Origin of the sequence: Pedobacter frigiditerrae (assembly GCF_004331645.1) — a bacterium.
GTDB classification, from domain to species: Bacteria; Bacteroidota; Bacteroidia; order Sphingobacteriales; family Sphingobacteriaceae; genus Pedobacter; species Pedobacter frigiditerrae.
The window spans coordinates 1,095,761-1,153,431 of sequence record NZ_SJSK01000001.1 but is presented as its reverse complement, the minus strand read 5'-3'; the positions used below and the strand labels follow the sequence as shown (position 1 = coordinate 1,153,431).

58 protein-coding genes (2 of these 58 running past the window's edge) are annotated in these 57,671 nt (G+C 34.8%); 24 read left to right on the top strand and 34 right to left on the bottom strand.

Going from position 1 to position 57,671, the window contains the following annotated elements:
* From EZ428_RS04960 to EZ428_RS04930, 7 genes are all read right to left on the bottom strand, one after another.
* Positions 1 to 2,261, bottom strand: partial view of a YfhO family protein gene (locus EZ428_RS04960; RefSeq protein ID WP_131551994.1) — the 5' portion only. 241 nt of this gene lie to the left of the window's left edge; the window shows 2,261 of its 2,502 coding nt (coding positions 1–2,261); its start codon is at positions 2,259 to 2,261; the stop codon falls past the left edge of the window.
* A 231-nt stretch (positions 2,262 to 2,492) separates the two neighbouring features.
* Complete coding sequence (locus EZ428_RS04955; protein WP_131551993.1) at positions 2,493 to 2,750, bottom strand: DUF4834 family protein; 258 nt, start codon at positions 2,748 to 2,750, stop codon at positions 2,493 to 2,495.
* An 88-nt stretch (positions 2,751 to 2,838) separates the two neighbouring features.
* Positions 2,839 to 3,357: a hypothetical protein gene (locus EZ428_RS04950; protein WP_131551992.1), complete on the bottom strand. Its 519-nt coding sequence runs from the start codon at positions 3,355 to 3,357 to the stop codon at positions 2,839 to 2,841.
* Between the two features lie 98 nt (positions 3,358 to 3,455).
* Positions 3,456 to 3,653, bottom strand: coding sequence for a YwbE family protein (locus EZ428_RS04945; protein ID WP_131551991.1), 198 nt, complete (start codon positions 3,651 to 3,653; stop codon positions 3,456 to 3,458).
* A gap of 90 nt (positions 3,654 to 3,743) precedes the next feature.
* Positions 3,744 to 5,780, bottom strand: a complete 2,037-nt coding sequence (uvrB, locus tag EZ428_RS04940) for an excinuclease ABC subunit UvrB (protein WP_131551990.1) — start codon at positions 5,778 to 5,780, stop codon at positions 3,744 to 3,746.
* Between the two features lie 215 nt (positions 5,781 to 5,995).
* Complete coding sequence (locus EZ428_RS04935; RefSeq protein WP_131551989.1) at positions 5,996 to 8,404, bottom strand: M1 family metallopeptidase; 2,409 nt, start codon at positions 8,402 to 8,404, stop codon at positions 5,996 to 5,998.
* A 10-nt stretch (positions 8,405 to 8,414) separates the two neighbouring features.
* A complete protein-coding gene (locus EZ428_RS04930; protein ID WP_131551988.1) occupies positions 8,415 to 8,999 on the bottom strand; it encodes a HupE/UreJ family protein in 585 nt (194 codons plus the stop codon).
* 88 nt (positions 9,000 to 9,087) lie between these two features.
* Between EZ428_RS04930 and EZ428_RS04925 the strand changes: the two genes are divergently transcribed.
* The 11 genes from EZ428_RS04925 to EZ428_RS04875 all read left to right on the top strand — a co-directional run bounded on the left by EZ428_RS04925 (position 9,088) and on the right by EZ428_RS04875 (position 17,440).
* Positions 9,088 to 9,597 carry a DUF6702 family protein gene (locus tag EZ428_RS04925; RefSeq protein WP_131551987.1) on the top strand — a complete coding sequence of 170 codons (510 nt, stop codon included), beginning with the start codon at positions 9,088 to 9,090 and terminating at the stop codon, positions 9,595 to 9,597.
* Between the two features lie 79 nt (positions 9,598 to 9,676).
* Entirely contained in the window at positions 9,677 to 10,984 is a 1,308-nt protein-coding gene (locus EZ428_RS04920; RefSeq protein WP_131551986.1) for a polysaccharide deacetylase family protein, read from the top strand.
* A gap of 198 nt (positions 10,985 to 11,182) precedes the next feature.
* Positions 11,183 to 11,827 carry a uracil phosphoribosyltransferase gene (gene upp, locus EZ428_RS04915; protein WP_131551985.1) on the top strand — a complete coding sequence of 215 codons (645 nt, stop codon included), beginning with the start codon at positions 11,183 to 11,185 and terminating at the stop codon, positions 11,825 to 11,827.
* Positions 11,828 to 11,840: 13 nt separating this feature from the next.
* A complete protein-coding gene (locus EZ428_RS04910) occupies positions 11,841 to 12,260 on the top strand; it encodes a hypothetical protein (RefSeq protein WP_131551984.1) in 420 nt (139 codons plus the stop codon).
* Positions 12,257 to 12,574, top strand: a complete 318-nt coding sequence (locus tag EZ428_RS04905; protein WP_131551983.1) for a low molecular weight protein tyrosine phosphatase family protein — start codon at positions 12,257 to 12,259, stop codon at positions 12,572 to 12,574. The genes EZ428_RS04910 and EZ428_RS04905 overlap by 4 nt, the downstream gene beginning before the upstream one ends.
* A 119-nt stretch (positions 12,575 to 12,693) precedes the next feature.
* On the top strand, positions 12,694 to 13,380 hold the full coding sequence (locus EZ428_RS04900) for a YjjG family noncanonical pyrimidine nucleotidase (protein WP_131551982.1): 687 nt from the start codon (positions 12,694 to 12,696) through the stop codon (positions 13,378 to 13,380).
* A 26-nt stretch (positions 13,381 to 13,406) separates the two neighbouring features.
* The gene (locus tag EZ428_RS04895; RefSeq protein ID WP_131551981.1) at positions 13,407 to 13,931 is read left to right on the top strand and encodes a DinB family protein; all 525 of its coding nucleotides are present in this window, start codon (positions 13,407 to 13,409) and stop codon (positions 13,929 to 13,931) included.
* Between the two features lie 4 nt (positions 13,932 to 13,935).
* The gene (locus EZ428_RS04890; protein WP_131551980.1) at positions 13,936 to 14,532 is read left to right on the top strand and encodes a hypothetical protein; all 597 of its coding nucleotides are present in this window, start codon (positions 13,936 to 13,938) and stop codon (positions 14,530 to 14,532) included.
* A 30-nt stretch (positions 14,533 to 14,562) separates the two neighbouring features.
* Positions 14,563 to 15,882 carry a flippase gene (locus tag EZ428_RS04885; RefSeq protein ID WP_131551979.1) on the top strand — a complete coding sequence of 440 codons (1,320 nt, stop codon included), beginning with the start codon at positions 14,563 to 14,565 and terminating at the stop codon, positions 15,880 to 15,882.
* Positions 15,879 to 16,526 carry a class I SAM-dependent methyltransferase gene (locus EZ428_RS04880; RefSeq protein ID WP_131551978.1) on the top strand — a complete coding sequence of 216 codons (648 nt, stop codon included), beginning with the start codon at positions 15,879 to 15,881 and terminating at the stop codon, positions 16,524 to 16,526. The genes EZ428_RS04885 and EZ428_RS04880 overlap by 4 nt, the downstream gene beginning before the upstream one ends.
* A gap of 14 nt (positions 16,527 to 16,540) precedes the next feature.
* Entirely contained in the window at positions 16,541 to 17,440 is a 900-nt protein-coding gene (locus tag EZ428_RS04875; protein WP_131551977.1) for a glycosyltransferase family protein, read from the top strand.
* Here EZ428_RS04875 and EZ428_RS04870 read toward each other — a convergent pair.
* The 3 genes from EZ428_RS04870 to EZ428_RS04860 all read right to left on the bottom strand — a co-directional run bounded on the left by EZ428_RS04870 (position 17,437) and on the right by EZ428_RS04860 (position 23,014).
* Entirely contained in the window at positions 17,437 to 18,960 is a 1,524-nt protein-coding gene (locus tag EZ428_RS04870) for a rhomboid family intramembrane serine protease (RefSeq protein ID WP_131551976.1), read from the bottom strand. The two genes, EZ428_RS04875 and EZ428_RS04870, sit on opposite strands and share 4 nt — an antisense overlap.
* Positions 18,961 to 18,962: 2 nt before the next feature.
* Complete coding sequence (locus EZ428_RS04865) at positions 18,963 to 19,712, bottom strand: class I SAM-dependent methyltransferase (protein ID WP_131551975.1); 750 nt, start codon at positions 19,710 to 19,712, stop codon at positions 18,963 to 18,965.
* Between the two features lie 110 nt (positions 19,713 to 19,822).
* The gene (locus EZ428_RS04860) at positions 19,823 to 23,014 is read right to left on the bottom strand and encodes a S41 family peptidase (protein WP_131551974.1); all 3,192 of its coding nucleotides are present in this window, start codon (positions 23,012 to 23,014) and stop codon (positions 19,823 to 19,825) included.
* A gap of 72 nt (positions 23,015 to 23,086) precedes the next feature.
* On the opposite strand from EZ428_RS04860, the gene EZ428_RS04855 reads away from it, so the two are divergent.
* Genes EZ428_RS04855 through EZ428_RS04845 form a run of 3 tightly spaced genes read left to right on the top strand, consistent with a single transcriptional unit; the run spans position 23,087 to position 25,835 of the window.
* Positions 23,087 to 24,367 (top strand): glycosyltransferase, encoded by a 1,281-nt coding sequence (locus EZ428_RS04855; protein ID WP_225870995.1) that lies wholly within the window; start codon positions 23,087 to 23,089, stop codon positions 24,365 to 24,367.
* A complete protein-coding gene (locus EZ428_RS04850) occupies positions 24,364 to 25,119 on the top strand; it encodes a glycosyltransferase family 2 protein (protein ID WP_131551973.1) in 756 nt (251 codons plus the stop codon). Before EZ428_RS04855 ends, EZ428_RS04850 begins: the two co-directional genes overlap by 4 nt.
* A 5-nt stretch (positions 25,120 to 25,124) precedes the next feature.
* Positions 25,125 to 25,835 carry a hypothetical protein gene (locus tag EZ428_RS04845; RefSeq protein ID WP_131551972.1) on the top strand — a complete coding sequence of 237 codons (711 nt, stop codon included), beginning with the start codon at positions 25,125 to 25,127 and terminating at the stop codon, positions 25,833 to 25,835.
* Between the two features lie 73 nt (positions 25,836 to 25,908).
* On the opposite strand, the gene EZ428_RS04840 is transcribed toward EZ428_RS04845, so the two are convergent.
* From EZ428_RS04840 to EZ428_RS04800, 9 genes are all read right to left on the bottom strand, one after another.
* A complete protein-coding gene (locus EZ428_RS04840) occupies positions 25,909 to 26,475 on the bottom strand; it encodes a thioredoxin family protein (RefSeq protein ID WP_131551971.1) in 567 nt (188 codons plus the stop codon).
* 27 nt (positions 26,476 to 26,502) lie between these two features.
* On the bottom strand, positions 26,503 to 27,219 hold the full coding sequence (locus tag EZ428_RS04835; RefSeq protein ID WP_131551970.1) for a 3-ketoacyl-ACP reductase: 717 nt from the start codon (positions 27,217 to 27,219) through the stop codon (positions 26,503 to 26,505).
* 166 nt (positions 27,220 to 27,385) lie between these two features.
* Complete coding sequence (locus EZ428_RS04830) at positions 27,386 to 28,312, bottom strand: lysophospholipid acyltransferase family protein (protein ID WP_131551969.1); 927 nt, start codon at positions 28,310 to 28,312, stop codon at positions 27,386 to 27,388.
* A 372-nt stretch (positions 28,313 to 28,684) separates the two neighbouring features.
* A complete protein-coding gene (typA, locus tag EZ428_RS04825; protein ID WP_131551968.1) occupies positions 28,685 to 30,487 on the bottom strand; it encodes a translational GTPase TypA in 1,803 nt (600 codons plus the stop codon).
* Positions 30,488 to 30,827: 340 nt separating this feature from the next.
* Positions 30,828 to 31,607 (bottom strand): alpha/beta hydrolase, encoded by a 780-nt coding sequence (locus tag EZ428_RS04820; protein WP_131551967.1) that lies wholly within the window; start codon positions 31,605 to 31,607, stop codon positions 30,828 to 30,830.
* A 75-nt stretch (positions 31,608 to 31,682) separates the two neighbouring features.
* The gene (locus EZ428_RS04815) at positions 31,683 to 32,270 is read right to left on the bottom strand and encodes a Crp/Fnr family transcriptional regulator (protein ID WP_131551966.1); all 588 of its coding nucleotides are present in this window, start codon (positions 32,268 to 32,270) and stop codon (positions 31,683 to 31,685) included.
* On the bottom strand, positions 32,271 to 32,726 hold the full coding sequence (locus EZ428_RS04810) for a VOC family protein (protein ID WP_131551965.1): 456 nt from the start codon (positions 32,724 to 32,726) through the stop codon (positions 32,271 to 32,273).
* 255 nt (positions 32,727 to 32,981) lie between these two features.
* A complete protein-coding gene (locus EZ428_RS04805; RefSeq protein ID WP_131551964.1) occupies positions 32,982 to 33,761 on the bottom strand; it encodes an ion transporter in 780 nt (259 codons plus the stop codon).
* Positions 33,762 to 33,845: 84 nt separating this feature from the next.
* The gene (locus EZ428_RS04800; protein ID WP_131551963.1) at positions 33,846 to 34,664 is read right to left on the bottom strand and encodes an alpha/beta hydrolase; all 819 of its coding nucleotides are present in this window, start codon (positions 34,662 to 34,664) and stop codon (positions 33,846 to 33,848) included.
* Between the two features lie 159 nt (positions 34,665 to 34,823).
* Here EZ428_RS04800 and EZ428_RS04795 point away from each other — a divergent pair, with 159 nt between their 5' ends.
* From EZ428_RS04795 to EZ428_RS04755, 9 genes are all read left to right on the top strand, one after another.
* Entirely contained in the window at positions 34,824 to 35,528 is a 705-nt protein-coding gene (locus EZ428_RS04795; protein ID WP_165501704.1) for an esterase family protein, read from the top strand.
* 99 nt (positions 35,529 to 35,627) lie between these two features.
* A complete protein-coding gene (locus tag EZ428_RS04790) occupies positions 35,628 to 36,704 on the top strand; it encodes an ATP-grasp domain-containing protein (RefSeq protein ID WP_131551962.1) in 1,077 nt (358 codons plus the stop codon).
* Between the two features lie 25 nt (positions 36,705 to 36,729).
* Complete coding sequence (locus EZ428_RS04785; RefSeq protein ID WP_131551961.1) at positions 36,730 to 37,833, top strand: carboxylate-amine ligase; 1,104 nt, start codon at positions 36,730 to 36,732, stop codon at positions 37,831 to 37,833.
* The gene (locus EZ428_RS04780; RefSeq protein ID WP_131551960.1) at positions 37,834 to 38,661 is read left to right on the top strand and encodes a type 1 glutamine amidotransferase; all 828 of its coding nucleotides are present in this window, start codon (positions 37,834 to 37,836) and stop codon (positions 38,659 to 38,661) included.
* 96 nt (positions 38,662 to 38,757) lie between these two features.
* Entirely contained in the window at positions 38,758 to 39,945 is a 1,188-nt protein-coding gene (locus EZ428_RS04775; protein ID WP_131551959.1) for a hypothetical protein, read from the top strand.
* A 52-nt stretch (positions 39,946 to 39,997) separates the two neighbouring features.
* Positions 39,998 to 40,159 (top strand): FeoB-associated Cys-rich membrane protein, encoded by a 162-nt coding sequence (locus tag EZ428_RS04770; RefSeq protein WP_131551958.1) that lies wholly within the window; start codon positions 39,998 to 40,000, stop codon positions 40,157 to 40,159.
* Positions 40,160 to 40,165: 6 nt separating this feature from the next.
* Positions 40,166 to 40,753 carry a Crp/Fnr family transcriptional regulator gene (locus tag EZ428_RS04765; RefSeq protein ID WP_131551957.1) on the top strand — a complete coding sequence of 196 codons (588 nt, stop codon included), beginning with the start codon at positions 40,166 to 40,168 and terminating at the stop codon, positions 40,751 to 40,753.
* Between the two features lie 114 nt (positions 40,754 to 40,867).
* Positions 40,868 to 41,398, top strand: a complete 531-nt coding sequence (locus tag EZ428_RS04760; RefSeq protein ID WP_131551956.1) for a YceI family protein — start codon at positions 40,868 to 40,870, stop codon at positions 41,396 to 41,398.
* Between the two features lie 65 nt (positions 41,399 to 41,463).
* Positions 41,464 to 42,333, top strand: coding sequence for a pirin family protein (locus EZ428_RS04755; RefSeq protein ID WP_131551955.1), 870 nt, complete (start codon positions 41,464 to 41,466; stop codon positions 42,331 to 42,333).
* Positions 42,334 to 42,404: 71 nt separating this feature from the next.
* On the opposite strand, the gene ispF is transcribed toward EZ428_RS04755, so the two are convergent.
* Positions 42,405 to 42,884 carry a 2-C-methyl-D-erythritol 2,4-cyclodiphosphate synthase gene (ispF, locus tag EZ428_RS04750; protein WP_131551954.1) on the bottom strand — a complete coding sequence of 160 codons (480 nt, stop codon included), beginning with the start codon at positions 42,882 to 42,884 and terminating at the stop codon, positions 42,405 to 42,407.
* Positions 42,884 to 44,065: a type IX secretion system outer membrane channel protein PorV gene (gene porV / locus EZ428_RS04745; protein WP_131551953.1), complete on the bottom strand. Its 1,182-nt coding sequence runs from the start codon at positions 44,063 to 44,065 to the stop codon at positions 42,884 to 42,886. Before porV ends, ispF begins: the two co-directional genes overlap by 1 nt.
* Before the next feature lie 299 nt (positions 44,066 to 44,364).
* Here porV and EZ428_RS04740 point away from each other — a divergent pair, with 299 nt between their 5' ends.
* On the top strand, positions 44,365 to 45,948 hold the full coding sequence (locus EZ428_RS04740; protein ID WP_131551952.1) for an SUMF1/EgtB/PvdO family nonheme iron enzyme: 1,584 nt from the start codon (positions 44,365 to 44,367) through the stop codon (positions 45,946 to 45,948).
* Positions 45,949 to 45,999: 51 nt separating this feature from the next.
* On the opposite strand, the gene EZ428_RS04735 is transcribed toward EZ428_RS04740, so the two are convergent.
* The 13 genes from EZ428_RS04735 to nuoH all read right to left on the bottom strand — a co-directional run.
* The gene (locus EZ428_RS04735; protein WP_131551951.1) at positions 46,000 to 46,500 is read right to left on the bottom strand and encodes a biotin/lipoyl-containing protein; all 501 of its coding nucleotides are present in this window, start codon (positions 46,498 to 46,500) and stop codon (positions 46,000 to 46,002) included.
* A 2-nt stretch (positions 46,501 to 46,502) separates the two neighbouring features.
* The gene (locus EZ428_RS04730; protein ID WP_225870994.1) at positions 46,503 to 47,087 is read right to left on the bottom strand and encodes a DUF4159 domain-containing protein; all 585 of its coding nucleotides are present in this window, start codon (positions 47,085 to 47,087) and stop codon (positions 46,503 to 46,505) included.
* A gap of 119 nt (positions 47,088 to 47,206) precedes the next feature.
* Positions 47,207 to 47,908 (bottom strand): 16S rRNA (uracil(1498)-N(3))-methyltransferase, encoded by a 702-nt coding sequence (locus EZ428_RS04725; RefSeq protein ID WP_131551949.1) that lies wholly within the window; start codon positions 47,906 to 47,908, stop codon positions 47,207 to 47,209.
* A gap of 11 nt (positions 47,909 to 47,919) precedes the next feature.
* Positions 47,920 to 49,323, bottom strand: coding sequence for a hemolysin family protein (locus tag EZ428_RS04720; RefSeq protein ID WP_131551948.1), 1,404 nt, complete (start codon positions 49,321 to 49,323; stop codon positions 47,920 to 47,922).
* 17 nt (positions 49,324 to 49,340) lie between these two features.
* Positions 49,341 to 49,892, bottom strand: coding sequence for an inorganic diphosphatase (locus EZ428_RS04715; protein ID WP_131551947.1), 552 nt, complete (start codon positions 49,890 to 49,892; stop codon positions 49,341 to 49,343).
* Positions 49,885 to 50,559, bottom strand: a complete 675-nt coding sequence (locus EZ428_RS04710; RefSeq protein ID WP_131551946.1) for a DedA family protein — start codon at positions 50,557 to 50,559, stop codon at positions 49,885 to 49,887. Before EZ428_RS04710 ends, EZ428_RS04715 begins: the two co-directional genes overlap by 8 nt.
* 45 nt (positions 50,560 to 50,604) lie before the next feature.
* Positions 50,605 to 51,978 carry an NADH-quinone oxidoreductase subunit N gene (locus tag EZ428_RS04705; protein ID WP_131551945.1) on the bottom strand — a complete coding sequence of 458 codons (1,374 nt, stop codon included), beginning with the start codon at positions 51,976 to 51,978 and terminating at the stop codon, positions 50,605 to 50,607.
* Between the two features lie 4 nt (positions 51,979 to 51,982).
* On the bottom strand, positions 51,983 to 53,434 hold the full coding sequence (locus EZ428_RS04700) for a complex I subunit 4 family protein (RefSeq protein WP_131551944.1): 1,452 nt from the start codon (positions 53,432 to 53,434) through the stop codon (positions 51,983 to 51,985).
* Positions 53,435 to 53,453: 19 nt separating this feature from the next.
* Positions 53,454 to 55,355, bottom strand: a complete 1,902-nt coding sequence (nuoL, locus tag EZ428_RS04695) for an NADH-quinone oxidoreductase subunit L (protein WP_131551943.1) — start codon at positions 55,353 to 55,355, stop codon at positions 53,454 to 53,456.
* A gap of 17 nt (positions 55,356 to 55,372) precedes the next feature.
* A complete protein-coding gene (gene nuoK, locus EZ428_RS04690) occupies positions 55,373 to 55,702 on the bottom strand; it encodes an NADH-quinone oxidoreductase subunit NuoK (protein WP_131551942.1) in 330 nt (109 codons plus the stop codon).
* Positions 55,695 to 56,201 (bottom strand): NADH-quinone oxidoreductase subunit J family protein, encoded by a 507-nt coding sequence (locus EZ428_RS04685; RefSeq protein ID WP_131551941.1) that lies wholly within the window; start codon positions 56,199 to 56,201, stop codon positions 55,695 to 55,697. Before EZ428_RS04685 ends, nuoK begins: the two co-directional genes overlap by 8 nt.
* Positions 56,202 to 56,303: 102 nt before the next feature.
* Complete coding sequence (locus EZ428_RS04680; RefSeq protein WP_131551940.1) at positions 56,304 to 56,804, bottom strand: NuoI/complex I 23 kDa subunit family protein; 501 nt, start codon at positions 56,802 to 56,804, stop codon at positions 56,304 to 56,306.
* A gap of 9 nt (positions 56,805 to 56,813) precedes the next feature.
* Positions 56,814 to 57,671 carry the 3' portion of an NADH-quinone oxidoreductase subunit NuoH gene (gene nuoH, locus EZ428_RS04675; RefSeq protein ID WP_131551939.1) on the bottom strand. Its footprint extends 180 nt past the window's final position, so 858 of the gene's 1,038 nt are visible here — the last part of the coding sequence; its start codon lies off the right edge, out of view; the stop codon is at positions 56,814 to 56,816.

The following is a 57,671-nucleotide window of genomic DNA, read 5'->3' as shown; positions in this document are numbered from 1 at the left end:
GAGAATACAGCAATTACATCTCTCGGTGCACTGTAAGAATATTCGATATGATCAGGATGATATTTCTCCATCTTGATAAATGCGGTTGGATCAGCACCCAAACGTGTGGTATCGATTAGTTTTTTGTATTGCTCATCTACAATGGCTTCTTGTTTTGGATCAAAACTGCTAATGGCTTTCATTTCCTCATCAGCATTTTTTACAAACTGAACACCTTGTACTATCCAAGCGTTACCTAAAGCAGTTGGATTTCTAGACATTTTGAAAGAGCCATTTTGAGGGTCTTGAGTAATGAAGTATTTGGTGTTTAACATATCCAAAACATCTTGATTTACACTTTTTGAGAATTGATTTTGAATTAACTCATCAAATCTTTTCAGCTTTGCTGCGTGATAACCACCCACTGTTTTATGGAATCTTGAAGCATTGGCGCTTGTAAAAGTTGGGATAGACTGATCATAAACCCTAAAGTTTGGATCTTTATCTGCTTCAATAAATGTATCTACATCACGAGGTTGTAAATCTGCATTCATGTCAGATTTGCTTTTAAAACTTGTGTTATTTAGATAACGACGATCTACTTGCCACATGTCAATTAACACTGCAAAGGCCAATAAACCAAAAGCCAATTGCATATTCAGTTTTTTAGTAATAAACGCCCAAACAATACCAAAGGCGATGGCAATAAACAAGAATGAACGAATTGCATCTGCCCTAGCAATTGAAATACGATCTTGTATTAATGCATCAGCAACTTTATGCGCCAAGCTCGCATCGTTCTTTAACATCTGAGTTAGATTAGTTAAGATCTCTGCATGGTTATTCGTTTTAAAACTGAAGAATAATGTTGGCGCTAAAGCTACAATTAATGCGAAACCACCAGTAATCCCTGCTGACCAAGTTAATTTTTTAATTAATATTTTTTGGTCGATATTTCCTTCTTGGGCTTCTTTAATTGCTAGGAATGCCAATAGAGGCACCATTAAACCCACAACAGCTAGGATAGATTCTACTGCTCTAAATTTGTTGTAAAGCGGGAAATAATTATAGAATAAATCTGAAACGTATGGGAAGTTTTTTCCGAACGATAAAAGGATGAACAATACCGTGGTAGCTAAAATCCACCATTTTAAACGACTGCGAACTATGAACAACCCGAATACAAATAAGAAACAAATGATTGAACCAAAATAATATCCACCTGATGTGCCAGGTTTCTCGCCCCAGTATTGTTGCATATTGAGTCTTTGATCTTGGCCTAAATATCCAATTGCTTGTATGGTTGCTTGCGGATCGCCTCCAGTCAAGTTTTCTGAAACTGCTTTATATAAATGGCTTTCTGGCTTTACTAATTGGTCGATACTTGTTGCGCCACCATACAAATCTGGTATCAAGAAGGTAAAACTCTCGCCAACTCCTTGGCTCCAACCATAAGCATATTCTTTAGTCATACCAGACTCTTTCTCTGTAGAAGTGCTTGTTAAATTAGATTTACCACGATTAGTTTCCTTTGCATATTCTGAGGTAGTCCATAATAAACTGGCGTTTACCATTACTGCAATGACAACTGCAGCACCTAAAAAACTAATGGCTTTACCTAAAGCAGGAAGTGTTTTGTTTTTATAAGCTTGGTAAATTTCAATCCCCATAAAAATAAGAATAGAAAGTAATAGGTAATACGTCATTTGAACATGGTTGGCCCTTATTTCTAAAGCCAAAAACAATGCTGTTAAACTTGCACCGAGCCAATATTTACCTCGTAAGGTTAAAATCAGCCCTGCTATAATTGGGGCAAAAAATCCAATAGCTAAAGCTTTGTTGCTGTGACCTGTAGCAATTAACACAAAATTATAGGTGGTAAAAGCAAAGGCGATGGCACCTGCCGCTGCAAGCCAAGGATTTATTTTAAGCGTAATAAACAAAAAGTAAGCGCCTACCAACAATAATAACACTGTACCGATAGGTGTTGGAAAAGCTTTTGTAATTAATGCAATGCCGTAAGTGGCACCGTTATATGCGTATTGTACCCAGATTTGATATGCTGGCATACCGCCAAACATCTGGTTTGTCCAAAGTGGTCCTTTACCATCTTTGTCCTTGTACTCCATGATTTCTTTTTGCATGGCCTTCGCCTGTATCACATCGCTTTGCGCTAATACGTGACCATCTAGTAAAGGCTTAAAGAAATAAGCAAAAGAAATAACTACAAATATTGCAATGATGGCTAAGTGGGTGCCATTATTTTTAAACCAATTGTTCATTAAGGCTGTTTTTAATTTAAACTAAGCCTCAAAAATAGAAAATTTTTTGAGTAGTTAGCATTAAGAAAGTAGTTAGTATTTAGTATAAAGTATTTAGAAACTAAATGGCCTAGCAGAACTTTTTTAATACTTTAAGATGCTTTAATAAAAATTAAATTATTGATCTAATCCTAAAAGGAAATAGCAGAGCGCAGAAACTAAGTCTAAATACTAAATTATAACTACTATATACTACTTAACTTCTTCGTAATCTACAAAATCGCCAAGTTTATCTGCGTTGCCCTTTTTTTCTTTTTTAGGCATATAATCTATAGATATAGAACCTTCTGGTTTTGAATTAGAAGTACGTTGTTGTTGGTTTGCATTTGCTTGATTTTGCACATTGCTAAAAGCGTTTCTAAGCACTGCGGGAAAAATCATTCTGATGAGTACCCTGAACACCCAAATGAGAATGATAGAAATAAGTATGAATTTTAAAAAGAATGCCATATATTAAATTATTAACACAAATATAGACGAGCAGTTTTATTTTTTGTTACTTTTTAAAAAGATAATTGCAATGGGATTACAAAAGAAATCATTTACTAGTTTCAGAAATCAATAGGTATTTCCCAACAATAGTAGCATTATCAAGTTTTTCTGAATTATTGTTTTGCAATGTAACCTGAAACTGTTTTAGATTTGAAGCCAATAAAGAATCGGCCTTTAGCACCTTATCTTTATAGTAAATTGGAAGATTTCTATTGGTCGGTTTCACTCTATTTTTAGCAAGGATTGATGTTAGAGAAATCCATTTGATGTTCTTTTTCATCTTAATGATAATTGTACCATTCTTATTTGAGATATTTAAATCTGCAGCAGCCGCATTTTTAACAACATCTATTGATTCAATTTCATTAGGATTTAAGAATTGAAAGAAATCTGGAATTACAACTATTCCATTGATTACATAAGTTGGTTGTTTTGCTGGGTCTATTGGACCGCAGCATAAGCAAATTACAGGCTCTTTTTTTACAGTTTTTGTTGAATCTGTATTTTGTGCAAAGCCTTTAAATCCAAGGGAAATTAATGCAATAAGTAGTATAAATCTTTTCATAAAATGAAGATGAACAAATTATTCAGAATCCATAATTACTCTTTTTTCGTCAGGTGAGACACCAGCCGATAGGATAATCCGTGGGAGCTAATGGCACTTTATTCTTCAACTATTTCGCAAACCCTTCCTATTTGTCCATCTTCTAGCTTAACTTTTATTCCTCTTGAATGAAATGCTGATGAAGTTAATAACGCTGCAACCACGCCGTAGGTTACATTTCCATTTCGTTGGTCTTTTTTAAGGATGATGCCAACTTCTAATCCTGGATAAATATCTTTTCTGTTTTGTCCTTGCATAATTTTAGATGTGAGTATTAAGATGTGAGATATGAGACTTATTTTAGACACCTATCCTTAGACAAGCTCAGGATGACAGTCTAAAAAATATTATTTTTCAAATCGTTCAGCGAATACTTTTTCCAAAGCAAACATTTCATCACGCATGCGGGCTGCCATTAAGAAATCCATTTCCTTAGCTGCTTTTTGCATGTCTTTTCTGGTTTTGTCTATGGCTTTTTGCATTTCAGGTTTAGTCATGTACTGTACAATTGGGTCGGCAGCGATGCTTACTTCATCAATTTCTACATAAGCTTTGTTTCTAGCTTTACTTTCAGAGAAATCTAAAACAGAACTTTGCTCTATGATTTCTTCCCTCGTTTTACCAACCGTTTTAGGTGTAATTCCGTGTTCTAAATTATAAGCAACTTGTTTTTCCCTACGTCTATTGGTCTCATCAATGGTTCTTTCCATCGACTGTGTCATATTATCTGCATACATGATTACTCGGCCTCTGTCATTACGAGCGGCTCGACCAATAGTTTGTATCAATGCTCTATCCGACCTTAAAAAACCTTCTTTATCGGCATCCAAAATTGCTACCAAACTAACTTCTGGCAAATCTAATCCTTCACGTAAAAGATTAATTCCTATCAAAACATCAAATACGCCCAAACGCAAGTCACGTAAAATTTCTACACGATCTAGTGTCTTAACCTCAGAGTGAATGTAACGGCATTTGATATTTAATCTGTCCATATATTTGGTCAACTCTTCCGCCATGCGTTTGGTTAAGGTTGTTACCAAAATACGGTCGCCCATTTTAATGGTTTTATCAATTTCGTCCAATAAATCATCAACTTGATTTATTGCAGGACGAACTTCTATAATTGGGTCTAATAATCCCGTTGGTCTAATTACTTGCTCTATTACTACACCATCAGTTTTTTCTAACTCATAATCTGCCGGAGTAGCACTTACGTAAATAGTCTGAGGGGCTAAGCGTTCAAATTCATCAAAATTTAACGGGCGATTATCTAACGCAGAAGGTAAACGGAAACCATATTCTACCAAGCTCATTTTACGAGACCTATCTCCACCATACATCGCTCTAATTTGCGGAACGGTTACATGGCTTTCATCTATCACCATTAAATAGTCATCTGGAAAATAATCTAACAAACAGAAAGGACGCATACCAGGAGAGCGACCATCGAAAAATCTAGAGTAGTTCTCTATTCCAGAACAATAACCTAGTTCTTTCATCATTTCGATATCGAAGTTTACCCTTTCTTCCAATCGTTTTGCTTCGAGTAATTGTCTATCGTTTAATAATTGGTTTTTACGCAATTCTAATTCTTCTTGAATACCCCAAATAGATGAATTGAACTTTTCTTTCGGCGTTACGAAAAGGTTGGCTGGATAAATCGCCATGTCTTCTAACTTCTCTAATGTTTTGCCAGTAATTGGGTCGATAACTGAAAGCTCCTCAATATCATCACCAAAAAAAGAAATTCTATAGGCACTATCCAGATAAGCTGGGAAAATATCTACTGTATCTCCTTTTACCCTAAAGGTCCCTCGTTTAAAATCGTTAATGGTTCGAGCATATAAAATCTCTACCAAGCTATGTAAAAAAGAGTTTCTACTAATTCTCGTACCTACCGCAAAGCGGAATACAGATTTCGAAAAATCTTCTGGGTTTCCCATACCATAAATACAAGAAATGGATGAAACCACAATTACATCTCTACGCCCAGACATTAATGCTGAGGTAGTTCTTAACCTCAATTTTTCTATTTCCTCATTGATACTTAAATCTTTTTCGATGTAAGTATTGGTGGTAGGCATATAAGCTTCTGGCTGGTAATAATCGTAATACGAAACAAAATAGTTAACTGCATTTTCTGGAAAGAACTGCTTAAATTCTCCGTAAAGTTGTGCCGCTAAAGTTTTATTGTGACTTAAGATTAGGGTTGGTTTTTGAGTTTGCTCGATTACGTTAGCAACCGTGAAAGTTTTCCCAGAACCTGTAACGCCTAATAGAGTTTGATAATTCTCATCTGCATTAACACCTTCAACAAGTTGTTTGATTGCATTAGGCTGATCGCCAGTTGGTTTATATTCTGATACTAATTTGAACTTCATTGTAGGTAAAGATAAGTTTTGAAGCTGAAAGATTAAAGACTAAAGCTGAAAGATGGGAGAACAATGATAATAAGGGAAAGTTTGGCTTTAGGATAAAGGAACAAAGAGCAAGGAGTAAAGATTTATTCTATGAAACAAAAAACCCGAAGCGTTATTTCTTCGGGTTCTTATTTTAGAAGTATCAAGTCTTGCTACTTGATACTATATACTCGATACTATTTAGATTTCTTTTCCATTTGCATAGGGTTCGAGCCAACTGATTGTCCTCTTGCTGGTGCTCCGCCTGCACGCATTTTGAACAATTGGAATTTAGATGGTGTTGAACCACCGCCCCAAGCATTATTGGTTTCATCAATATCTGCTGTTTCGCGCAATGGGTCTAATTTAATTGATGCTACTTCTTTGTCATGAACATAGAATTTAGAAGTTTTCAATTCATTTAATCTCCAAATTTGAGCCGGAATTCTATCCATCAATTTTGTACCATCTTTAAATGTAAACTCTACAATAATTGGCATCACCAACCCACCTTTGTTACTGAAATTTAACTCGTAAAAAAATTTGTTACCATATTTAGCCTTTTCATCTGCTCTAAATTCTTCCATTGGCAATCTAGCTGGTTGAACTTGCGGACGAGCTGCTAAAGTTGTATCAACAGTTGTTAAACCTCTATCATATTTCCAGTAAAAATCTCTTGCGGCTAAATCTTTATCCGTATAAAACTTAATGTTCGCATCTTGGCGGTTTCTAATTTTAGAGATGTCCTCAAAAGCATTTACTGCTGGAGGATCAACTCTAACGCCACCTGGTCTATTGCCACCACCAAATCTACCTGCACCACCTGCTGCTGTGGTAGAAAAATCTGGTTTAGCATATCTTACACTATCTAAAGAAATATCAACCGGGTCAGTACCATAAAACCAACCTCTCCAGAACCAATCTAGGTCTTCGCCACTCGCATCTTCCATTGTTCTAAATAAATCTGCAGGAGTTGGATGTCTAAATGCCCATCTTCTAGAATATTCTTTAAAAGCATAGTCAAATAATTCACGACCCATAATTGTTTCGCGAAGAATATTTAAACCGGTTGCAGGTTTTGAGTAAGCATTTGGCCCAAAGTTTACAATGTTCTCAGAGTTAGACATGATTGGCTCTAACTGGTCTTTTGGTAATTTCATATAAGGCACGATTGTATAAGCAGGGCCTTTTTTGCTTGGAAATTTATTATCCCAAAGTTCTTCGGTTAAATACTCTACAAATGAATTTAAACCCTCATCCATCCAAGTCCATTGACGTTCATCACTATTGATAATCATCGGGAAAAAGTTGTGCCCTACTTCATGGATAACTACTCCTAGCATTCCGTTTTTAGTGCTTTCGCTATAAGTTCCATCAGCATCTGTACGACCATAGTTGAAACAAATCATTGGATATTCCATTCCATTAGCCGCCTCTATACTTTGAGCAACTGGATATGGATAAGGGATGGTAAAATCTGAATAAGTTTTAATAGTATGTGCAACTGCACGAGAAGAGAATTTACTGTATAGGCTGTAAGCTTCCTTTCCATAAAAGCTCATACACATTACATTTTTACCAGCAATTGGTTGTGCCATGGCATCCCAAACAAATTTACGAGAAGATGTCCACGCAAAATCACGAACGTTATTTGCTTGGAAAACCCAAGTTTTTTTAGCTTCAGATTTTTTGGCTTCAGCCGCTTTTGCTTCTGCTAAAGTTACAATCTCAACAGGTGCAATAGTACTCGTTTTAGCTTTGTTGTATCTTGCCAATTGAGTTGGCGTTAGAACTGCACTATAGTTAAGGCATTCTCCAGTTGAACCAACCATATGGTCAGCAGGAACGGTCATTTGCACATTATAATTTCCAAAAGTTAAAGCGAACTCACCTCTTCCAGTAAATTGATGATTTTGCCATCCTTGAAAATCACTGTACACACACAAACGTGGAAACCATTGTGCCATTGTAAAAAGATGATTTCCATCAGCAGGGAAAAATTCATAGCCACCACGACCACCGCCAGCAATTCTATCCGTAATTTTATAGCTCCAATCGATATTAAAAACAAATACTGCACCTGATTTTAAAGCAGGGATTTCGATACGCATCATTGTTTTGTTGATGGTATAACTTAATTTTTTGCCTGTAGCATCAGTTAACTTTTTGATAGCAATACCATAACCATTGCTTTCTGTTTTTGGCGCCAAATTATCAACCTGTGCTGTAGTAGCACCAGCAGGCATTCTGCTACTATTCTGATAGCCTGCATTTCTTAAATTGTTGTGCTCATTCTCATCTAATTGAATCCAAATGTAGGTTAACACATCTGGTGAATTATTATGATAGGTAATTGTTTCACTTCCATTTAAGGTTAGTGCTTTTTCATCAAGTTCACACTTAATGTTATAATCGGCACGTTGTTGCCAATATTTTATACCAGGTGCACCACTTGCTGTACGCTGTTCGTTTGGCGTATTCAAGATTGTACCCAATTGTTCGAATTTATTTCCGTGGTTGCTACCAGGATTATTCAAAATATTTTGGGCAACGGCAATTTGACTTGTTATTGCCAATAAACTGAAAAGTTTGTAAAATTTATTCATCGTATATTGATTAATAAGGAATTCTCTCTAAAGCCATTTTTAAAGCCAGGCTAAACACGGCTGCCGATAAAAATATAACCCAATCTCTTCTCTTAATTCTAAAAAAAGATAGGCCAATCCAAGTTGCAAATAAAATGATGATTACAAAAGCTATCTGTCCAACTTCTAAACCAACATTAAAACCAAATAAGCCCCAACCAATATTTTGGTCCTTGGCTAACATCATTCTTACTGAGTTTGCAAATCCCATTCCATGAACTAGCCCAAACAGTAATGCAAGATAGTAATTTGTATTTACTGCTTTTCTGGAAAAATCCTTTTTAAAGAGATTACTTAGCGCTGTAAAGAATATGGTACAAGGAATTAAAAACTCAACCCATTTACTTTCAAATCTTATCACATCTAAAACACTTAACAACAAGGTTAAGGAATGCCCAATTGTAAAAGCCGTTACCAGAATCAAAACCTGTTTTAGGTTTTTAGCAGTATAAACAGTTACTAGTGCCAGTATAAATAGTTGATGGTCTAGGGCATCTAAACTTACAATGTGTGACCAACCTAACTTAAAATAAAACAGAAAATCTGTTAATGGCATAATGAATGTGTGTTATTCGGATAGCTTTGTTATTTTTGACACGCTAAAAATAAATTCTTTTTTATCATTTTAACAAAATCGCAAGCAAATGACGGCTATCTATTCAAAATTGTTACTTGTTTTAATGATTTTTCCATTGTTTTTGGAACCATCAGGCAAACATCCACTCCATGTGAGCACAACAGAGATAGAATTTAACTCAAAAGAAAAAAGCTTAGAGATTAGTTGTCGAATCTTTACTGATGATTTTGAAACAGTATTGGCAAAACAGTTCAAAACAAAAGTTGATTTGAATAAACAAACGATGCATACCGCAATGGATGAACTAGTTAAAAAATATATTAACGCCAATCTTCACTATAAAGTTAACGGAAAAAATTTAACTGCAACTTATGTGGGTTTTGAGAAAGATAATGAGGCTACAAATATTTATTTTGAGATTGATAATATATCATCATTGCAAAGCTTAAACTTAACGAATACCATTTTGTATGATTTATTTGATGACCAAATGAACATCCTACATGTAGTAAATGCAGCAACAAGAAAAAGCGTAAGGGCAAATTATCCTAACAAGGGATTGAATGTTGCTTTCTAGCAAACCGATTATCTTATAATTAAAAATATTACAATTCCTGACTACAAATTTAACTTTAAGGGATTACCTTTAAGCAATTATGCCGTTGTTAGTTTACACCCCAAAAGTTACTCCAAGGATAAAATATATATTCAATTTTATTTTCAGGGAGATTCTGATTTGCGATTTTGAATTTACAAGCATTGTTGCAGACTTTGCTAAAAGTAGCTTGCCAAAATTCAGTTATAATGATTTGCCGTTGGCCGATGAACTTTTCTTTGGCTGCTCTCCACTTTTATTAAAACACAAGGTTGAGGCAATTGAGATGCAATTAACAGAATTTGGCGAGCAGCAAGTTCCTTTCAGGGTTGATAATAGCGCTTTACCTTTTGACGTTTTTGCTGCTTCATTTTATTTTTTGAGCAGATATGAAGAGTATTTACCTTTTGAGGCCGATGAACATCAGCGTTACCCGGCAGAGTTAAGTTTACAGTATAAATTAGATGTTCTAAAAATACCAATTATTGATAATTGGGCAATTATCTTAAAGAACATTTTAGTTAAGCAGTTTCCTACCTTAACATTCGGCAGAAGGAAATTCCAATTTGTGCCAACTGTTGATGTTGATAGGGCTTTCCAATTTAAATCGAGTGGATTAGTGAAAAATACTGCTCGAATAATTAAGGCCGCTGTAAATTTAAACACAGAAAAAATTGTAGACATTATAAAAACCGGACTTGGGCAAAACGACCCTTTCGATACTTATGAATATTTAGCTGCAATTCACGAACAATACAGATTACAGCCTATCTTTTTCTTTTTATTGGCAAGGCAAGGTCACGAAGAATTTGACCAAAATATAAATCCAGAAGACGAAGTCTTCAAAACCCTCATTAGTGAAATTGCTCAAACGGCACAAATTGGGATTCATCCATCTTATGCGTCCAATATCGAAACAAAAAAGATTACAGAAGAGCTAATAGCTTTACAAGAAATTACTAAGAAAAAAATTGACTCTTCTAGGCAACATTTTTTAAAGATACATTTACCACAAACCTATTTACAGTTAATAAAAGCTGGCATTAATCACGATTATTCGATGGGTTATGCTTCTCAAGTTGGTTTTAGAGCTGGTACCTGCACCTCATTTTTTTGGTATGATTTACAGTTGGAAAAACAAACTTATTTAAAAATACATCCGTTTGCCGTGATGGATGTAACTTTACAACAATACCTAAAGTTAAATCCTGTTGAGGCTATTGCGAAAGTGGATGAGTTAATGTCGAATGTTAAATTGGTAAATGGAACATTTTGTAGCTTATGGCATAATGAATCGTTATCTGAAAGTGGCAAATGGAAAGGCTGGAAAACTGTTTACGATGAAATGTTGAAGAATTCTTTAGGTTAGTTTTGTCAGTCTGAGCTTGTCGAATACTAACCGCAAAAGACACGAAGAACACAAAAAAAATTATTCTATTATTCCGACTTTGTCCTAAAGGGTCTCCTTTTGAGTAGGAATGTGATTGTAAAAAGATATCCTTCGACTACGCTGCCGATATAAAATCGGTACAAGTCAGGATTGAAATCTTTTTTTTATATTTATAATATGATTTTCGATTTAAGCAAAACAAATTCGATTGCCAATACCTTCGTTGCCGAAATGAGAGATGAAACCATTCAAAAGGACTCGATGCGTTTTCGCAGAAATTTGGAGCGATTGGGTGAGTTTTTTGCTTATGAAATCAGCAAGTCGCTAACTTATACTGAAATTGAAACTCAAACGCCGCTAGGTATTGCTAAAAGTAAGGTTCTAAAACAACAACCTGTTTTAGCCACTATTTTAAGAGCAGGTTTACCAATGCAGCAAGGTTTATTAAATGTGTTTGACAAGGCAGATTGTGCATTCATTACCGCTTATCGTAAAACCAAAAAAAGTGGAGATTTCATCATTCAGATGGAGCATATTTCTGCTCCTGATTTAGAAGGAAAAACGGTAATTCTCGCCGACCCCATGTTGGCCACTGGATTAAGTATGGTGCTTTGCGCCAAGGAATTAATCAATCGCTATAAAATAGAAAAGCTACATATTGTAGCTGCCATTGCAAGTACTGAAGGCGTTAAACACGTGAGAGCAAACTTGCCTAAAGCAAATTTATGGCTAGGTGCCATTGATGAAGAGATGACCAGTAAATCTTATATCGTACCAGGATTGGGGGATGCAGGAGATTTGGCCTTTGGAGTAAAAGCATAGTTAAAGATTGACTATGAAATATCTTTGGTTAATATGCTTCATTTCAACTATCATAAGCTGTAAGCCAAAGGCAAGTCAAAAATCTGAAGCCATAAATTCTACACCAACAAAAAGCCCATTGATTATTGAACCAACTGTTAAGAAAGTAAACTATAGCATTCCAGATAGTGTACATAATAAAATTCACAGAATTATAGATAATACCGAAGAGTATCAATCTCTTAAAAAACAATATAAGGATAAACTAGCGTTATTAGTTTTTCATACTGAGAAGCAGTCTACTTTTGAAGTAAGCATCGGTCATGATACTTTTGACCGATTTTCTACCTCTTTAAGATTGTTGGTTAATTTAAATTCCAAAGAAATTAAAGTATGTGATTTTGAGAAAGGTATAATTACTTTACCTGAATACCGTAGGAGTAGAAAAATATGAATGTTCTTTTTGTTTGCAGTAGAAATAAATGGCGAAGTGCTACTGCAGAAACCATCTATCAAAATCATCCAATCCATCAAGTAAGGTCTGCAGGGACAGCTGCATCTGCAAGAATAAAAATTAATGCAAAGATGATTAATTGGGCAGACTTAATATTTGTGATGGAGAAAAGGCATAAACAAATATTAAACGAAAGTTTTTCAGCAGCATTAGAAGAAAAAGAAATGATCATATTGGATATTCCAGATGATTATCAATACATGGACGAAGAGTTAATTATTGAAATAGAAACAAAGGTTTCTCCTTATTTATAATCCACTAATTTAACCGCAAAGGCAACAAGCTTATTTATCTTTGCGAAATCTTTGCTGCTTTGCGGTTACCTTTTTCCTTAACCAAAAATCTTTGCGACCTTTGCGGTTCATCAAACAAAATGACTAAACATATTTTCTTCGACCTTGACCATACCATTTGGGATTTTGACCGCAATGCACAAGAAACTTTATTAGAACTTTATGAAGTTTATCAGTTAAAAAAATTGGGTCTGCATTCTGCTGAATTTATTGAAAAATATACAGCCAATAATCATCGCCTTTGGCAGCAATATCATTTAGGTGAAATTACCAAAGAGCATTTAAGGCAAGAGCGTTTTAGGAAAACATTTTTAGAATTAGGCATAAAACCAGAACACGTTCCCCATCAATTTGAAGATGATTATGTAAGGATTAGTCCGACAAAAACCAATTTATTTGCTGGCGCTGAAAAGGTGCTGGCCTATCTTCAAAAGAGATATCAATTACACATTATCTCTAACGGATTTAAAGAAACTACATTAACCAAAATGCATCTTTCTGGTTTAAATCCTTATTTCACAAATGTGATAATCTCTGAAGACGTTGGGGTAAACAAGCCTAACAGGCTCATTTTTGAACACGCTTTAGCAAAAGCATCGGCCACTAAAGAAGAAAGCATCATGATTGGCGATAGTTTAGAAGCAGACATTCGTGGAGCACAAGAATTTGGATTGAAAGCCATCTTTTTTAATCCATTAAATGCAGAAAAACCTGAAGATGTGGAATGGCAGATTTTTCATTTGGAAGAGCTGTTGAATCACTTTTAAATGAGAAATAGTTATAACTTTATTAAATGAATACATCACGTGTTTATAAATCGATTACAAAAATAGTTAGTGCTTATAAGGCTAAATTAGCCACAAAAAGCGAAGAAGATTTCGTTGTAACCCCATCAAAAGGCGGGTGGAGTTATAGCGAAGTCTATTCTCATATCTTTGACTCTAGCCTATTATCACTAATGGCTTTGAACAATTGCATAAAAGGTGATGGAGAAAAAAAAGCAGCTCATTTTACCACAATAATGATTTTATTTTTTGGAGCACTTCCTCCTGGCAAGAAATATAAAGTACCCAAAAGATTGGCAGAAAGGGTTAAAAAAATTAATTTAATGGCTGCTGAACAATTTATAACAGACTTTGAATTACAGTTGATACAAGTTTTACCACAAATAAAAAAGGCCAATCCAAAAATCAGGACAAAACATCCGAGATTAGGTTATTTAAATGCAGGGCAGTGGTTAAGGTTTATTGAAATCCACTTAAATCATCATTTAAAACAATTAGTAAGAGTAGAAAAAGGGTTTAAGCAGAAAACATAATTTTATGAAACGTTTACTTTACATTTTAGCAATTGTCGGTCTAGCAGCTTGCAACACCAAAAAACCAGAACCTACTCAGAATTATGTGGCTAAACCAGAGGATTTAGCCAGTTTGAATCAGCGAGTAAAAACCCCTGTTGTAAATCCTGTTGGTACTTCGGGTGCATTAAATCCTGCTCACGGACAACCAGGACATCGTTGTGATATTGCAGTTGGCGCTCCCTTAAATTCCACACCAACAAAAGCAACAGCACCAACGGTTCAAACTACGTCAGTTACTCAACCAGCTACAATAACTCCTCAACCAACAGTGTCAGTAACACCCCCTACTGCTCAAACAGCTACTGTAAATGCAAAAGGAGAAAAGTTAAATCCTGCTCATGGAGAACCAAATCATAGGTGTGACATCGCTGTTGGCGCTCCTTTAAACTCAAAACCTACTCAAGCTGTGGTTAGTACACCTAATCCGAAAGTTACTGTTACCCCACCTGCAGCCACAACTCAAGCTCCATTATTAAACGAAAAAGGACAAAGGTTAAACCCTGCACATGGACAGCCAAACCACAGGTGTGATATTGCTGTTGGTGCTCCATTAACTTAATACCTCAATTATTTTTACATCTTTGCGCTAATGAAGCTACCATTTCTAAAAGGTTTTGATGAAGAGGCATTAAACAAGTACTTAAAAAATACTGGGTGGTTAATGTTCGGGAAAATTTTAGGTTTAGCGGCTTCACTTGTTGTTACCCGTTATTTAGGTCCAGAATTATTTGGTGATTTAAGTTTTGTGTTGGCATTAGTTACCATAACTGGTGCGGTAGGAGCTTTAGGTTTAGATACTTTCATCATTAGGGAGATAATAAATGAACCCAACAAACGTGACGAAATATTGGGTACAGCTTTATGGCTAAGGTTAATTACCAACAGCGTTTTAATCCCAATTACAATTGGTGTTTATTTAATATTCCATTATTTCTCGGCCACACCAGGAGATAACTTAAGCCTATTTGTTGTATTACTTTCCTTTATATCGGTGTTTAAATCCTTTAACGTAATCGATGCCTATTTCCAATCTCAAGTACAATCAAAGTACGTTGTTCATGTACAAAACAGCTGTTTATTTATTACAACAGGGTTGAAGTTTGCAGTTGTATTGCTGGGCTTACCCTTAATATATTTAGTGCTGGTATTGTTATTTGACGCCTTCATTTTGGCAACTGGTTTAATCATCACTTATCAAAATAAAGGCATTAGCATATTTAATTGGAGTTTTAACAAAGCAAGGGGTATTAAACTATTAAAACAATCTTTCCCGTTAATATTATCTGCGGTGATGGTCACTGTTTATATGAAAATTGACGTTGTAATGCTGAAACCAATTGGAAGTGTAGCCGTTGGTATCTATGGCGCCGCAGCAAATTTGAGTGAAGCTTGGTTTTTTATTCCGACAGCAATTATTTCTTCTGTTTTTCCTGCAATTATCAATGCTCGTAAAACAGATTTAGAACGTTATCAAAAACGTTTAAAAAATCTTTACGATTTATTGGTTTTCATCAGTTTACCTGTTGCCGTCTTTATCAGCTTATTTGCTAATGATATTATTCACCTTATTTACGATAAAGAATTTGAAGGTGCTGGCGCAATGTTGTCTATCCATATTTGGTCGGGCATTTTTGTTTTTTTAGGAGTTGCGAGTTCCCAATATTTATTAGCAGAAGGTTATACTAAAATCTCCTTTTATAGAACTTTAACGGGAGCTATTATTAACGTTCTGCTTAATTTATGGCTAATTCCTTTGTACGGTGGCGTTGGCGCATCTATAGCTACATTAGTTGCTTGCATCATCTCCACATTCTATCTTTTATTAGTTCCAAAAACACGCCAACAAGGAATAATGATGTTAAAATCACTATTTTTGGTTTCTGCATTTCAAAAAATATTTAAACGTTGAGTACATTCAAAGCATTAGCAACATTAGTAAGTAAGCCGAAAAGGCTTAACGCCTTATTATCTTATGGTCATAAAGGATATTTAGCCACCATCGGTTGGTTTACAGCTTTTGATACCCATCAAGCGGTGGATGCATCGGGAGAGCCTTTGCCATGGGTAACTTATTCCTTCATCGATTTTATTAAAACCAGATTAAGTAAAGACCTTTCTATATTCGAATATGGCTCTGGAAACTCAACTTTGTTTTACGCCAAGAGAGTTAAAAGAGTAGTTTCGGTTGAGCACGATGAGGCTTGGTTTAATAAAATTGTTAAAGAAAAAGCATCAAACGCTGAAATGATTTTTACTCACCTAGAAAAAGGTGGCGAGTATAGCAAAAAAGCAGCTTTGCTTGGCGAAAAATTCGATGTGATTATTGTTGACGGAAGAGATCGAGTTAATTGCAGCAAAAACAGCGTTGAAGCTTTAACACCGAATGGTGTTTTGGTTTTAGATGATTCTGAAAGAGAAATTTATCAAGAAGCTAGAACATTTTTAACAGAAAAAGGGTTTAAGGAATTACCATTTACAGGCATATCTCCAGGATTGTTTTATAACAAAGCAACTTCTATTTTTTACAAGGCACATAACTGTTTGGGCATTTAAACCGTTAGCAACTTATGCAAAACCTTGCTCCAATCGCTTTATTCGTTTACAATCGACCGCAACACACGGAACGAACCTTAAAGTTTTTAAAACAAAACGAACTAGCAGCAGATAGCAGGTTATTCATTTTTTCTGATGGTGCAAAAAGCACAGCTGATGAAGATAAAGTAGCAGCAGTAAGGGAATTCATCAAAAACGTTGATGGTTTTAAAGCTGTAGAAATTATAGAAAGCAAAACCAATATGGGTTTGGCTAACTCTATAATTGCTGGCGTAAACAAATTAACTTTGACTTATGGTCAAGTGATTGTTTTTGAAGATGATTTGATTTCTTCGCCATATACTTTAACCTATTTTAATGAGGCTTTAAATCGTTATCGCGATGAAGAAAAGGTTATGCATATCGGTGCTTATATGTATGCCTTAAAAGATGATAGTTTACCAGAAAGTTTCTTTTACAGAGCCGCTACAAGTTGGGGCTGGGCAACTTGGGCAAGAGCTTGGCAAAACTTCGAACCCAATATTGATAAGCTTCTAGCTCAATTTGATTATAAAAAGAGAAACGCCTTTTCTATTGAGAATACCATGAATTTCTGGAAACAGATGGAAGGTTTTAAAAGTGGAAAGAATAATTCATGGGCTATTAGATGGTATGCTTCCATATTCTTAAAAGGCGGATTAACCTTAAATCCTTCACAATCTTTAGTAAATAATATTGGTCACGATGGTACTGGTATTCACTCTGGAATGAGCGATATCTATAATGTAATCATCAATCCACAACCCATCAAAGAATTTCCAACTTTGATGGAGGAAAACCAAAAAGCCTACCAAGCTATTAAACACTTTTTAGCTAATAGAAAAGGAAATTTATGGGCAAGGATTAAAAGGTATATTAAGGAGAAATTGAATTAATTTTCTTCTGTTCTTAATCTTTCACCTTCTTCTAACCTGATGTCATTAATATCGTAAGATAAACTCCTTATTTCACCTCTATAATTGTAGTTATTATCTTGGCATTCTCTATAAAGAAGGACGGATATTTTGGTGGTTTTTGCCGTTATTTTAGCATAAAACTCAACCTTTGCGCTTTGGCTTTTGTTTAAATTTAAAGCTTGCATCTTTTTTACTATCCTAGCATTATCTGCCCAAATATCGAGACCAGATTCTTTGATGATCTTTAGCTTTTCTTTCTTACTATAACTAGATGGAATACTATAAACGTCGCTAAACTCAGCAGAATTTTTAGTGAATTTGTGTTGTAAAATCTCAAATTCTTTATACTGGTATTGTGGTGTAAGGGAAAGTACTGCAGCTGAGAATATCAAGACTAAACCCGTAGATAAGCCATATCTAACGATCGGCTTAATAGTCCATTTTACTAACTTTTCATTAAAAACGATATAACAAATAACAAAGCCAGCAACTAATCCACCGATATGTGCGCTATTATCTGTACGACCTCTAATACCATTAAGTAACATAAAAATGGTTACTATGATGGTGCTAATGAACAAAGCTTTTGTTGCATTTTTTTCAAAAGCCTTACTTAACAACAAAGCTGAAAATGCCCCAAACAAACCCATAATAGAGCCAGATGCACCTGCCATAAAGCCAACTTCATGGGTTACCAAACTTACTAAACCACCACAAATGCCACTCAATAAATAAACAAAAAGGAATTTCCTACCTCCAAGTTTATGTTCAATCATTAAACCGATGTAAACCAAGGCATACATATTAAAAAACAAATGCATAAAAGACCAATGCACAAATTGGTGAGTTATTAAACGCCAATATTGTCCAGAAAGAACTAAATCCCTACTATTTGCACCAATATAAGAACTCGCTTTTTGACGGATATCTTCAGCTTCTTGTGCGCCTAAATATCTGATCATAACTATTAAAAGCAACACAAATATGAAGTAATAAATCACGTTTACAATTACTAAAAGAGGTGCAACCACATACCCTTTTTGAGGGAAAAACAAGAACAAAACATTTTTAATTTTATTCTTTACTGTTAAGGGAGCTTTCTCAAAATAGTCATCGTCTTGCGTGGCAATAAACTCATGAAATTTAGTTAAACTCTCTTCCCAAATATCTTTTAAATGAAATTCTACATAAGCTAATTCGTGGAAGAACTTATCTAGATTGAGTGCATTTTTACCATAATCATTAAACAACATTTGAATACCAACACATTCGCTTTTAATAATGGCAAAATTGGTATCAATTCTTATCGTTATTTCTTCGCTATAAGATTGAAAGGAAATTGGTGTGTAAGCGATTAAACCGGTTGAAGAAATATGACTCAATTTCCAACCCAAATTTCCTATGGCTTGTTTGGCAATTATTAAATACTTGTCTGGCGGAAAATCTCCCAAAGGGACATACTTTTCAATCTTTGGCGAATATCCCCAGCTTATATTCATAATTATGGTTTCTTAGCCTCCAAAATAATATATGGCGATAATTGTTTTGAATCAAAAGGGAGAATTTTTGAAAACACCTTTCCAGCTATCCAAATAGACTTTTTAAGCAACCTTACGCCAATTGATTTTTGCTTTTCATTTTCCAGCCAAACACTAAAGCCACCAAAAAATCGAGATTGTATAACTTCTAATCCTCCCTCCTTACAAATTTTTGCAAGCAAGACTGGATCCATACAATCAATGTTGTGTTTATCATAATTGTCTTTATCGAATTTTTCTTGGAACCAACCATTTACCGCGTTAAAGTTTGGCAAAGTGATAAACAATGTCCCGCCTGGTTTTACAAAAGCAATGTGTCTGTTTATAATATCTGCAGTATCATTAAAGTGTTCAATCAAACCGCAGCTTAACACTAAATCGTATTGTTTTTCTGGCTGATATTTAAATAAATCCGTTTCGATGATATGGATATCTTCCGCAGTCAAATCATTTGTTTTCAGCAATTGTTGTGTAATTGGCGGATGAACGAAATAATCTAGCAGCGTAACATCAAGCTTTAGATACTTCTTTAGAAAGACTGCGTAATAACCTGGAAAACCACCTAATTCGATAGCCGTTTTCACATTTTGTTTTTCTACAATATCCGCCAGTTGGCGATGAAATAAATAATTTTCTGGTATTACAACCGACAAATCAGTTTTACTTTCCCAATACTTTACCCAAAAATCCCTGTCGGTTAATAAGTTACTCATTCTTAATTTTAATTCTAACTTCAAAGAAACGGAAAAAGGTTAACTGTTAAAAATGATAAACCGAATTATATCTCAGCGATTAACCAATTTAAACAATTAACCTCTTCTACTTATTTCAATTGTTTCAAAATCTCGGCAACAGCTCTTTCTATTTGTGGGTCTCTATTTGCCAACCTATCTTCAAACGTATTTTTTACAAAAATATCAGGTTTCACGCCTTCCTTCTCTAAATCTTGTCCATCCATTGTATAACATCCCCATGATGGTAAACGATAAGAAGACCCATCAACCAAGCCTTTTGCTGAGGTAAAAATTATCCATCGGTAAGATTCAGTTCCAATGATTTTTCCCAATTTTAATTCTTTAAAGCCCGCTGCTGTCATTTCTGCATCACTTAAAGACTGTTCGTTAATTAACAATACAATAGGTTTAGCTGCAGGCGCAAAGTTACTTTGAGGAGATAATTTTCCGCCACGATATTTCCATTGCAAATATGGTCTTTGCGAAAGAAATCTTAATACATCATCGTGAACATTTCCACCAGTGTTATATCTTAAATCTAAAATAATGGCTTCTTTATTGTTCTCCTGCTCAACCATATCTAAAAGAAATCTTTCTAACTCGCCGCCACCCATATTTTTCATATAAGAGTACGCAATGCGATTATTCCCTAACTTATCTACATTATCACGATTTTGGTTAATCCACTCATCATATAGGTTTGTTTTTAAAGCTCCAGAACTCTGTGGATGAATATTTATACTAACAGATTTACCACTTCGTAAAAATGTTAAGGTCATCTCTCTATCTAAGGATGGCTTGCTGAAATAATAATCCCTATCTATTTTTTCATCAACCTTAACTCCATTTACTTGAGTTAAAACATCTCCAGCTACAATTTTATCGCCTAGTGAGGCCGCATTACTTTTGGCAGCTATTCTTTCTACCTTATAAGGGTTTTCATTAGAGAAAATCATTCCGGTTTCATTAGTTACGTAATTTAAGTTTTTACGTTCTTCGGCACCAAAACTATTAAAGCCCATGTGCGATGAGTTTAACTCTCCCAGCATGTCATTTAGTAAAATCCTCAAATCAGTTCTACTGTTTACGTAAGGCAGGTAAGCAGCATAGCGAGTTTTCATTTTCTCCCAATCTACATTATGGAATTTATCGTCATAAAAGTTCTCATCTAAACCAACCCAAGTTTCATAAAACATTTGGTTAAACTCTGAATTTAAGTTTTTACTGAATTTATAACCAATATTTATTTTATCTGATTTATTGCCTTCAAAACTGTATTTACTAATCTCCCCTCTAGTTAAGGTAAAAAATTTATCGCCACTAACTACAATGTTAAAATCTCCTCCATCGGTAACTTTTTCTGTTTTATTAGCTTCAAACTGCTCAATTGTAGTCCTAAAAATACCAGGTATTCCTCCTTCATGGTTCGATGCAAAAAACACATACGTTTTATCGCCCTTGGCAAAAATATCGGCTAAATATTGCCCGCCAAAAGGCTGACTTATCAACTCAATTCTATCTAGAATTTTTTGGGTGTTAATGGTAATTAAAATTGGTGGTTTTGGTGTTGGTTTAGTTTCAGTTTTTTTCTTAGCGGTATCTGAAGGCTTAGCTTTAGGGTCAGTTACAGCAGGTTTAACCTCTTTTGGCTCCCCGGGTTTATCTTCTTTAAATAATTCATCAAATTTATCTGAACGGAAAGGCGTATCATAGTTGTTCAATGCCATGCGATATACATGTGGGTCTTGCAATCCGCTTGGGTAAGATGGCTTTAAACGTGAGCTGGTAAAGAAAATATATTTCCCATCTGTCGACCAAACCGGTCCCGTTTCTGTTACACCAGTATTTGTTAGATTAATGGTTTTATTGGTCTTAATTTCGTGAACTAAAACATCTTGTTCAAAATTTCTAAAGGCTGTAAATAACACATATTGGTCGTTCGGAGAAAAACTTGGCGTTGAGTTTTGAATAGCCCAAAATTCATCCTTAACAATCGTTTTACTTTCTAATGTTTTTAAATCTAATAACCTCAACTCATTTCTACCACTTAGGTAAACTGCTAAAGTTTTGGTTTTATTAAAAGTGATATCACGATTATTAGCCTTGTCTGATGTTAATTGTTTAATTGTTCCCTTTCCATCGCCAGTAATGGTAAACCAATTTTGGTAACCGTTAATGGTCTGATTAAATAAGATTGTCTTACTATCTGCCATCCATTTAACCTCTAAAGCTCGTTCGCCAGTATTGCTGATTTTACGAACAAACTTTCCTTCTGCATCACTTACAAAAATTTCCCCTCTTGAAATAAATGCTAATTTTTTGCCATCAGGCGATGCATCAAATGCTGAAATAGTTCCTCTAACATCATACTCTTGTTCTTTGCTTAAAACTTGATTTCTGGTAGAACTGATATTAACTTTCTCTGTTTTCTTAGCAGCAACATCATATGTATACAACTGATAATCTTTCTCGAAAACTATAGTTGTTCCGTTGGCAGCTACAAAAGGGCGTTTGATAGAAGTATCAAATTTGGTTAAAGCTGTTTTTTTACCTGCAATAAAAGTGTACAAATTGTATTCTTCGTTACCTTCATCAGATACAAAATAGATATTGCCTTTTTGGTCAATGCTAGTCCAAAAATCTTTACCAATGAAATCGGTATAACGTTTATAAGCTTTCGTTTTTGGGTTGTAAGATTGGATGTCTGGATTATAAGCTCCCTTGTAATGTTTTCTATTGGCAGCGTTTCTGCTTTCCCAAGTATCGCTAAAGAAAAGTTCTCCATTTGGTGCTTCTACAATGTTATGGGTTGTATTAAAAAAATTGTCGAACAAACGAACAGCGGTTCCCCCATTTACACCCACCTTATAACTTGATGCAGAGTTGTATCTAGTTGAGGTAAAGTAGATGGTTTTAGAATCCCAACTCCAATTATCTACTTCATCTGAACCGTCGTTAAAAGTTAATTGCCTGATATCTCCACCTGCCATTGGCATTAAATAAACATCATTATTACCAAATTGGTTAGATGAAAATGCTAACCATTTGCCATCAGGCGATATTTTTGGATTAATTTCATCTCCAACCATTCCGGTAATTCTAGAAGCCAAGCCGCCTTTTACAGGAACTTTCCAAATATCACCATCATAACTAAACACAATTGTTTGTGCATCTGGACTTAGCGAAGGATAAGCTGTAAAATAAGTTTGGTTTTGCGCTTTAGCAAAAACTGGAAATACCAATAGCATCACGCCAAGCGTTTTAAAGATGATTTTTTTCATAAATGTTGTTTTGTTTGATGGTTGGTTGAAAATACACAACAATTTTATAATCCTAAACAAATAAATGTATTTTTGATTGATTTGAAAGTTGTACACCTAAATACCTATGATGGAAATGGAGGAGCCGGAAGAGCTTGCCTTCGTTTGAGTAATGCGTTGGTAGAAAATGGCATCGACTCTAAAGTAATTGCCTATTACAAATTCGGTCAAAACCCTAAAATTAATACTTTTACCAAAGGTATTTTTGCTAAAATAAAAGCTGTTTTTAACATTCTGGCAGAGCGATATTTGGCTAAGCTATTTGTAAAAGCTGTAAAAACACCTTTCTCTTTACAATGGTTTGGCAAATCAATTGTTAATCATCCTGACTTAAAATCTGCAGATATTATTCATTTGCACTGGGTTAATCACGGGTTTTTGACACCCAAATTCTTAGCCGAGATTGATGAATTGGAAAAACCTGTAGTTTGGACTTTTCACGATAGCAATGCTTTTACTGGCGGTTGCCATGTGCGTTATAGCTGTGAGCATTTTCATAAACAATGTGGCGATTGCCCTATCTTAAAGCTGAGTGGTAAAAACGATATCTCACACAAAAACTGGTTGCGTAAACAAAAAGCTTATTCAGAATTTAACTTCCACATTGTGGCGCCAAGCCGATGGATGTCGAACTCAGTAAAACAAAGTAGCTTATTGGGCATCAGGAATGTTTCAATTATTCCAAACACCATAGAAATTGATGTTTTTAAGCCTTATGTAAAAGCTGAAGCAAAAAAAATTCTAAAGATCCCTGCCAATCATTTTGTGTTAATGAGTGGATTTATGCCTTCAAAAAATGATAAACATAAAGGAACTCAATATCTAATTGATGCTTTAAATGAGCTTGCTGCTCGACCAGAAATACCTAGCGAATTAATTGAGCTAGTTATTTTTGGGAACAAGGATGAAAAAGATGTGCCAACGTTCCCTTTTAAAACTACTTTTTTGGGCACCATAAATAAAGATGAGCATTTGGCCAAATGTTACGCAGCTGCAGACGCCTTTATAACGCCTTCTCTTGAAGACAATTTACCTAACACTGTAATGGAGAGCTTAGCTTGCGCAACGCCTGTAATTGCCTTTAAAACTGGTGGAATACCTGATATGGTTAAACATTTAGAGAATGGATACTTGGCCAACTACGAATCGTCATCAGATTTAGCTGATGGAATTGAATGGTTATTTTTACATGAAGATGCGGCAACGGTTCAAAAGGAAGCTAGAAGAACAATTTTAAATCATTTTGCACCTGTAGTGGTTGCCACTAAACACGAAGAATTATATCAGACATTAATTAACGCTTTGCCTCAATGACCATAAATCCTAAACTTAGCGTAATTACCATCGTTTATAATAATACAAGGGATATTGAAAGAACGATGCTTTCTGTACTAAATCAAACCTATAGCAATATTGAATATATTGTTATAGATGGTGCCTCAAATGATGGAACTTTTGATATCATTAATAAGTATAAAGATAGATTAGCAGTTCTTGTGTCTGAGCAAGATAGAGGAATTTACGATGCCATGAATAAAGGTTTGGCTTTAGCCACAGGCGATTATGTGCTGTTTATGAATTCTGGTGATGAGATTTATGCCTCAGAAACAGTTACAGATGTTTTTTCATCGGCAGCTTCTGGAGATATTTATTATGGAGAAACTGAAATGTTTGATGAAAACTGGAAAAGCTTAGGCCAACGAAGACATAGAGCACCAGAACATTTTGATTGGCACAGTTTTAAGTTTGGGATGAATGTAAGTCATCAAGCTATTTACATTAAAAGAAGTTTAACCGAACCTTACGATTTGCAGTATAAATACAGTTCGGACATAGATTGGATTATCAAAGCCGCTAAAAAATCATCTAACATTGTAAATACGCATTTATATGTAGCTAAATATTTGGTAGGCGGAATGTCTAAGAAAAAGCACTTGGCGAGCTTAAAAGAGCGTTTTAAAATTTTAAGTCACTATTACGGTATTATACCAACGGTGATTAATCACATCTTCATTGCATTTAACTTGGCGCAATATTTTATTAGGCATAGAAGGACAAATGATTAGAGAAGATGAACGAAGAGCTCAACGAGATATTGAAGTTTTATGAAGAGGAAAGACAAAGTCTTGAATCCCTAATTAACGACCATATAAAAAATGGGGAATACAAACAAGCTCATCAACATCAAAAAGCCTTATTTAAGGTTAATCAATCATTTTCTTTACTACGAAAATTAGAAAACCCAAACTATGAAGAAATTGAACAATTAGAATATTTGCTTCATAATTATTCTAAATCTGAGTATGAAAAGTTAGTTCAAGATAATCGTAAAATGAAAGATTATTTCGAAGCTAAAAAGAACTACCTTGAACAAAAGATAAAATCTTTAAAAGAAAAATCCGTTCCTTTTCAAATTGATGGGCAAGAGTTTGATGATGTTATTTACAAATTAATTGAAGGAAAAATACAAAGGTTCCAATTCTTTCTAAATCTTGAAAATCATCTGTATTTAGATTTTAAAAGAAGTACCGATTCTATCATTATTACCATTCCTAAATATAAAAAGCTAAAAAAAGAATATATTCTTTCTAAATCAAATAGAAAAGTTTTAAAAGGCCTAGGATTTGAATTAAGTTCAGATGAAAAATCACTTATATACAATTATAAGTTGGACTATTTTAAAAATTCAATTGAGATTAAAACCTTAACCAGTCGAATTATTTATGATGGTTTTGGTTATAGTAATATCAAGAACTCCTCTTTAATTGTAATTGTTGATTGAGAATATCAAACAAAAAAGCCACAGATTAACTGAGTAATATCAGTTAATCTGTGGCTAGATACTTCTTCAAAAATTAATCAGCTTTGTACGCTGGATCATTTTTTCTAAACCTTGCATGAATTTTTGCCAATTCTGCATCAGTTAATTTTGTAGTTGCTTTAAGAGATTTAACAAAAGAATCAACTTCTTCCTTGGCTGCCGGACAACCGATAATATTTTTTCCCTTTACTTCCATTCCCACACCTGCTGGCCTTAAATGCGAATCGACTAATAACTTTCCATTCTCATCAAAAATAAACCAAAGTGGGATTCCAAAACCATCACTATTGTACTTTTTAATCAAATCCATTGCGCCAGGATTTTCCAAATTTTCCTTTCCTTTAGATTCCATTACAATTAGGTGTTTAATCACAAAGCTTTTATCGAAGTAGGCTTTCAGCTCAGGGTCATTCATACTGTCATCCATTTTATGGCACCAGCCACACCAAGAAGCACTAAACTTAACGAACACTTTTTTCTTCTGTGTTTTAGCTTCTTTAAAAGCTTCAGCTAAAACTTGATCAGCCGATGGTGGTGTAGTTTGTGCAAAACTTGTATTAACTACAAACATTGCAATAATAACAAATAACAGATTTTTCATAATTAAAAGGGATTATCTTTTACTAATTTAAGGATTTGTAGACCAAATACCACTTTCTTTAACGAAAACCCTTCTGTTTAATTTCAATTGAGCAATTAATAGTTCTGCAAAATCTTCTGGCTGCATTACCTTATCAGGATTTCCATCTGTTAATTTCAAATCGATTGCCATATCTGTTGCAACCGTGCTTGGCAACATGGTACTCACTCTAATGTTATGTTTACGAACTTCCTGCATTAGCGATTCTGACAAACCAATCAGCCCAAATTTAGATGCGCTGTACGCACTTGTTACCGCAGCTCCATTTTTACCAGCAGTTGATGAAACATTAATGATGTCTCCAATTTGTCTTTCTATCATTTCTGGCAACACCGCCCTAGTTACATAATAGACTCCTAATAAATTAATTTCGATAATCTGTTTCCATTGTGCTGGCTCCAATTCCATAAACTTACCGAACGCACCAACTCCAGCATTATTTATCAAGATATCAATTACGCCAAGCTCAGTTTTTATTTTAGCAACAGCTAAATTAACTGCATCAATATCAGAGACATCCGCAATAGCGATTGCTGTTTTTACCTTATATGATTTTAATTCTTCGGCAACGGCGATTAGGTCTTTTTCTGTTCTTCCAACCAAACCAACATTTACACCTTCTGCTGCTAACGCTATTGCAATTGCTTTTCCTAAACCTTTACCTGCACCAGTAACTAATGCATTTTTTCCTTGTAGTGATTCCATAATATTGTATTGAAACGCTAAAGTAGAGAAAATGGAATTTAGAGAGGTTTGGTTGATGTAAAATTTGGCAATCAACATTAAGAGCTTGATGTTAAGGTTTGAGATTATTTCTCAATTGCTTAATGTTAAAAACTAAAAAATGAATTTATATCAAAGTTCAATATAATTAACCCTCAATATTTTCTTCTTTTAAATCTTTTGATGGGCTTTTTCGAACCGGTTTTTCTGGCTTGTACTTCCACCTCCTATGACTCCAAAGCCAATAAGCAGGTTCTTCTTTAATAAAGTCCTCTAAAAAACGAGTATGTAATTCAGTTATCTCAAATTCTGCTGTATCTGCGGGATTTAAAGAAATAGGTACACAATCAACTTCATAGTATCCTCGTTTTACATAACTGGTTTTTAAAAAAAATACAGGTCTATTCGTCTTCTTAGCGATTTTTTCAAGGCCTAGCTGGATAGAGGCCTCTTGATTTAAAAGTGTAGTCCAATATTGAGAATCCTCTTTTGATGGTGCCTGATCGCTTCCAAAAGTAAACATGCTTGGGTAATGCTTAGTGGATTGGATTGCTCTAATCGTTTGACGCATTGAAATCATCTGGTTTCCATATCTACTTCTCATCTTCAAGAACCAGTTATCAAAAACCTTATTGCTTAAGGGTTTATAAATTGGGTAATGCTGACCAGAAAATGTCATTCCAATAGACATACAAACCCATTCATAATTTGCGTAGTGAGAAGCACAGAAAAGTGCGCTTTCGTTGTTCTTTAGGTAAGCTTCTACCAAATCTACATTTTTGAATCTTACACGCTTATTTAGCTCCTTTTTAGAGATACTCTGCATTTTGATAATCTCAAAAAATAAGTCGCTAAAATATTTATAGAATTTCTTTTCTATAGCAATAATTTCTTCTATTCCTTTTTCAGGAAAAGAATTTAACAGATTTTCCCTAACTACTTTTTTACGATAGCCAAAAACTCTATAAATTAACAAATAAAAAACATTGCTTAAAAGGTATAAAAAGCCTAAAGGCAATAGAGATAATGACTTTAAAAAATATATTCCTAGGTAGGGAAATGCCTTTTTAAACATACAATAAGGGTGATAATGCAAATTTAAAACCTTTAGGAGTAAAAATTGCCACCAGATTGTTAGATTTTCATTAAGAAACTGTCACAATTCTAAGAAGGACTATATTTTATTTTTAACCTTATTGAAGCGATATCCTTTGTAGCGAAGCGAAAAAGATTAAGCGGAAAGAAGGACTGACATTAATAGAAGCGCTATCATTGCTTTTCAAAAAAATCTTTTAACCACCTAAGGCACCAAAGAAAACCTAAGAACAATTACTAGACTTAGATGAGCTTAGGTTTCTTAGATGGTAAAATCTTTAAACAAAAAAAGCCTGCAAAATCCAATGCAGGCTTTTAATATTTAAATTCCAATAAGGAAATTTAGGAATTATTAGTTTTTACTACCGTTTGCTTTACGTAGTTGTTCTGTTAAGAAGATTTTACGTAAACGCATACTTTGAGGCGTTACTTCAATATATTCATCAGCTTGGATGTACTCCATACATTCTTCTAAGGAGAATTTAATAGCTGGAGCGATACGAGTATTATCATCTGTACCAGAAGCACGCATATTCGTTAATGCTTTTCCTTTAACAATGTTAATTACTAAATCATTATCGCGAATGTGCTCGCCTAAAATTTGTCCTTCGTAAATATCAACTCCTGGATCTACAAAGAAACGACCTCTATCTTGCAATTTATCAATTGAATAAGCAGTAGTCATACCTTTATCCATAGAAATTAACACTCCATTTAAACGACCTGGAATTGTGCCTTTCCAAGGCTCGTAAGCTTTGAAACGGTGTGCCATAATTGCCTCGCCAGCAGTTGCAGTTAATACGTTGTTACGCAAACCGATAATACCACGAGCTGGGATTTCGAATTCTAAGTGTTGTAAGTCGCCTTTTGGCTCCATGATTAACAACTCACCTTTACGCTGAGTTACCAATTCGATTACCTTACCAGCAACATCACCAGGTACATCTACAATTAAAGTTTCAATTGGCTCACATTTTTTACCGTCAATTTCTTTAACGATAACTTGTGGCTGACCCACCTGTAACTCATAACCTTCGCGACGCATCGTTTCGATTAATACTGATAAATGGAGAATACCACGGCCGTAAACCAACCATGAATCTGCACCTTGAGTTTCAACAACCTTTAACGCTAAATTTTTCTCCATTTCCTTCATCAAACGATCTTTGATACGTTGTGAAGTAACCAACTTACCTTCTTTACCAAAAAAAGGAGAGTTGTTAATGGTAAACAACATGTTCATTGTTGGTTCATCGATGCTAATTACTGGTAATTGCTCTGGTGCCTCAAAATCAGCAATCGTATCACCAATATCAAAACCATCAATACCAACTACAGCACAAATATCTCCAGAACCTACTTCTGTAGTTCTAATTTTACCTAAACCTTCAAAAGTATAAAGTTCTTTTACCCTAGATTTAACCATTTTACCATCACGTTTAATTAAGGTAATAGGTTGGTTTTCTTTAATTGTACCACGGTGTACACGTCCAATTGCTATACGACCAACAAAAGACGAATAATCTAATGAAGTGATTTGCATTTGTAAAGTACCCTCGTTAATTGGTGCAGGTGGAATAGTAGCCACAACTGTATCCAATAACGCAAAAATATCAGTAGTTGGAACTTTCCAATCAGTACTCATCCAACCTTGTTTAGATGAACCATAAATTACAGGAAAATCTAATTGATCTTCTGTAGCTTCTAAGTTAAAGAACAACTCAAAAATTTGCTCATAAACCTCTTCTGGTCTACAGTTTTCTTTATCAACTTTGTTTACAACAACAATTGGTTTTAAACCTAAAGCCAAAGCTTTTTGCGTTACGAAACGTGTTTGAGGCATTGCACCTTCAAAAGCATCACACAATAACAAAACACCATCGGCCATTTTCAATACACGTTCAACCTCACCACCAAAATCCGCGTGACCAGGAGTATCAATGATGTTAATTTTTACGTCTTTATATTGCACCGAAACGTTTTTAGAAACGATTGTGATCCCACGTTCACGCTCTAAATCATTGTTGTCTAATATCAATTCTCCTTTTTGTTCGTTATCACGAAAAACAGAACAAGAGTGTAAAATCTTATCAACCAATGTAGTTTTACCGTGGTCAACGTGTGCTATAATAGCTATATTTCTAATCTTTTGCATAAAATGCGCCTATAAATTTGGCGCAAAGATATGATTTTTAATTGGATTTTTAAGGGTTTAGCCTACTATTTATGTCATTATATTTTTGTTAAATTTTGATTGTCAATAGATTGGGAGAGTTCAATTAAAAATGAAACACATAGGCACATAGTTGGTTGGAATTTTAATGTTTACTTTTTAATCTATGTTTCTATGTGGTTAAAATATGAGTAAAGCAAAACCAATGCTCATCGAAAACATCAGTCCCGCTTTCCATTCCAAGCCCGAAGAAAAATCGGGGCTTTCCATTGCAATCGGGTTTAGTTAACAAAAACCTGTGTTAAATTCAAGGGTTCCTTGCCTATTTACTAATCCAATTGTAAATGTAAGTAGCTACTTCTTCCCAGTTTTCATCTCCACAAATGTAATGGCCTCTACCTTCGAACATTTTAAAGTCTGTAATACTATCTGTGTTTTTGTAAGCTTCAAAGTTTCTTTTGTTTAAGCTTGCAGGCATAATGTTATCTTTTTCACCAGCAATAAACAATAAAGGTTGGTGTGCTTTTTTGAAATCTACTTTAGCATAACTTTTTAAAGTTCCCCAAGCAATTGCTCTACTTTCTGGCACTGCAATTTCATCAAATACCTTATCAGATTCTGTTCTGCTCAATGTATTACCGAAAGTATAATGAAACCATTCTTTTGTAGGCATAAAAACAGAATTACCTTTAAATGGATTAACTACTGTGAAATTAGATTTCCAAAAACTGAATTCGAAAGGAATAACGCCCATTGGAGGAGCGCCATCTATCATTACGCCTGCCTCTCCTTTACCTAAGTCCATTAATTTTTGGACAGTTAAGCCACCTAATGAATGACCGATAAGAATTGGTTTTTCTGGCAGAGCATCAATAAATTTCACTAGATTCTCTACTACATCTACAAAATTTACTTTAGTTAAATTTGGGTCGATGTTGGTTCTTAAGTCTGCAGGATTACCCGAGTGAGATGGATTTGCAGGATTGTAAACTGTATAACCTTTCGCTTCGAAGAAAGCTTTCCAGCCTTCCCAGCTTTGGTTGTTTACAAATAGACCATGTACTAATACGATTGTTTTTGATTTTAGATTTAAAGTTTTCATAATGTTTTTCTTTTAATTTGACACCTCAAATCTCTAGCTTAAAAACATCAATAATTTTAACCTAAGTTAAAATCGTCATTTACCTGTTAATCTTTTTCTTATCCTGCTTAAAGATGGCCCTTGAATGCCTAAATAAGAAGAAATGTGATAGAGCGGTATGTTATTAAAAATCTGTGGATGATATTTAATCAAATCCAGATAACGTTGTTCTGGTGTTTTGAAAAAGAAGCTTTCTGTCCTGTCCATTGCAATATTAAAAGCTTCTTGAGCCAACAACCTGCCAAAAGTTTCCCATTGATGGGACTGCTGATAAAGTTTCAATAAATCATCTATATGAATATAAACAACCGTCGCATTAGTCATCGCTTGCGTATGGTAATCGCAAGGCATTTGATTAATGAAACTCTTAAAAGTAACCACAAATTGATTGCCCGAATACAGAAAGACATTTTTTTCTTCACCGCTTTTTTCGTCTACCACATAAGAGCGAAATACACCTTCAATAATAAACCCTAAAAACTTACAAACGGTTCTATGTTGATTATAAAATTCGCCTTTTTTATATTGTTTTAGTTTCCAATGTGGCTTAGAATGATCAAATTCTTGAACATCCATTTTGGCAAATTGAGAGAATGCGCAAGCAACAATGTCTATTTCTTGCATTTATTGAGCAGTTAATTCAAGCCAATCCTCATAAGAAACAACTCCTAACTCTGGTCGGCTTTCTCCCTCTAATATCGCGATAAATTCTAAATCATGTCCATCTGGGTCTTTAAAATATATAGCAATTGCTGGCATCCAAGCAAAAACCATTGGTTTTTCATTACCGTCTTTTAAAAAATTGTAGGGTTGCAAATTTCTGGCTTTTAAAAAAGCAATAGACTGGTTTAGCACATCATCTACATCACAGCTAAATGCAAAATGTCTAATATCAATTTGTTCTTTAGGTTTCTCCCACAAACCAAGCATGGCAGATTGAGGTTCTCCAATCCAGAAAAAGGCAACCCTTCGTTCATCGTTATATCCACATTTAGTTAGTCCTAAAATATTTTCATAAAAATCTATTGACGTTTCTAAATCTTCTACAAAGAGGTGTGTTTCAAATAGTCCTTTTATCATAAGGTGAAATTACAGCTTAATAAAGGTTAAAGAAAATCATTAATATCAATCTGTGCATCAATAGAATTGATGAAGACCTATAACAGGATAAAGAAGTGCTTTAAGCTTATTTCACCGTCGGTATAGGCTCGGTATATCGTCGGTTCACCGTCGAAAAGGCGCTTTCGACGGTGAACCGACATAGGATTGACGGTGAAGCGACGGTCAAATCGTAGTTTTTTTAAAAAAAACAAGGCAGAAGACAAGAACGGCAGGTTAAAATTTAAGTCCGCATTGATTGCAATAGCGCGCATCGTCTGGATTATCATGGCCACAAACTTCACAGACTTTATCTTCTGACTTATTTCTAGCCAATTCAACAGAAATAATCCCAGTAGGCACAGCAATAATGGCATAACCCATGATCATGGCAATGGATGAGAGAAATTTACCAAGAACCGTTTGTGGAACAATATCTCCAAAGCCAACAGTAGTAACAGTAACAATTGCCCAATAAATGCTTTGTGGTATACTTGTAAAACCATTTTTTCCGCCTTCAATAACGTACATTAAAGTACCGAGAATTACCATGATAGAAATTACCACCATTAGAAAAACGGCAATTTTATAACCACTTCCTTTCATGGCCAAAAGCAGTTTTTGAGCTTCTCTGTTAAATCGAACTAGTTTTAATATCCTAAATACCCTTAACAACCTAAATATTCTAATGGCCAACAAATAATGGAACCCAAAATTGATTAGTTCCAAATAGGTTGGCAAAATGGAAAGTAAATCTACTAAACCCCAAAAACTAAAAATATACCTAAAAGGCGTTTTACTACTCCAAATCCTCAACATATATTCAATAGTAAATAGGATAGTGATAATCCATTCTGCATAGAAAAATAGATTGGCAAATCTATCGTTTAGAGAAGGAATGCTTTCTAGAATAACGACGATAACACTAATTAGAATTACCCATAGTAGAATGATATCAAATAGCTTGCTTGCTTTGGTATCATGTCCAAAAATAATTTGGTTGATTTTTTCTCTCATACTAGAATGTTACTTATAGAAACATTTCAAGAACGAGGAAGTTCTAAAATACTTTAAGAAAAGTTTAGAAACCTAAAGGCTAGATTAAATTCTTGTTTTAGGAAAAGCCCACTCTAAGAATTTCGGCATTGCTTTACCCCAAGTTGGCACATCGTGTTTGCCTCCTACCATTTCATAATAAAAAATATCCTGAGGTCTTTGATATCCTTTTTTCATTAATTCTTTAACCACATCAATGGTGTCGTCAATAGAATCGATAATGAAATTATGGTTACGGTCGGCTAATTCATCATTTGTACCTGTCATTAACCAAAATTTAACAGCAGGATTTGTTTTGGTATCGCGAATCATTTCATGAACAATGCGGTCATCATCTGTATAACCCGCATTTAAATCTTTTTTCCTCCACCAAAAAGAACCCGAGAAAACACCAACAACATCAAAATAATTATCGTTATTCCAGGCTATATCAAAAGCGGTAATTCCACCTAAAGAAAATCCTGCAAAAGCACGTTTACCATTAATGGTTACATCAACTTCGCTCTGCACAAAAGGCATCAATTCTTTAATGATGAAATCTGTATAAGATTGTGCTCTAGCACCTCTCTTTTTGAAATCTGGTTTTCCGGCAATACCATATTCTAAAATTCTTTCGTCACTAGCCTTAATACCTATAACCACAGTTGGTTCAATACACCATCTTTGGTAAAGAGAGGCTAAAGTTTCCTCCATTTTCATTTGCGCCAAATCTTGCCCATCGTTTACCAACAAAAGGTTAACACGTTCGTTTCCTAGTAAATTATCAGGGCTGAAAATTTCTAATTCTACTTCTCTTTTTAAGTAGACCGATTTTAATTGAAGGGTAGTTTTGATAACTGAAGGTAATATTAGTGTGGTGTACATAGCTTTCTCACAAATCTGCGGCAAAGGTACTAATCTTGTTAAAAAATAGAATACGACTATTCACTTTTTACATAATGTACAGATTTATAGTATTTAATAAAATTATTCTTTGTGTATTGCCATAGATTTTTATACCTTAAAGCATCTAATTGCAAGCCTGTGAAAGAAGAACTAAAAGAATGGTATAGTCCAAACCTAAATATGGACATCAAAACCCTGATTTTTGGGCATGGCGGATATCCCATCCTACTTTTCCCAACCAGTATGGGAAGTTATTATGAAAACAAAGACTTTAAATTAATCGATGCCGTTGCTGGTTTTATCAATGATGGTAAAGTTAAAATTTATTGTCCAGATGGGATTGACAAACTAAGTTGGTATAACAAAGGTGTTCATCCGGCAGAACGTGTTAAAAACCACATTTGGTATGATAAGTTTTTGCTGGAAGAGCTCGTTCCATTGGCTAAACACGAGACTGGTTGCCACAAAGTTATTACGGCAGGTTGTAGTTTTGGCGGCTATCATGCTGCAAATTTTGCCTTTCGCCACCCTTGGACAGTGAGCCATATGTTTAGCATGAGTGGCGCATTTGACATTTCTGGTCAGCTTGATGGTTTTTATAACGATGAAACCTACTTTAACAACCCTGTAGATTTTGTGCCAAATGATATGAACCAAGAACTTTGGAACATGAAAATTGTTTTAGGTACATCAGACAGAGACATGTGCAAGGGAGACAACGAGAGATTATCGGAAATTTTAAACAGAAAAGCTATAAACCACTGGTTAGATGTTAGGCAAAATGCCGACCATGACTGGCCAACTTGGCGACAGATGTTTCCAGAATATTTAGCACAACTTTAAACGTTGTTCGTTTAGCGTTGTTCGATAAACAATCAATGAAAAACGACAGAAGAACAACGAAAAACCAATATTAAACATTTAACCAACCACATTATACTTATGAAGAAAATAGGAATTTTATTCGGCCAAGAACGCTCGTTTCCAGAAGCTGTAATAGAGAGAATTAACCAAAAAGCGCTAAAAGGAATTACTGCAGAGGCGGTAAAAATCGATAAAATGTTTCAAAATACGCCTTTGGATTATGCAGTTATCATCGACCGGATTTCTCAAGATGTACCTTTTTATCGTGCATCATTAAAAAATGCAGCAATTACCGGAACAGCGGTTATTAATAATCCATTTTGGTGGAGCGCTGATGAGAAATTCTTTAACAACGCTTTAGCTGAACAAATTGGAGTTCCAGTTCCAAAAACGGCTTTAATTCCTTCTAGACAACATCCCACTGGTACAACCGGAGAATCATTTACCAATTTAACCATGCCTTTAGATTGGGATGCAATTTTTGAATACACTGGTTTCCCTGCTTATATGAAACCTTTTGACGGGGGCGGATGGAGAGATGTATATAAATTACACGATAAAGAAGATTTTTTCAGCAAACATAATGGAACCGAGCAGTTGGTAATGCTTTTACAAGAAGAAATTATTTTCGAAGAATATTTTAGATGTTATTGCATTGGTGGCAAATATGTTCGCATCATGCAATACGAACCTCGCAATCCACAACATTTACGTTATGTGGTAGACGGAGAACCATCAAGCCCAGAGTTGTTAAAAACGATTGAAGAATATACACTTAAACTATGCGCTTATTTAGGCTATGACTTTAACACAGTTGAATTCGCAGTACGTGACGGAGTGCCTATTGCTATCGACTTCTGTAATCCAGCTCCAGATGCTGACATTAAAAGTGTTGGACAAGAGAACTTTGACTGGGTAGTAGAAACAACTGCGAACTATGCAATTGAAAGAGCCAAAGCGCAAAACCCTGGTCAGGATAATTTAACCTGGGGTAAATATGTAAAAACAGGCGCCGCTGGGTTACCGTTAACAGATAAAGCATTACCTAAAGGTGTAAAGGTTAGTCCGACTATTAAAGCGGTTAAACCAAAAGATGAAGTTAAGCCGAAAGCTAAAGCAACTTCAAAAGCAAAAAAAATAACACCTAAAAAATAATTGGGATTAAATAAAAGGGAATAAGATGATGAACGAATTTACGCTGGGCGTAGAGGAAGAGTACATGGTAGTTGATCCCGTTACCAGAGAACTGACCTCACATGATCAAAAAATTGTAGAATCTGCACAAAAAATACATAAAGACCAAGTAAAGGCAGAAATGCATCAAGCTGTAGTTGAAGTTGGAACTGGCATTTGCCATAATACAGAACAAGCTAGAAAAGAAATTTCGCAATTGCGATATACAGTTTCTCAATTGGCTGGTGAACAAGGCTTACGCATCGGCGCTGCTGGTACGCACCCATTTTCGCATTGGGAGAAACAGTTGATTACCGAACATCCACGTTATAGCGAAATTGTAAACGAATTACAGGAAGCGGCTCGTTCAAACTTAATTTTTGGCTTACATGTTCACGTTGGTTTTCAATCTCGCGAACTGGCTATCCATATTGCTAATCAAGTAAGATATTTTTTGCCTCACGTTTTTGCACTGTCTACCAACTCTCCATTTTGGGAAAGTAGAAATACAGGTTACAAATCGTTTAGAACTAAGGTTTTTGATAAGTTCCCACGGACAGGTATTCCTGATATTTTCAATAGTATTGAAGATTATGACAATTATGTAAAACTGCTCATCAAAACAAATTGTATGGATAACGCCAAGAAAATATGGTGGGATATTCGTGTACATCCGTTTTTTGATACAGTAGAATTCCGTATTTGCGATTGCCCAATGTTAATAGATGAAACAATGGCTTTTACAGCATTATTTCAGGCATTATGTGCAAAATTGTATAAGTTACGTTTGCAGAATATGGAGTTTATTAGCTATTCTAGAGCATTGATTAATGAAAATAAATGGAGAGCAGCCCGTTACGGAATTGATGGGAATTTAATTGATTTCGGAAAAGAAATGGAAGTAAACTGTCGCAATTTAATTTTAGAACTGCTTGACTTTGTTGACGATGTAGTTGATGATTTAGGAAGCAGAAACGACATCAACTATGTTCACAAAATATTAGAAAACGGCACTGGAGCAGACAGGCAATTGGCAGTTTATCAGAAAACTGGTAACTTTGAATCGGTTGTAGACTACATTACAACCCAAACGTTAATAGGTGCAGGATAAATGAACGAGAAAAATAACATCAAGGTAGCCGTTATAGACATGAACAATGGCAATCCCAATCAGGGTATGAGAGGGATACAAGAAATCCTACAAAACTACCGTGATAAAAACCAATTAAATTTAACATTCGATATTTTTGATATACGCCAAAAAGGCGAAGTTCCAGATTTAAGCTACGATATTTATATTTCTAGTGGTGGCCCTGGAAGTCCGTTTGATGGTGAACAAGAAAAGTGGGAAAGCGATTTTTTCAATTTATTAGATGAGATTGAATCATTTAATATTGAGAATGAGCATAAAAAATATGCCTTCTTAATTTGTCATTCTTTCCAATTGGCTTGCAGGAAATATGGTTTGGGAACTGTGACTAAAAGGAAATCGAATGCTTTTGGAATTTTCCCAATCAATCTAACAGCCAATGGACAAGAAGAAACTGTTTTTGATGGTTTACATAATCCATTTTACTCTGTTGATAGTAGAGATTGGCAAGTGATACAACCAAACGAAACTGATTTTATTTTAAAAGGGGCAAAGATTTTAGCTATAGAGAAAGAGCGTCCACATATTGATTTAGAACGCTGTATCATGGCAATTCGTTTTTCGGAGCAAATTATCGGCACTCAATTTCATCCAGAAGCTGACCCAGTGGGGATGAAAATGTATCTGTTGCAAGACGAAAAGAAATTAGCCATAATTGAAAATCACGGAGAGGATAAATATTTTGACATGTTAAACAGCTTGGACGACCCAGATAGAATTACGTTAACACAAAATGTGATTTTACCCAATTTCTTAAATCAAGCTATTGAAACTTTGCAAGAAGCATAAAACCCCAAACCCCTAAAGGGGCTTTACCACATAGACACATAGTTAGAACTAAAGCTATGTTTCTATGTGGTAAATATTATTTTTAACTCATCTACCATGATTCAAAAATACCGTAAAGCTTTTAATGAGAATTTCACAGAAGAGAGATACAATCACTTCTTAAAGAAATTGGGAGAGGGTTTTCCTGAAATCCCATTTAGGGTTGCCGAAACACCGATTTTTATTCCTGATGCTTTAAAAAAGAAATTAATTGCTGCAGGAGAAGAAATCATTTCATTAATAAAACAAGATAATTTCAAGGAGTTAACTCAAAAAGCTATTCCAAAAGAATGGAATGTGCCAAACGAAATTGCCCATCCTCATTTTTTAACATTCGATTACGGTTTATGTAAAGATGAAAGTGGAGAGTTAACGCCTATGCTAATCGAGATGCAAGGCTTTCCATCATTATATGGATTTCAAACTCATTTGGCTAAAACTTATAAGAAAGAATTTGATTTAGATGAAAAGTTAAGCCCGTATTTTAATGGACTGGATGAAACTTCTTACTTCGAATTATTTAAGAGAGTAATTATTGGAGAACATCGGCCTCAGGAAGTGGCCTTAATGGATATTGATGCACCAAACCAGAAAACGGCTATCGACTTTTTTGTAACGGCCAAACACTTAGGCATTAAAATTCTGGCACTTGAAGAAATTTCAAAAGAAGGCAATCAGTTATTTTATGAAGAGAATGGTCAAAAAATTAAGCTAAAGCGGATTTATAATCGATTGATTTTTGATGAAATTGGAGAAAACACCGATATATTCAAGAATAGTTTCGACCCAAGAGAAGAGTTGGATATTGAATGGATTACACATCCAAACTGGTTTTATCGCATCAGTAAATACACGATGCCTTTTTTAAAAAGTGAATTTGTACCAGAAACTCGTTTCTTAAATACGATAGAGAATATCCCAACAGATTTAGAAAATTATGTTTTAAAACCACTCTTCAGCTTTGCTGGAATGGGCGTAATTATAGATGTAACTGAAGCAGATATAATAGCAATTAAAGATCCGGAAAACTGGATTTTACAGCGCAAGGTTACTTATGAACCTGTAATTAAAGCGCCTGATGCAGGCGTAAAAGCAGAGATTAGAATGATGTATTTATGGCCAGAAGGCGAAGAACCTCAGCTTTGCATTAACCTTGGGAGATTAAGTAGAGGCAAAATGATTGGTGTTCGTTACAATGCAGATTTTGATTGGGTTGGTGGTAGCGTTGGGCTAATGGAGAAGTAATATTTTGACACTAATCTGAACCCCAATATTTAATAAATCGTAATTTTGTGTCATGGATATCCAGTTCATTTTGATGATTATCATTTTCATCGCGGCATTATTTTATGTAGGCCGAATGATTTATCGTTCTGTTTCTCCAAAAAGTGAGGGTTGCGCTTCTGGCTGTGGTAAATGTGCAGCAAATTTTGATAACATTCCTCAGCCTAAAAAATAATTGCCGATGCTCGACAAATTTGCAGTTTACCTGAAAAAAAGATTAGCCCTTACCGATGAACAGGCAACAGAGGCCGTAAGCTGCTTAAAAACAAAAACTATTAAAAAAGGTCAAATTCTTTTAAGCGCTGGCGATTTAAAATCTGAAGCATACTTTGTGAATAGTGGACTGTTAAGGTATTTTTCTATTGATGAAAAAGGCAAAGAGCACATTATTCAATTTGCGCCAGAAGACTGGATGTTATCTGACAGAGATACTTCTGTTTTTAATGAACCATCTGTATTTTATATTGATGCAATTGAAGACACAGAGGTTGTTATCGTAAAAAAGGATTTCTTTCCAGCCATCAAAAACATAGTTCCAGAAATATTAGAGCTTAACATTTTAATGTTGCATAATTCTATACGATTTATGCAAAAAAGATTAAATATGTTATTAAGCTCAACTGCGGAAGAAAGGTATTTAGACTTCATTAAACTTTATCCAAATCTTACTTTACGTGTACCGCAATGGATGATAGCTTCTTATTTAGGCATTACACCAGAATCTTTAAGTCGGGTTCGTAAAGACTTAGCTAAGAAACATTTTAGGTAGAATTAATTAGCTAATTCACCAATTCGATAATTACTTATCATACATCAATGTGTAGCTGAACAACCTGCCTTAACTTTGTGTTATTAATTTAAACATAACATAAAGCAAAATAACATGGCAACTACTAAATGGGCATTAGACCCAACCCACAGCGAATTACAATTTAAAGTAAAACATTTAATGATCACTACAGTTACTGGTAGCTTGAAATCTTTTTCAGCAGACTTGACTTCTGAAGGTGATGAGTTTACAAATGCAGACATTTCTTTCAAAGGAGAAATCAGTTCTTTAGATACTGGAAATACTGATCGTGACAATCACTTAAAAAGTGCTGACTTTTTTGATGCAGAACAATTTGCAAGTATGGAATTCAAATCAACTTCTGTTGAAAAAGATGGAGATGATTATAAAGTAACAGGAAATTTAACCATTAAAGGAACAACTAAACCAATAAAATTAATTGCAGAATTTGGTGGTATTGCAACCGATCCTTGGGGGCAAACCAAAGCTGGTTTTACTTTAAGTGGAAAATTAAATCGTTCTGATTTTGGTTTAACTTGGAATGCAGCATTAGAAACTGGCGGTGTAATGGTAAGTGAAGAAGTTAAAATATTAGGCGAATTGCAGTTTGTAAAACAAGCTTAGTCAGTTTTTTCCAAGGGGATGCCTTTGGCACAGTTCGCAATACGCAGTACTCAACACGCAATCCAATGAAAAATGTAAAACAAGTTTCGGCAATACTAAATCCGCCAGCACCACATATGGTTGGCGATGGCTTTAGGGTACACAATTTTTTCCCTAGCGGATATAAATTGAACATGAGTCCATTTTATATGCTTGATTACAATGCAAAGATTGAATTTTCTGCTCGTAATGAACCTCGCGGTGTTAGTGTTCATCCTCATCGTGGGTTTGAAACTGTAACCATAGCCTATCATGGAGCTGTGGCTCATCATGATAGTACAGGCAACAGTGGCATTATTTACCCAGGAGATGTGCAATGGATGACTGCTGCAAGTGGTATTTTACATAAAGAATATCACGAAGAGAACTTCAGTAAAGAGGGTGGACTATTCCAAATGGTACAACTTTGGGTGAATCTTCCTGCAAAGGATAAAATGAGTAAACCTAAATATCAAGGCATTGCACAGATTGATATTCCACAATTTGTTCTTCCTGAAAATAGTGGTACAATTGAAGTTATTGCTGGAAATTACAATGGTACAAAAGGTAGTGTTTCTACTTTTACGCCTATCGAAATGTATAACGCCAGACTTAATAAAGGTTCAAAAGCTGATTTTAATTTCCCTGCTAATTTTAATACAGGTTTTGTAATCATTGAAGGCAGTGCTAAAGTAAATGGAGCTGAAATCGCTAAAACAGACCAGTTTATTCATTTTAGAAACGAAGGAGAAAGTATTGAATTAGAAGCGTTAGAAAATAGTGTGATTCTAATTTTAAGTGGTGATCCAATTGATGAACCAATAGTTTCTTATGGGCCTTTCTTAATGAATAAACCTGAAGAAATACAGCAGGCATTAGTCGATTACAACGAAGGGAAATTTGGCTACTTAGAATAATATTTCATTGCCGTCCACTTTAGTTGATGGTTTTAAGGTCCGGCATTTCATTGAAAAATGGTGCCGGTTTTTTATTGCTTCTCAATCAAGCAAACTGCATAAGCTACCACACCTTCTTCCCTACCAATAAAACCCATTTGCTCGTTTGTTGTTGCCTTAATAGAAATATCTTCAATAGATATGTCAATAGCAGTGGCGATATTTTCTTGCATTTTAGGAATATGAGGATTAATCTTCGGAGCCTCTAAGCACAGCATAGCGTCGACATTTCCAATTTCCCAGCCCTTTTCTCTAATTAACTTTACAGTCTCTTTTAACAATACAATACTGCTAATTCCCTTCCATTGTGGATCAGTATTTTTAAAATGGAAGCCAATGTCTCGCAAATTTGCAGCACCTAATAATGCATCGCAAATGGCGTGCAATAGAACATCTGCGTCAGAATGACCGAAAGCACCCCTGTGGTGTTCTAGATTTACGCCACCTACAAAAAATGGATGATTGTCTTTTAACTGGTGAACATCGAAACCAAACCCTACTTTAATCTTCATTATTTTGTATCGCCGAAATTAAATAACAAGCTAAATCTAAGCGTATTAGCAAGCGGACTTTTTTGTGGATTTGCCAATAAATAAGCAAAATCTATATTAAAAATATTATACTTTAAACCAGCTCCAACGGTAAAATATCTCCTATCTCCCTTTTCTGGAGCTTCGTAAAAATATCCTGCCCTTAGTGCAAATTGCTGGTTATACCAATATTCTGTTCCAAAGCCAATACTTACTTCTTTTAATTCTTCACTAAATCCGCCTGGTGCATCACTAAAAGAACCGAAAATCCCAGCTGGAACAGAGCGGTCAGGGTCTTTACCTGAAATGATTTTTCCGTTCGTATCTCTAATTGGTTGTGTAGGCACCAATAATTTATTAAAGTCTAAAGCAAAGGTAAATTGACTGTAATCATCAACTATTAATGTTGATGCCGCACCTAATTTCATATTTGTTGGCAAGAAAAATTTCTGTCCACCATCAACATAACTTATTTTGGTTCCTATATTTGAGAAATTAGCACCTGCTGATACAATTGCATCTTTACCAAACAAAACGGTTTGCGTTTTATAATATGCCGAAACATCTACTGCCAATGCTTTACCTGCCTTGGTTTCTTGTCCTGCAGAAAACTGACCAGATGTTAAATTTGAATAAATAAATCTAGCAGTAGTACCTAATGCAAATTCATCACCAAACCTTTTTGCGTAAGTAGCATCAAAAGAAAATTCGTTTGGGCTGTAAATCCCCAGATCATTTTGTCCAGCATCTACCAGTTGTATTTGTCCTAATGAAAAATATCTCAATGAGCCCCCTAGAGTACTTTGATCGTTTATTTTATAAAAGCCACTAATATAGGCCAAATTAATATCAGGCACTAAACTTTTTAACCAAGGACTATAAGAAGCAGAAAAACCATAAGGCTTGTCTAAAAAGGCTAATTTAGCAGGGTTTATGCTTGCACTGTTTGCATCTGGCTGCACGGCAACACCCGCATCGCCCATGCTTGCCGTCCGAGCATCGGGAATGATCAATAAAAAGGGAACAGCAGTAGTAACGTTATTTGATTGGCTACCATTAGTCTGAGTACCTGGCTGCACAACTTGTGCTTGTAGTTTAATACCACAGTACATTGCCAAAGAAAACATGCTAAAAACAGCAGTGCTAAAATACTTCAGATTCATTAGTTAATTATAGACATATAACGGAATGCAAGTTAACATAGTGTTTACTTATTTCAAAGTTTTAAAATTCTATATTTTAAATGGGTAGTATTGGCTTTAGGGTTAAGATATCTGGCAGATAATAAACATTAAGTATTTACGTTTCAAGTTATTATAAATAAATAATTTAAAAACTAAAAAATCTAAGCTGAGCAAAAATTAGTGTAATTTAACTAATGGTCAAATAAAAAAGTTTTTTTTTGGCGGATAGCTCTTTTTTTATGTAATTTTATCAATTAGGTGTTACAAAAGCACAATTTATGAAAAAAACATACTTATACTCTTTTGCATTTTTACTAGCCATCTCTGTTCTTACCTCTTGTAAGCCTCCTAAAGATAATATATCTAACAAAACAGGATATGCTTACAACGACAAATCTAATGGTGGTTTTGAAGTTGCTAAATATAGACGTGGCCCTGCAGGAACCGGATTAGTAGAGATTGAAGGTGGTCAGTTTATCATGGGAGGTAGTGCCGTTGATATACCTGGACAAGACATGAGTAACTTAAACTATAAAAGAGAGGTTACCGTAAGTTCTTTCTATATGGATGAAACAGAGGTTTCTAACACCAACTGGTTAGAATACTTAAATTGGATAAAACGCAGTTACCCAACTGATGCACAATATTATTATGAAGAACTACCTGACACTTTGGTTTGGCGTAGACCATTATCATTTAATGAGCCTTATGTAAATAACTATTTAAGACATCCAGCTTACCAAAATTACCCAGTTGTTGGTGTAAGCGCATTGCAAGCAGAAAGATATTGCGAATGGAGAACAGACATGGTAAATGAAAAGCTTTTACGTGATGCTGGTTATATGAATTCTTTCGCTGCAATTAATGGAACTGCAAGAGGTAGAAATGCTCCTGCCACACCCATTACAAAACCAGCAACACCTTTTAATACTGAGGTTTATTTGAACGGACAGATTGATGATAAAGGACCTAAAGCAAAACAAGACTTAAATCCAGCTGCAACACCAGGAGCTACCACAACAGCGACCACAGGCAGAAGAGCAGCTGGGCCAACAAGAAATGTGAGACTAGAAGATGGTGTAATTTTACAGCCATTTAGATTACCAACCGAAGCAGAATGGGAATATGCAGCATTAGGCTTGATAGGTAACACCCAATATGAAAATGTAAACGAGAAAAAAATATATCCTTGGAACGGTTTAGGCATTACCTCTGCTAAAAAATCTACTAGAGGTATGATTTTGGCCAACTTTAAAAGAGCTAAAGGAGATTATATGGGTGTAGGTGGATCCTTAAATGATAAGGCTGCATTTACAAGCGAGGTTAAACATTATCCTGCGAATGATTTTGGACTATATGACATGGCTGGGAATGTGAATGAGTGGGTTAGCGACGTTTATCGTGCGGCTACTTATGAACAAGCAGATGCTTTGAATCCATATAGAGGTAATCAATATCAAAATAAAGATAGAGACCCTGCTAATGCAAAATTAAAGATGGATAAATTCGGTAAGCCACAAATGGTTACTGCCAACTCTGCTAAAAAACAAACTTGGGAAGAATTACAAGCTGGTAAAGCTGCAGCAGTAGCTACAGGTTCCGCTCCTTTTACTGCCGACCAAAGAGGCTATCGTGACCCACAAAGTAATCTTTATGGCGTAACTACTTTAGTTAATGATAAATCTAGGGTTTATAAAGGTGGCTCGTGGGATGATCAGGCTCAATGGCTAAATCCTGCTACAAGAAGACATATCCAAGAAGATGATTCAACTGCAGATATAGGCTTCCGTTGTGCGATGACAATGCTAGGTAAAGCCGAAATTAGGTCTGCTGGCAAACCTCAATTTAAGAGCGGACGTTAACCCAATATAATTTAAAAGAAAAGGCTCGATAAATATCGAGCCTTTTCTTTTTTATGCAAAACTGATTAGCAATTCATTCTTATCTACTTTATCACCCTGTGTAATCGCTATCTTTTTAATTATACCGTCGGTTGGAGATTTAATCATATTCTCCATCTTCATCGCTTCTAGTACTAATAAATTATCGCCCTTTTTAATTTCTGCTCCTTCTTCTACTAATACGTTTAATACTAATCCTGGCATTGGAGCCTTAATTTGAAGTATTTTACTAGCAACAAGGTTATCCATCCCCAACTGTTTTAAAAGCTGATCAAACTGATCCTTTATTGATAAATTGTAGATATTACCATTGACTTTAACAGTTGCTGTTTTCTCTTCCTTATCAAGCGAAACCAATTCGATGTTATATGATTTGTTGTTGTATAAAACACTAGAGGTATCCTCATTAAGACTAACTATATCTAAAATTACATCCTCACCATTAGCTTTAATGCCATTACTATCTGTTGTGATGTCAAAGTTATATTTATCGTTTACTTTTATCTGGTACATCTTTATTGAGTTAAGGCATATTGAATTAGATTTGCACCCATTCTAAGTGCTTTATTACGGCTTTCTTGTGTGTCCGTAGGGTAAGTTCCATAATCTTCCCATCCGTTCCCCAAATCGCATTCAAATGTATAATAACAAACTATCCTTCCTTGCCAAACCAAAGCAAAACCTTGAGGGCGTTTACCATCATGCTCATGAATTTTTGGTAATCCATTAGGAAATTTAAACTTTTGATTATATATCTTATGGTTTGATGGTAGCTCAACAAAGCTCAATTCTGGAAATACCTTTTTCATTTGAGGCCTGATGAATTTATCCAATCCATAATTATCATCAATATGCAAAAACCCACCACCTATTAAGTACTTTCTTAGATTTTTTGCCTCTTGCTCATTAAATATCACATTTCCATGTCCTGTCATGTAAACAAATGGAAAATTAAATAACTCAGCACTACCCACCTCCACTATGCTTTCATCAACAGAAAAGTTGGTTGATATATTTTTATTGCAGAAGTCAATTAGATTGGGCAAAGCAGTCCTATTTCCATACCAATCTCCACCACCACTATATTTTAATTTACCCATTTTATATGTGGGAGCGGTAAAACTAGTTAAGAAGGGTAAAGTGGAAAGACTAAAGACTAAAGCCAAAAGGCGGAAGGTGGACAAACCGTAAGTCTTAAATCGTAAATCGTAAATCAACTTCATCTATTTATATAATTAGCCTCAAAACAAGCCGCTAATGCAGCTGTTTCTGTTCTCAATCGGGTATTACCTAAAGTTACAGGTTTGTAACCATTTTGCAAAGCGATATCTAGCTCTGCAGGGGTAAAGTCTCCCTCTGGGCCAATTAAAATTAAATAAGACTGAGAAGGCTTGGTGATTTGAGTGATATAAGGCTTTTCTCCTTCCATACAATGAGCAATCATTTTTACTGAATCGCCATTTTGTTTTATCAAATCGGTAAATGAAATAGTAGGATTAAGTTTTGGATGATATGCGGTTAAAGATTGTTTAACTGCTGATGTGATTACCTTTTCTAATCTTTCTTCCTTTACGATTTTACGTTCGGATCTATCGCAAATAATAGGTGTAATCTCATCAATTCCAATCTCGGTAGCCTTCTCTAAAAACCACTCCAACCTATCAATGTTTTTTGTGGGGGCTATTGCGATATGTAGTTGATGATTTCTTTTACCAAATTCAGCTTGCTTATTGATTACCTTAAGCTGTACATTTTTTTTTGTAATGCCACTTATTTCCGCTTCATATAAGCCACCCCTACCATCAATCAAGCGAATTACATCGCCTAAATTTAAACGAAGTACTCTACTGCAATGTTTACTTTCTTCTTCATTTAAAGTATAAGTATCTGAAGAAATATCAGGTGTATAAAAAACATGCATTAGCTAAGGATTTAATGCGTATCAACCATATCACTTTTGGCAATTACCAACTCAAGTTTTATGGTTTCTATATTTTGTTCTGTCTTTTTTAGAATGGTAAATAAATATCCATAACATTCTTCGCTATCACCCACTTCCGGAATTTTACCAAATGCGTGGGAAACTAATCCACCTACGGTATCAAAATCTTCATCCTCTGGTAAGTCATGAGGTAAATGTTCATTTACATCATATACCGTTGCATAAGCATTGATTACAAATTCTGTATCAGAAATTTTTTCTACAGTTGGTTTTTCCTCATCGTATTCATCCTGAATCTCTCCAACAATTTCTTCTACAATATCTTCTAAAGTAACCATACCAGCAGTTCCGCCAAACTCATCAATTACAATAGCAATCTGGATACGTTTTTGCTGCAACTCGCTTAGTAAATCATTAATTTTTTTTGTTTCAGGAACAAAATAAGGTTTTCTAATGATATCACTTAAAGTCCAATCTTTATTTTTAGCTAAAAGTGGCAATACATCTTTAGCATGAATAATACCAATAATCTTGTCAATAACTTCATCAAAAACCGGCATACGTGAATAACCCTCGCCAATTATTTTTTCTACAACCTCTTCTTTTGAGGTACTTAATTCAATCCCGGAAATCTTGGTACGAGGCACCATGATGTTCTTAACAACACGCTCATTAAAATCGAAAACGTTTTTAATCAACTCGTGTTCATTGTCTTCTAACGCACCACTCTCTTTACCCTGATCTAGTAAATATTGAAGCTCCTCATTACTGTGTAATGATTCGTGCCCACCAGCTGTGTTAATACCAAATGGTTTTAATATTATAGCAGCTAAGCTATTTAATGCCCAAATGAAAGGTCTAAATACAACATAAAAAATCTGTAATGGTACCGACACAAATAGTGTTGTGGCAACAGGCCTTTGTATAGCCAATGATTTTGGTGCCAATTCACCAAAAACAATATGCATTATGGTAATAATAGAAAAAGCAACAATAGTTGATGCAGAATGGATAAAAGCTTCACTTACATTTAAGTTAAAACCATTAAACATATTCTGAAATATAGTATGCATTACATCTTCACCAACCCAACCTAAACCAAGTGATGCTAACGTAATACCCAATTGGGTAGCTGCTAAATATCCATCTAAATTATGAACAATATTTTTAGCCATTTTACCAACCCTACTACCAGATTTAGCTTTAATCTCAATCTGAGAAGCCCTTACTTTTACAATTGCGAACTCAGCAGCAACAAAAAATCCATTTAATAAAACAAGAAATAAAGCAAATAATAGGCGCCAACCTATCGAACCTCCATCTGCATCGGGTGTTGCTACAACAGCTAATACAGATACTGGAAGAAATGCACTAAAAATTGCAAGGGTTGACATACTGACGGGGTAAATCATTAAGCGTTGTTTCTAAATTTTTTATCGTAAAGTTCAATACTTTCTTGAATCACTTTGTGTGCATAACGTACACCAAGTAAATGTTCAATAGTTACTTTCTTTTCTTCTAATGCTTTATAGTCTTGAAAGAATTTTACAATTTCTTTCATTGTATGTGGAGGCAGTTCATGTAAATCGTTAATATAATTTACAGACATGTCATTTTTAGCAACTGCGATAATTTTGTCATCTTGCTCTCCATTGTCTACCATATGCATAACGCCAATAACTTTTGCCTCAATAATTGTCATTGGGTAAACGTCTACTGAACATAAAACTAAAATATCTAACGGGTCATTATCATCACAATAAGTTTGTGGTATAAACCCGTAATTAGCTGGGTACATTACAGATGAAAACAAAACTCTATCCAATTTAATTAGATTAGAATCTTTATCAATCTCGTATTTCGCTTTTGAACCTTTAGGGATTTCGATAATAGCATTTACAGTTTCTGGAAGTTTCTCGCCAGGAGAAACGCTATGCCACGGGTGGTGATTGTCTTTACTCATTTTTTTCTTCTTCAATCTCTATTTCATCATCATCATCTGCCTTATTCACTCGTTTTTTCACAAAGGTGATAACAAGTGGTATTGTAGTGATTGCAATGAAACCAATTATAATATAAACCAAATATTCTTCTATTTGTTCGGCAAAACTTCTGCCCAAAAAATAACCTAACAAAGTTAAGGATGCTATCCATAATATTGCACCAACAATGTTATAAAGTGCAAATTTTTTAATCTCCAGTCTTACAACACCTGCAAAAATAGGAGCAAAAGTTCTCACTATTGGCACAAATCTACCCATAATTAAAGCAAATGCACCTTGCTTTCTATAATATTGCTCTGCCGCTTTCAAGTATCTCTTCTTAAAAAAGAAAGTATCTTTTCTCTTATATAATACTGGTCCTGTTTTTCTCCCAAACCAATATCCAGTAAAGTTACCAGATACTGCAGCAACTATTAAAGCCAACACAAGTACGTAAATATTTACATCCAATCTGCCAGTTGCGACAAACATTCCTGCTAAAAACAATAAATAATCTCCTGGCAAAAAGAAACCAAAGAATAAGCCGGTTTCTGCAAAAATCACAAACACAACAACATAGAAACCACCCTCTTTAAGTAATTTTTCAGGGTCAATAAAATGCTGTAATGAATTCCAGAATTCTTGCATGGTTTGATTATTTGTAAAACTACAAATAATAATCTACATCTTACTCTATATCAAATTTAAAATAAGATCTGGATAAACACCTAATAATAAGGTGACTATTACAGAAAGTAACAATACTATTTTATATTGAAATGGTGTATCTAAAACCGTCTCATTGCCCTCTTTAAACCACACTGCAATAATCATTTTGAAATAGTAATAGAAACCTACTAATGCATTTAAAATAGCAATTACAACCAGTGCCACTTGGTAATTGCCCATTACATTTAAGAACATAACGTACTTACCAATAAAGCCTGCAGTTAGTGGAATTCCAGCCAAAGAAAGCATGGCTACAGTTAATGCAAATGCAGCAAAAGGATTTCTTTTTCCTAAACCATTAAAACTATCAATCGTATCGCTTCCCACTTTTTGTTTAACTAAAATTAATACTGCAAAAGCGATAATACTCGCGAAAGTATAAGCGGCAGCATAAACCAATACATTACTTGCAGAGTTAGCCGATAGCACCACTAAAGAAAACAGTAGATATCCAGCGTGTGAAATACTTGAATAGGCAAGCATTCTTTTAAAGTTCTTTTGATAAAGAGCTGTTATGTTTCCAATGCACAGTGTGATGATAACAATTACCATTAATGCAGGAGCCCAGAAATCGTGAAGTGGTTCAAACGCACCAGCAAACAATCTTAAAAATGCCGCAAAACCTGCAGTTTTAACAACTGTAGACATGAATGCAGTAATCAAAGATGGAGAGCCTTCATAAACATCTGGTGTCCAGAAGTGGAATGGTGCTGCACCAACTTTAAAGCATAAACCAATCATTACTAAAATTACACCTGGATAAAACAACGGTGAAATGGTTTTCACGTTATCAATCAAATATTGCTGAATTACTGCAATATCAAATGAACCTGTCGCTCCGTAAATTAAAGTGATACCAAACAATAAAAATCCAGTAGAAAATGCACCCATTAAAAAGTATTTTAATGATGCCTCGTTTGATGCAAAATTTAACTTTCTAATGCCTGCAAGGATATATAAACTTACAGACATGATCTCTAGGCCAATAAACAACATCGACATATTTTGGTAAGAAACCATAATCACGATACCAGATAAGGCAAAAAGAATAAGTGTAAAGTATTCGGCAATGTTATCACTTCCTTCTGCAAAATACTTTTGCGTAAGCAAGAAGATAAAGAATGTACCAACAATTGAAATAGCTGAAAACGCCAGTGCGAAATTATCCATCCGCATCATACCGTAATAAGTAGTTGGATCATTCCATGAACAAGCTACAAAGCCCAATGCAACCAATAAACCTACTAGAGTTAATGGCAACAAAGCTTTTTTTGCTTTAAACAAACCTGCATAAAGTACTACAAAAGCTGTTACAGCTATGGTTATAATAATGTTCATCTGTTTAGTTTAACCCTTTTAATTTTATTTGTTCTAATAAATGCTGTACCGATGCCTCAGATAAATGCATGATTGGTTTTGGATAAACACCCATCACAATAATTAATGCACAAATACTATACAACACAATTTTTTCTGTTCCTTTAATGTCGGTAAAGCCAATTGTTAAGTCGTTTGTTGTACCTAACATTACCTTTTGATACATTCTAAGCATATACACTGCACCAAATATGATTGTTAATCCTGCTACGATGCCTAACCACATGTTGTAGTTATAAACCCCGTATAACAATAAAAATTCTCCAATAAAACCATTCGTTCCAGGCAATGCAACTGTTCCTAACACGATAATCAAAAAAGTGATGGCTAATTTCGGAGCAACTTTTGCTAGTCCGCCCAATTCCTCAATCTTATTTGTTTTAAGACGAGATGAAATGATATCCAATACAAAGAATAAACCGACCACATTAATACCATGACTTAACATTTGCACCATAACGCCTTGCAATCCTTGAGTGCTCATTGCGAAAATTCCAGCAGAGATTAACCCAACGTGTGCAATTGACGAATAAGCCACTAAACGTTTAGCATCCTTCTGCGTAAAGGCAATTAATGAAGCATAGATAATTCCAATAACTGAAAGAATCATCACCACACAAATCCAATCATTTACACCTTGTGGTACAATTGGCAATAACCATCTAATTACGCCATAAATACCCATTTTTAACATGATACCTGATAATAACATTGTTCCAGTTGTTGGAGCTTCTGTATAAGTATCTGGTTGCCAAGTATGAAAAGGAAATATTGGCATCTTAATAGCAAAAGCAATAAAGAAAGCCCAGAAAACCCATCCTTGTTGATACGAATCTAAGTTTAAAGCATAAAAGGCATTAATATCAAAACTTTTAGCTTGAAGATATAAATAGATTAATCCAACTAGCATGAAAAGTGAACCCGCAATCGTGTAAACAAAAAACTTCATGTTTACTTTAATTCTATCTTTTCCTCCCCACATTGCGCAGATAAAGTAAATTGGAATTAAAGCTGCTTCCCATCCTATGTAAAACAAAAACCCGTCTAATGCAGTAAATACCAATAGCAATCCGCTCTGCATGAATAATATTAATGCGTAAAAAGCATTCGCATTTTTGTATTCATGCTTAAAGCTAGCTAGAATAATTAACGGCATTAAAACGTTTGTTAAAATAACTGTTATCATACTTATGCCATCAATACCAGCGTGGAAGTTTATTCCTAATTGCTGTATCCAAGGATAACTTACTGCAAACTGAGTTGTTGCATCTGGCGTAAACTGAGTTAATAAACCAATTGTAACGCAAAGCGATAAAAGTGCAAAACCTAAAGCACTTACCTTGGCAGCAGTGCCCTTAAGTAGTGAGGTAACAATTGCACCTACAAGAGGTAAAAATAGGAGTAATAATAGTTCCATTTATATTTGTTGAACCGAATTAAGCGATAGATAAATAAGTATACAATAACAAAGCGACGATACCGAATACCATCATAAATATATAGAAGCCAACATTACCAGATTGTAAAAGACGTAAACCTTTGCTTCCTTCTGTTGCCGACCAGCCAAATCCATTTACTAAACCATCAATAACTTTTTTATCTATAATGCGATAGAAAAACTTAGAGAACGCATCTAAAGGTTTAGTGATAATGGCATTATAAATTTCATCTAAGTAAAACTTGTTATATGATATTTTTGCCAAAACTGAACGTTTACCTTCATCAGGAACTGGAACGTGAGCATTTTTAACATATTTAGTATAAGCATAACCTAAAGCAACTAAAGCTGCTAACACTGAAGCGCCCATTAAAGCAAATTCTTCTGTATGACTTAACTCTAATTCTTTTGGAGCGATACCTGCACCAATTAACCAATGTGCCAACCATTCGTTACCACCAAATACGTGTGGAATATTTATCAGTCCACCAACTGCTGCTAAAATAGCTAACACGATTAATGGATAAGTCATCACTTTTGGTGATTCATGAATATGTTCTTCTGCATGATGTGTTCCACGGTATTTTCCAGAGAATGTCAAGAACATCATTCTGAACATATAAAATGCTGTTAAGAATGCCGTTAATAAACCAATTGCCCATAACACTTTATTGTATTCGAATGCGTGAGCTAAAATTTCATCTTTTGAAAAGAAACCTGAAAATGGTGGTATTCCAGCAATAGCGATAGTACCAATCATCATCGTAGCGAAAGTAATTTTAAGCTTAGATTTTAATCCACCCATGTGGCGCATATCTTGCTCATGATGCATAGCATGAATTACAGAACCAGCGCCTAAGAATAACAATGCTTTAAAGAAAGCGTGAGTTAAAACATGGAAGAATGAACCTGTATAAGCACCAACACCTAAACCCAAAAACATATAGCCCAGTTGTGATACTGTCGAATAAGCTAATACTTTTTTAATATCTGTTTGTGTTAAAGCAATAATTGCAGCTATTAAAGCAGTCGCCGTACCGATGATTGCAATAATCATTTGAGTAGTTGGCGCTAAGTTGAACAACACACTTGAACGAGCAATCATGTAAATACCAGCCGTTACCATCGTTGCAGCATGGATTAATGCCGAAACTGGTGTTGGACCAGCCATCGCATCCGGCAACCAAGTAAATAAAGGTAACTGTGCAGATTTACCACAGGCTCCAATAAATAATAATATGGTGATAAGCGTAATTACTCCAGCACCAGGCATCATACTTGCAGCTTGAGGAAATACTTTTGCAAATTCTACACTCCCGAAAGTATTGAAGATTAAAAACACACCGATTAAAAAGCCTAAATCCCCAATTCTATTCATTACAAATGCTTTTTTAGCCGCACTTGCATAATTGCTCTTGGTATACCAAAATCCAATTAAAAGATAAGAGCATAAACCTACACCCTCCCATCCTATGAACATCACAATGTAGTTTGAACCTAAAACTAAAATCAACATGAAGAAGATAAATAGGTTCAAATAAGCAAAGAATTTACCGAAACCAGCATCTTCATGCATATATCCAATCGAATAAAGATGGATTAGAAAGCCAATACCTGTTATAATTAACAGCATAATTGAGCTTAATGGGTCGTATAAGAACGAAAGTGGAATATGTAAATTACCAGCACTGATCCAATCGAAAAGTTCTACACTAACTTGATATTGACCACTGTTTTTTAATTCAAAAAACAAATCAACACTTAATAGAAATGCAGCTAAAATTACACCACTTCCAATCCAGCCAATCAAGCTTTTGCTGAATGTATTTCTTCCTAGGCCATTAATTACAAAGCCTAAAAGCGGGAGTAAAGGAACTAACCAAAGTAAACTATTTATCATCCTTTTCTTCTATATAATTACCACTTAAGGCGATTTAACACATTAATATCTATTGATTGGGTATTCCTGTAAACCATTACAATAATTGCTAATCCTACTGCTACTTCAGCTGCTGCTAAAGCCATAATAAAAAACACAAATACTTGACCAGATGGATCATTATGGTGTACTGAAAAAGCAGTAAGTAATAAGTTAACAGAGTTTAACATTAACTCTACCGACATAAAAATCACAATGGCATTTCTTCTGGTTAACACACCAATTACACCAATAGTAAAGATAATTGCACATAACCAAATGTAGTGGTTAAGTGGAACTGTTTGCATGGTTGATGTTAAATTATCCATTTGCTTTTTCTTCTTTTTTGGTTAATAATACTGCACCAACCATTGCCGTAAGCAATAAAATTGATGACAATTCAAATGGCAACATGAACGGCCCGAATAACTCCTTACCTAAGTTTTTAACCAATCCTAAATTAGGGTTTTGCAAAACTAGCGGACTATTAATTGATACTGCTTTAAAAGAACCAACTAGCGTTACTAGCAAACATCCGCCAGCAATAACACCGAGAATTTTTACTAATGCTGATTTATTAGGTTCGTTTTCCTTGTTTAAGTTCAATAGCATCAATACAAATAGGAATAAAACCATAATTGCACCCATGTAAACTATGAAATTTACCACTGCTAAAAACTGTGCGTTTAATAACACATAATGAACAGTAAAAGTAAAAAAGGTAAGAATCAAGTACAAAACACTGTGGATAGGATTCTTCGAAAAGATAACCATCAGTGAAAAGATGATGCTTAATGTTGCTACAAAATAGAATACTGAAGTACCCATTAATTTTTATTTGTTTAGTTTATTCGTTTTTCTATTACTTGTCATACTGAGCTTGTCCAAGCATCTCTATATTAGATTCTTCGCTACGCTCTGAATGACAAACTATTTTACCTCTAAAGGTGCTTCAACCAATTTATCTTTTCCGTAGATAAAATCCTTGCGCAAATAATCCGATGGCACAATTGGTCCATCTAAATAAATAGCTTCTTTAGGGCAAGCCTCTTCACATAATCCACAAAAAATACAACGTAACATGTTAATTTCATATACCGCTGCATATTTTTCTTCTCTATATAATTCCTTCTCTTCTGGTTTACGCTCAGCCGCAATCATGGTAATGGCTTCTGCTGGACATGACAAAGCACATAATCCACAAGCTGTACAACGCTCTCTTCCTTCTTCATCTCTTTTTAAAGAGTGCATTCCTCTCCAGTTGATTGAAAATTCTCTTTCTTGTTCTGGATATTTAATGGTTGAACTTTTCTTAAAAAAGTGGCTCATTGTAGTACCTAAACCTTTAACGATAGCAGGCAAATACATACGTTCTGCGAAGTTAAGTGGCTTTTGTTCCAGTACTTTTTTCTTGTTACTTAATGATTCCATATCTCTCTCTTAAAACTTATTTACAACAGCGATAACAATACCTGTAATAATGATGTTTGCAATAGCTAAAGGAATTAATCCCTTCCAGCCTAAATTCATCAACTGGTCATAACGGAAACGAGGGATTGTCCAACGTACCCACATGAAGAAGAAGATAAATGCAAATATTTTTATGAATAAAACAACCGTTCCAATTAATGCCGCAGTATTTGGACTAACCAATCCGGCAACTGTATCCATCCAGGGGTAATTGTAACCTCCAAAGTATAAAGTTGCCATCACGGCCGATGAAACAAACATATTAATGTACTCAGCAAATAAATAGAAACCCAATTTCATTGAAGAATACTCTGTATGATATCCACCGATTAGCTCAGTTTCACATTCAGGTAAATCAAATGGTGCACGATTAGTTTCCGCAAAAGAACAAATCATAAAGATTAAAAATCCTAATGGTTGATAAAGTACATTCCAATGCCAACCATGTTGTTGCGCAACAATCTCTTTTAAACTTAAAGTATTAGTCATCAAAAGCAGGGCGATGATAGATAAGCCCATCGCCACCTCATAACTGATATTTTGAGATGCAGCTCTAATTGCACTTAATAATGAATATTTGTTGTTAGATGCCCACCCACCAATCATAACACCATAAACACCTAATGAGACTACTCCAAATAAGTAAAGTACACCAACGTTTATATCTGTTACTTGTAATGGAACTGCCCTTCCGTTAATGGTTAAATCTTGGCCCCATGGAATAACTGCTGTACCAATACAAGCACAAAGCATTGCCAAACCAGGACCAACCATGAATAACCATTTACTTGCATTTGAAGGAATAATCTCTTCCTTCATGAACATTTT

Bases quoted from the DNA above. Each gene is read 5' to 3' on its own strand.
- EZ428_RS04925 (WP_131551987.1), top strand. From the start codon at position 9,088: ATGACGGCTATCTATTCAAAATTGTTACTTGTTTTAATGATTTTTCCA.
- EZ428_RS04835 (WP_131551970.1), bottom strand. From the start codon at position 27,219: ATGGAATCACTACAAGGAAAAAATGCATTAGTTACTGGTGCAGGTAAA.
- EZ428_RS04720 (WP_131551948.1), bottom strand. From the start codon at position 49,323: ATGTCAACCCTTGCAATTTTTAGTGCATTTCTTCCAGTATCTGTATTA.
- EZ428_RS04700 (WP_131551944.1), bottom strand. From the start codon at position 53,434: ATGGAACTATTATTACTCCTATTTTTACCTCTTGTAGGTGCAATTGTT.
- EZ428_RS04850 (WP_131551973.1), top strand. From the start codon at position 24,364: ATGACCATAAATCCTAAACTTAGCGTAATTACCATCGTTTATAATAAT.
- EZ428_RS04775 (WP_131551959.1), top strand. From the start codon at position 38,758: ATGATTCAAAAATACCGTAAAGCTTTTAATGAGAATTTCACAGAAGAG.
- EZ428_RS04790 (WP_131551962.1), top strand. From the start codon at position 35,628: ATGAAGAAAATAGGAATTTTATTCGGCCAAGAACGCTCGTTTCCAGAA.
- EZ428_RS04905 (WP_131551983.1), top strand. From the start codon at position 12,257: ATGAATGTTCTTTTTGTTTGCAGTAGAAATAAATGGCGAAGTGCTACT.
- EZ428_RS04815 (WP_131551966.1), bottom strand. From the start codon at position 32,270: ATGCAAGAAATAGACATTGTTGCTTGCGCATTCTCTCAATTTGCCAAA.
- EZ428_RS04800 (WP_131551963.1), bottom strand. From the start codon at position 34,664: ATGTACACCACACTAATATTACCTTCAGTTATCAAAACTACCCTTCAA.
- EZ428_RS04705 (WP_131551945.1), bottom strand. From the start codon at position 51,978: ATGAACATTATTATAACCATAGCTGTAACAGCTTTTGTAGTACTTTAT.
- EZ428_RS04920 (WP_131551986.1), top strand. From the start codon at position 9,677: ATGCCGTTGTTAGTTTACACCCCAAAAGTTACTCCAAGGATAAAATAT.
- upp (WP_131551985.1), top strand. From the start codon at position 11,183: ATGATTTTCGATTTAAGCAAAACAAATTCGATTGCCAATACCTTCGTT.
- EZ428_RS04740 (WP_131551952.1), top strand. From the start codon at position 44,365: ATGAAAAAAACATACTTATACTCTTTTGCATTTTTACTAGCCATCTCT.
- EZ428_RS04865 (WP_131551975.1), bottom strand. From the start codon at position 19,712: ATGAGTAACTTATTAACCGACAGGGATTTTTGGGTAAAGTATTGGGAA.
- EZ428_RS04945 (WP_131551991.1), bottom strand. From the start codon at position 3,653: ATGCAAGGACAAAACAGAAAAGATATTTATCCAGGATTAGAAGTTGGC.
- EZ428_RS04735 (WP_131551951.1), bottom strand. From the start codon at position 46,500: ATGTACCAGATAAAAGTAAACGATAAATATAACTTTGACATCACAACA.
- EZ428_RS04900 (WP_131551982.1), top strand. From the start codon at position 12,694: ATGACTAAACATATTTTCTTCGACCTTGACCATACCATTTGGGATTTT.
- EZ428_RS04875 (WP_131551977.1), top strand. From the start codon at position 16,541: ATGCAAAACCTTGCTCCAATCGCTTTATTCGTTTACAATCGACCGCAA.
- EZ428_RS04895 (WP_131551981.1), top strand. From the start codon at position 13,407: ATGAATACATCACGTGTTTATAAATCGATTACAAAAATAGTTAGTGCT.
- EZ428_RS04955 (WP_131551993.1), bottom strand. From the start codon at position 2,750: ATGGCATTCTTTTTAAAATTCATACTTATTTCTATCATTCTCATTTGG.
- porV (WP_131551953.1), bottom strand. From the start codon at position 44,065: ATGAATCTGAAGTATTTTAGCACTGCTGTTTTTAGCATGTTTTCTTTG.
- EZ428_RS04935 (WP_131551989.1), bottom strand. From the start codon at position 8,404: ATGAATAAATTTTACAAACTTTTCAGTTTATTGGCAATAACAAGTCAA.
- EZ428_RS04890 (WP_131551980.1), top strand. From the start codon at position 13,936: ATGAAACGTTTACTTTACATTTTAGCAATTGTCGGTCTAGCAGCTTGC.
- EZ428_RS04930 (WP_131551988.1), bottom strand. From the start codon at position 8,999: ATGCCATTAACAGATTTTCTGTTTTATTTTAAGTTAGGTTGGTCACAC.
- EZ428_RS04950 (WP_131551992.1), bottom strand. From the start codon at position 3,357: ATGAAAAGATTTATACTACTTATTGCATTAATTTCCCTTGGATTTAAA.
- EZ428_RS04820 (WP_131551967.1), bottom strand. From the start codon at position 31,607: ATGAAAACTTTAAATCTAAAATCAAAAACAATCGTATTAGTACATGGT.
- EZ428_RS04845 (WP_131551972.1), top strand. From the start codon at position 25,125: ATGAACGAAGAGCTCAACGAGATATTGAAGTTTTATGAAGAGGAAAGA.
- EZ428_RS04725 (WP_131551949.1), bottom strand. From the start codon at position 47,908: ATGCATGTTTTTTATACACCTGATATTTCTTCAGATACTTATACTTTA.
- EZ428_RS04785 (WP_131551961.1), top strand. From the start codon at position 36,730: ATGATGAACGAATTTACGCTGGGCGTAGAGGAAGAGTACATGGTAGTT.
- EZ428_RS04730 (WP_225870994.1), bottom strand. From the start codon at position 47,087: ATGGGTAAATTAAAATATAGTGGTGGTGGAGATTGGTATGGAAATAGG.
- typA (WP_131551968.1), bottom strand. From the start codon at position 30,487: ATGCAAAAGATTAGAAATATAGCTATTATAGCACACGTTGACCACGGT.
- nuoL (WP_131551943.1), bottom strand. From the start codon at position 55,355: ATGATAAATAGTTTACTTTGGTTAGTTCCTTTACTCCCGCTTTTAGGC.
- EZ428_RS04840 (WP_131551971.1), bottom strand. From the start codon at position 26,475: ATGAAAAATCTGTTATTTGTTATTATTGCAATGTTTGTAGTTAATACA.
- EZ428_RS04685 (WP_131551941.1), bottom strand. From the start codon at position 56,201: ATGGGTACTTCAGTATTCTATTTTGTAGCAACATTAAGCATCATCTTT.
- EZ428_RS04715 (WP_131551947.1), bottom strand. From the start codon at position 49,892: ATGAGTAAAGACAATCACCACCCGTGGCATAGCGTTTCTCCTGGCGAG.
- EZ428_RS04860 (WP_131551974.1), bottom strand. From the start codon at position 23,014: ATGAAAAAAATCATCTTTAAAACGCTTGGCGTGATGCTATTGGTATTT.
- EZ428_RS04910 (WP_131551984.1), top strand. From the start codon at position 11,841: ATGAAATATCTTTGGTTAATATGCTTCATTTCAACTATCATAAGCTGT.
- EZ428_RS04805 (WP_131551964.1), bottom strand. From the start codon at position 33,761: ATGAGAGAAAAAATCAACCAAATTATTTTTGGACATGATACCAAAGCA.
- EZ428_RS04680 (WP_131551940.1), bottom strand. From the start codon at position 56,804: ATGGAATCATTAAGTAACAAGAAAAAAGTACTGGAACAAAAGCCACTT.
- ispF (WP_131551954.1), bottom strand. From the start codon at position 42,884: ATGAAGATTAAAGTAGGGTTTGGTTTCGATGTTCACCAGTTAAAAGAC.
- EZ428_RS04770 (WP_131551958.1), top strand. From the start codon at position 39,998: ATGGATATCCAGTTCATTTTGATGATTATCATTTTCATCGCGGCATTA.
- nuoK (WP_131551942.1), bottom strand. From the start codon at position 55,702: ATGGATAATTTAACATCAACCATGCAAACAGTTCCACTTAACCACTAC.
- EZ428_RS04760 (WP_131551956.1), top strand. From the start codon at position 40,868: ATGGCAACTACTAAATGGGCATTAGACCCAACCCACAGCGAATTACAA.
- EZ428_RS04755 (WP_131551955.1), top strand. From the start codon at position 41,464: ATGAAAAATGTAAAACAAGTTTCGGCAATACTAAATCCGCCAGCACCA.
- EZ428_RS04870 (WP_131551976.1), bottom strand. From the start codon at position 18,960: ATGAATATAAGCTGGGGATATTCGCCAAAGATTGAAAAGTATGTCCCT.
- EZ428_RS04780 (WP_131551960.1), top strand. From the start codon at position 37,834: ATGAACGAGAAAAATAACATCAAGGTAGCCGTTATAGACATGAACAAT.
- EZ428_RS04710 (WP_131551946.1), bottom strand. From the start codon at position 50,559: ATGCAAGAATTCTGGAATTCATTACAGCATTTTATTGACCCTGAAAAA.
- uvrB (WP_131551990.1), bottom strand. From the start codon at position 5,780: ATGAAGTTCAAATTAGTATCAGAATATAAACCAACTGGCGATCAGCCT.
- EZ428_RS04885 (WP_131551979.1), top strand. From the start codon at position 14,563: ATGAAGCTACCATTTCTAAAAGGTTTTGATGAAGAGGCATTAAACAAG.
- EZ428_RS04810 (WP_131551965.1), bottom strand. From the start codon at position 32,726: ATGATAAAAGGACTATTTGAAACACACCTCTTTGTAGAAGATTTAGAA.
- EZ428_RS04765 (WP_131551957.1), top strand. From the start codon at position 40,166: ATGCTCGACAAATTTGCAGTTTACCTGAAAAAAAGATTAGCCCTTACC.
- EZ428_RS04830 (WP_131551969.1), bottom strand. From the start codon at position 28,312: ATGTTTAAAAAGGCATTTCCCTACCTAGGAATATATTTTTTAAAGTCA.